At 57.8% G+C, this 50,228-nt stretch carries 47 protein-coding genes and 1 tRNA gene (1 of these 48 only partly in view); 26 read left to right on the forward strand and 22 right to left on the reverse strand.

The features are described from left to right. Nucleotides 1-708 carry the 3' portion of a sensor histidine kinase gene (locus GM655_RS18040; RefSeq protein WP_155436067.1) on the forward strand. Its footprint begins 675 nt before the window's first position, so only the last 708 of its 1,383 coding nucleotides appear in the window; the start codon falls outside the window, past its left edge; it ends in the stop codon at nucleotides 706-708. Nucleotides 709-853: 145 nt separating this feature from the next. After that, nucleotides 854-1,486, forward strand: coding sequence for a protein phosphatase CheZ (locus GM655_RS18045; protein ID WP_196308801.1), 633 nt, complete (start codon nucleotides 854-856; stop codon nucleotides 1,484-1,486). Between the two features lie 33 nt (nucleotides 1,487-1,519). Here GM655_RS18045 and GM655_RS18050 read toward each other — a convergent pair whose 3' ends face one another. Next, nucleotides 1,520-2,125, reverse strand: a complete 606-nt coding sequence (locus GM655_RS18050; RefSeq protein ID WP_155436069.1) for a TetR/AcrR family transcriptional regulator — start codon at nucleotides 2,123-2,125, stop codon at nucleotides 1,520-1,522. Nucleotides 2,126-2,221: 96 nt separating this feature from the next. On the opposite strand from GM655_RS18050, the gene GM655_RS18055 reads away from it, so the two are divergent. The 8 genes from GM655_RS18055 (at nucleotide 2,222) to GM655_RS18090 (ending at nucleotide 9,299) form a co-directional block, all read left to right on the forward strand. Further along, nucleotides 2,222-3,499, forward strand: a complete 1,278-nt coding sequence (locus GM655_RS18055) for an NAD(P)/FAD-dependent oxidoreductase (protein WP_155436070.1) — start codon at nucleotides 2,222-2,224, stop codon at nucleotides 3,497-3,499. After that, on the forward strand, nucleotides 3,481-4,269 hold the full coding sequence (locus GM655_RS18060) for a DUF1365 domain-containing protein (RefSeq protein ID WP_229632627.1): 789 nt from the start codon (nucleotides 3,481-3,483) through the stop codon (nucleotides 4,267-4,269). Before GM655_RS18055 ends, GM655_RS18060 begins: the two co-directional genes overlap by 19 nt. Next, entirely contained in the window at nucleotides 4,266-5,471 is a 1,206-nt protein-coding gene (locus tag GM655_RS18065) for an SAM-dependent methyltransferase (RefSeq protein ID WP_155436071.1), read from the forward strand. The genes GM655_RS18060 and GM655_RS18065 overlap by 4 nt, the downstream gene beginning before the upstream one ends. Before the next feature lie 14 nt (nucleotides 5,472-5,485). Continuing rightward, a complete protein-coding gene (locus GM655_RS18070; RefSeq protein WP_155436072.1) occupies nucleotides 5,486-6,268 on the forward strand; it encodes an SDR family NAD(P)-dependent oxidoreductase in 783 nt (260 codons plus the stop codon). Then, nucleotides 6,265-6,687 (forward strand): nuclear transport factor 2 family protein, encoded by a 423-nt coding sequence (locus GM655_RS18075; RefSeq protein WP_155436073.1) that lies wholly within the window; start codon nucleotides 6,265-6,267, stop codon nucleotides 6,685-6,687. The genes GM655_RS18070 and GM655_RS18075 overlap by 4 nt, the downstream gene beginning before the upstream one ends. 77 nt (nucleotides 6,688-6,764) lie before the next feature. Next, nucleotides 6,765-7,259 carry a TspO/MBR family protein gene (locus GM655_RS18080; protein ID WP_155436074.1) on the forward strand — a complete coding sequence of 165 codons (495 nt, stop codon included), beginning with the start codon at nucleotides 6,765-6,767 and terminating at the stop codon, nucleotides 7,257-7,259. A 2-nt stretch (nucleotides 7,260-7,261) separates the two neighbouring features. Next, nucleotides 7,262-8,794 (forward strand): cryptochrome/photolyase family protein, encoded by a 1,533-nt coding sequence (locus GM655_RS18085; RefSeq protein ID WP_155436075.1) that lies wholly within the window; start codon nucleotides 7,262-7,264, stop codon nucleotides 8,792-8,794. 100 nt (nucleotides 8,795-8,894) lie between these two features. Beyond that, entirely contained in the window at nucleotides 8,895-9,299 is a 405-nt protein-coding gene (locus GM655_RS18090; RefSeq protein ID WP_155436076.1) for a response regulator, read from the forward strand. 34 nt (nucleotides 9,300-9,333) lie between these two features. On the opposite strand, the gene GM655_RS18095 is transcribed toward GM655_RS18090, so the two are convergent. From GM655_RS18095 to GM655_RS18130, 8 genes are all read right to left on the reverse strand, one after another. Further along, nucleotides 9,334-10,605 carry an O-acetylhomoserine aminocarboxypropyltransferase/cysteine synthase family protein gene (locus GM655_RS18095; protein ID WP_155436077.1) on the reverse strand — a complete coding sequence of 424 codons (1,272 nt, stop codon included), beginning with the start codon at nucleotides 10,603-10,605 and terminating at the stop codon, nucleotides 9,334-9,336. Between the two features lie 124 nt (nucleotides 10,606-10,729). Then, a complete protein-coding gene (locus GM655_RS18100; RefSeq protein WP_155436078.1) occupies nucleotides 10,730-12,142 on the reverse strand; it encodes a sugar porter family MFS transporter in 1,413 nt (470 codons plus the stop codon). 201 nt (nucleotides 12,143-12,343) lie between these two features. Next, entirely contained in the window at nucleotides 12,344-13,249 is a 906-nt protein-coding gene (locus GM655_RS18105; RefSeq protein WP_155436079.1) for a TIGR01777 family oxidoreductase, read from the reverse strand. A gap of 30 nt (nucleotides 13,250-13,279) precedes the next feature. Beyond that, nucleotides 13,280-13,705 (reverse strand): BLUF domain-containing protein, encoded by a 426-nt coding sequence (locus GM655_RS18110; protein WP_155436080.1) that lies wholly within the window; start codon nucleotides 13,703-13,705, stop codon nucleotides 13,280-13,282. Nucleotides 13,706-13,726: 21 nt separating this feature from the next. Continuing rightward, nucleotides 13,727-14,431, reverse strand: coding sequence for a GTP cyclohydrolase I (gene folE / locus GM655_RS18115; protein WP_155436081.1), 705 nt, complete (start codon nucleotides 14,429-14,431; stop codon nucleotides 13,727-13,729). A 90-nt stretch (nucleotides 14,432-14,521) separates the two neighbouring features. Continuing rightward, nucleotides 14,522-15,709 carry an alkane 1-monooxygenase gene (locus tag GM655_RS18120; protein WP_155436082.1) on the reverse strand — a complete coding sequence of 396 codons (1,188 nt, stop codon included), beginning with the start codon at nucleotides 15,707-15,709 and terminating at the stop codon, nucleotides 14,522-14,524. After that, a complete protein-coding gene (locus GM655_RS18125) occupies nucleotides 15,710-16,720 on the reverse strand; it encodes a 2Fe-2S iron-sulfur cluster-binding protein (protein WP_155436083.1) in 1,011 nt (336 codons plus the stop codon). A 140-nt stretch (nucleotides 16,721-16,860) separates the two neighbouring features. Continuing rightward, nucleotides 16,861-17,265: an SRPBCC domain-containing protein gene (locus GM655_RS18130; RefSeq protein WP_155436084.1), complete on the reverse strand. Its 405-nt coding sequence runs from the start codon at nucleotides 17,263-17,265 to the stop codon at nucleotides 16,861-16,863. 437 nt (nucleotides 17,266-17,702) lie between these two features. On the opposite strand from GM655_RS18130, the gene GM655_RS18135 reads away from it, so the two are divergent. Beyond that, the gene (locus GM655_RS18135; protein WP_155436085.1) at nucleotides 17,703-19,154 is read left to right on the forward strand and encodes a hypothetical protein; all 1,452 of its coding nucleotides are present in this window, start codon (nucleotides 17,703-17,705) and stop codon (nucleotides 19,152-19,154) included. A gap of 270 nt (nucleotides 19,155-19,424) precedes the next feature. On the opposite strand, the gene GM655_RS18140 is transcribed toward GM655_RS18135, so the two are convergent. Continuing rightward, complete coding sequence (locus GM655_RS18140; protein WP_196308802.1) at nucleotides 19,425-20,546, reverse strand: GGDEF domain-containing protein; 1,122 nt, start codon at nucleotides 20,544-20,546, stop codon at nucleotides 19,425-19,427. Between the two features lie 550 nt (nucleotides 20,547-21,096). Between GM655_RS18140 and GM655_RS18145 the strand changes: the two genes are divergently transcribed. The 7 genes from GM655_RS18145 (at nucleotide 21,097) to GM655_RS18175 (ending at nucleotide 28,846) form a co-directional block, all read left to right on the forward strand. Then, nucleotides 21,097-22,356, forward strand: coding sequence for a site-specific integrase (locus GM655_RS18145; RefSeq protein WP_155436087.1), 1,260 nt, complete (start codon nucleotides 21,097-21,099; stop codon nucleotides 22,354-22,356). A gap of 289 nt (nucleotides 22,357-22,645) precedes the next feature. Then, a complete protein-coding gene (locus GM655_RS23335) occupies nucleotides 22,646-22,879 on the forward strand; it encodes a helix-turn-helix transcriptional regulator (RefSeq protein WP_155436088.1) in 234 nt (77 codons plus the stop codon). Beyond that, complete coding sequence (locus tag GM655_RS18155) at nucleotides 22,876-25,311, forward strand: phage/plasmid primase, P4 family (RefSeq protein ID WP_155436089.1); 2,436 nt, start codon at nucleotides 22,876-22,878, stop codon at nucleotides 25,309-25,311. Before GM655_RS23335 ends, GM655_RS18155 begins: the two co-directional genes overlap by 4 nt. A gap of 551 nt (nucleotides 25,312-25,862) precedes the next feature. Beyond that, the gene (locus GM655_RS18160; RefSeq protein ID WP_229632628.1) at nucleotides 25,863-26,435 is read left to right on the forward strand and encodes a recombinase family protein; all 573 of its coding nucleotides are present in this window, start codon (nucleotides 25,863-25,865) and stop codon (nucleotides 26,433-26,435) included. A gap of 156 nt (nucleotides 26,436-26,591) precedes the next feature. Next, nucleotides 26,592-27,299 (forward strand): hypothetical protein, encoded by a 708-nt coding sequence (locus GM655_RS18165; RefSeq protein ID WP_155436090.1) that lies wholly within the window; start codon nucleotides 26,592-26,594, stop codon nucleotides 27,297-27,299. Nucleotides 27,300-27,311: 12 nt separating this feature from the next. After that, complete coding sequence (locus GM655_RS18170) at nucleotides 27,312-27,734, forward strand: hypothetical protein (protein WP_155436091.1); 423 nt, start codon at nucleotides 27,312-27,314, stop codon at nucleotides 27,732-27,734. A 470-nt stretch (nucleotides 27,735-28,204) separates the two neighbouring features. Next, nucleotides 28,205-28,846 (forward strand): helix-turn-helix transcriptional regulator, encoded by a 642-nt coding sequence (locus GM655_RS18175; protein WP_196308803.1) that lies wholly within the window; start codon nucleotides 28,205-28,207, stop codon nucleotides 28,844-28,846. Between the two features lie 97 nt (nucleotides 28,847-28,943). Here the strand turns inward: GM655_RS18175 and GM655_RS18180 are convergent. The 4 genes from GM655_RS18180 to GM655_RS18195 form a co-directional block, all read right to left on the reverse strand. Next, nucleotides 28,944-29,018 (reverse strand) — tRNA-Val (locus GM655_RS18180). A 56-nt stretch (nucleotides 29,019-29,074) separates the two neighbouring features. Then, entirely contained in the window at nucleotides 29,075-29,794 is a 720-nt protein-coding gene (dnaQ, locus tag GM655_RS18185) for a DNA polymerase III subunit epsilon (RefSeq protein WP_155436093.1), read from the reverse strand. Nucleotides 29,795-29,841: 47 nt separating this feature from the next. Further along, entirely contained in the window at nucleotides 29,842-30,282 is a 441-nt protein-coding gene (gene rnhA / locus GM655_RS18190) for a ribonuclease HI (RefSeq protein ID WP_155436135.1), read from the reverse strand. 15 nt (nucleotides 30,283-30,297) lie between these two features. Further along, nucleotides 30,298-31,062 (reverse strand): class I SAM-dependent methyltransferase, encoded by a 765-nt coding sequence (locus GM655_RS18195; RefSeq protein ID WP_155436094.1) that lies wholly within the window; start codon nucleotides 31,060-31,062, stop codon nucleotides 30,298-30,300. A 19-nt stretch (nucleotides 31,063-31,081) separates the two neighbouring features. On the opposite strand from GM655_RS18195, the gene gloB reads away from it, so the two are divergent. Both gloB and GM655_RS18205 read left to right on the forward strand, forming a co-directional pair. Next, a complete protein-coding gene (gene gloB / locus GM655_RS18200) occupies nucleotides 31,082-31,888 on the forward strand; it encodes a hydroxyacylglutathione hydrolase (RefSeq protein ID WP_155436095.1) in 807 nt (268 codons plus the stop codon). Between the two features lie 154 nt (nucleotides 31,889-32,042). Then, nucleotides 32,043-32,897, forward strand: coding sequence for a transposase (locus GM655_RS18205; RefSeq protein ID WP_155436096.1), 855 nt, complete (start codon nucleotides 32,043-32,045; stop codon nucleotides 32,895-32,897). 88 nt (nucleotides 32,898-32,985) lie between these two features. On the opposite strand, the gene aceB is transcribed toward GM655_RS18205, so the two are convergent. After that, entirely contained in the window at nucleotides 32,986-34,584 is a 1,599-nt protein-coding gene (gene aceB, locus GM655_RS18210; RefSeq protein ID WP_155436097.1) for a malate synthase A, read from the reverse strand. A gap of 200 nt (nucleotides 34,585-34,784) precedes the next feature. Between aceB and GM655_RS18215 the strand changes: the two genes are divergently transcribed. Beyond that, the gene (locus GM655_RS18215; RefSeq protein ID WP_155436098.1) at nucleotides 34,785-35,696 is read left to right on the forward strand and encodes a LysR family transcriptional regulator; all 912 of its coding nucleotides are present in this window, start codon (nucleotides 34,785-34,787) and stop codon (nucleotides 35,694-35,696) included. Between the two features lie 81 nt (nucleotides 35,697-35,777). Here GM655_RS18215 and GM655_RS18220 read toward each other — a convergent pair whose 3' ends face one another. The 5 genes from GM655_RS18220 to GM655_RS18240 all read right to left on the reverse strand — a co-directional run bounded on the left by GM655_RS18220 (nucleotide 35,778) and on the right by GM655_RS18240 (nucleotide 39,550). Beyond that, the gene (locus GM655_RS18220) at nucleotides 35,778-35,981 is read right to left on the reverse strand and encodes a cold-shock protein (RefSeq protein ID WP_093555047.1); all 204 of its coding nucleotides are present in this window, start codon (nucleotides 35,979-35,981) and stop codon (nucleotides 35,778-35,780) included. A 264-nt stretch (nucleotides 35,982-36,245) separates the two neighbouring features. Beyond that, nucleotides 36,246-36,593, reverse strand: coding sequence for an Hpt domain-containing protein (locus GM655_RS18225; RefSeq protein ID WP_371866881.1), 348 nt, complete (start codon nucleotides 36,591-36,593; stop codon nucleotides 36,246-36,248). A gap of 11 nt (nucleotides 36,594-36,604) precedes the next feature. After that, nucleotides 36,605-37,255, reverse strand: coding sequence for a uracil phosphoribosyltransferase (gene upp / locus GM655_RS18230; protein ID WP_155436100.1), 651 nt, complete (start codon nucleotides 37,253-37,255; stop codon nucleotides 36,605-36,607). Between the two features lie 33 nt (nucleotides 37,256-37,288). Next, complete coding sequence (locus GM655_RS18235; protein ID WP_155436101.1) at nucleotides 37,289-37,870, reverse strand: TetR/AcrR family transcriptional regulator; 582 nt, start codon at nucleotides 37,868-37,870, stop codon at nucleotides 37,289-37,291. 12 nt (nucleotides 37,871-37,882) lie between these two features. After that, nucleotides 37,883-39,550, reverse strand: coding sequence for an isovaleryl-CoA dehydrogenase (locus GM655_RS18240; protein ID WP_155436102.1), 1,668 nt, complete (start codon nucleotides 39,548-39,550; stop codon nucleotides 37,883-37,885). 160 nt (nucleotides 39,551-39,710) lie between these two features. On the opposite strand from GM655_RS18240, the gene GM655_RS18245 reads away from it, so the two are divergent. The 4 genes from GM655_RS18245 to GM655_RS18260 all read left to right on the forward strand — a co-directional run bounded on the left by GM655_RS18245 (nucleotide 39,711) and on the right by GM655_RS18260 (nucleotide 45,253). Further along, the gene (locus tag GM655_RS18245) at nucleotides 39,711-40,913 is read left to right on the forward strand and encodes an acetyl-CoA C-acetyltransferase (protein ID WP_155436103.1); all 1,203 of its coding nucleotides are present in this window, start codon (nucleotides 39,711-39,713) and stop codon (nucleotides 40,911-40,913) included. A gap of 11 nt (nucleotides 40,914-40,924) precedes the next feature. Then, entirely contained in the window at nucleotides 40,925-41,767 is an 843-nt protein-coding gene (locus GM655_RS18250) for an enoyl-CoA hydratase/isomerase family protein (protein ID WP_155436104.1), read from the forward strand. 328 nt (nucleotides 41,768-42,095) lie between these two features. After that, nucleotides 42,096-43,769, forward strand: a complete 1,674-nt coding sequence (locus GM655_RS18255) for a sensor domain-containing protein (RefSeq protein WP_155436105.1) — start codon at nucleotides 42,096-42,098, stop codon at nucleotides 43,767-43,769. After that, nucleotides 43,766-45,253, forward strand: coding sequence for an HDOD domain-containing protein (locus GM655_RS18260; RefSeq protein ID WP_155436106.1), 1,488 nt, complete (start codon nucleotides 43,766-43,768; stop codon nucleotides 45,251-45,253). Before GM655_RS18255 ends, GM655_RS18260 begins: the two co-directional genes overlap by 4 nt. A gap of 36 nt (nucleotides 45,254-45,289) precedes the next feature. Here GM655_RS18260 and GM655_RS18265 read toward each other — a convergent pair whose 3' ends face one another. Both GM655_RS18265 and aroC read right to left on the reverse strand, forming a co-directional pair. Next, a complete protein-coding gene (locus tag GM655_RS18265) occupies nucleotides 45,290-46,441 on the reverse strand; it encodes an MFS transporter (protein WP_371866883.1) in 1,152 nt (383 codons plus the stop codon). Between the two features lie 3 nt (nucleotides 46,442-46,444). Then, nucleotides 46,445-47,542, reverse strand: a complete 1,098-nt coding sequence (aroC, locus tag GM655_RS18270; protein ID WP_155436107.1) for a chorismate synthase — start codon at nucleotides 47,540-47,542, stop codon at nucleotides 46,445-46,447. A 251-nt stretch (nucleotides 47,543-47,793) separates the two neighbouring features. Between aroC and GM655_RS18275 the strand changes: the two genes are divergently transcribed. Then, nucleotides 47,794-50,055: a GGDEF/EAL domain-containing response regulator gene (locus GM655_RS18275; RefSeq protein ID WP_155436108.1), complete on the forward strand. Its 2,262-nt coding sequence runs from the start codon at nucleotides 47,794-47,796 to the stop codon at nucleotides 50,053-50,055. Nucleotides 50,056-50,228 lie beyond the last annotated feature (173 nt).

The following is a 50,228-nucleotide window of genomic DNA, read 5'->3' on the forward strand; positions in this document are numbered from 1 at the left end:
GAGCGGGTGCGGCGCGCCATGGAACGCGAGCAGCGCTTCACGGCTGATGCCGCGCACGAATTGCGCACGCCGCTGGCAGCCATCAAGACCAGCCTGCAAGTCATACAGCGCGCCCGCAACGACGCCGAGCGGGAAGAATTTCTCGCCGCGCTAGGCGTCAGCGTAGACCGTGCCAGCCGGCTGGTCGATCAGCTGCTGACGCTGTCGCGGCTCGATCCCCTGTACCAGCGCAGCAAGGGGCTGGAGCTGCGCGATCTGGCGACGCTGATAGGCGAAGCCCTGCCCGGCTGGCGCGAGGCGGCCGCCCGCCATCAGCTCAGCCTGCACGTGCAGCTGGAACCTGCCGTCTGCGCACTGAATGCCGATGCCATCCCCATCCTGCTGCGCAATCTGGTGGAGAATGCGATGCGCTACACGCCGGCGGGCGGCAGCATACAGATACGCTGCGGCATGCAACAGGAACACGCCCTGCTGGAAATCAGCGATAGCGGGCCCGGCATTCCTGCCGCCATGCGCGAACGGGTGTTCGAGCGCTTTGTGCGGCTGGCCGACGCCAGCCAGCCCGGCAGCGGCCTGGGCCTGTCCATCGTACGCCAGATCGCGGAAATGCACGGCGCCAGCATCAGCCTCGGCGATGGGGCCGGTGGCCGCGGCTTGTGCATACAGATTCGCTTCCCCGCCTCACAAACGACAATGCAAATCAGTTAAATCCAACAAATTTATTGAATTATTTGTTGAATTGGCGCATTATTGCGCCTATTGTGGTTTCCGCAGGATAATATTGATGATCAGGGTGATAACTACCCGCCTGCGTTGAGGCCACCTCAACAAGTTCAATATGAAGGATGCTGGCATGATCGGGACTAAAACCTCCGCTGTACCAACGACCAACAACGCTGCCGTCTTCAGCCGGCTAGGTCTGATCGTGCGCGATCTGCACGATGCGCTGTGCGAACTGGGGGCCGACGAAGCGCTGGCCGATGCCGTGTGCGAACTGCCTTCGGCGCGCGAACGTCTGGTACACATCGGCGAGCTGACCGAGCGGGCCGCCAATACGGTGCTGAACAAGGTAGAACATGTGCAGCCCATCCAGGATGCACTGGCCGGTGATGCGCTGCAGTTGCAGCAGCAATGGCAGGCCATGGCTGGCGATACCCAGGTGCCGGAACAGATGAAGACGTTGATGGCGCAGACGCTTAGCTATCTGGCGCAGGCGCGCGAAGGCTACGACATCACCCACGCGGCACTGTCCGACATCATGTTGTCGCAGGACTTCCAGGACCTGACGGGCCAGTTGATCAAGAAAGTGGTGTCGGTACTGGAACGCACGGAAAACGACTTGCTGAAACTGCTGATCGACGCTGCGCCGCCGGGCGCGCTGACCCGCATCAACAAGGACGAATTGCTGGCCGGCCCGGGCGCAGCGGGCGGCATCGCGCTCAAGCAGGACGATGTGGACGACCTGCTGGCCGATCTGGGTTTCTGATACCAGCGCAATGCGCAAGCCCCGGCGGCTGCCCTAGCGCAGCCCCTGGAAGCAGACTTTGAGCATATTGCTGACGATGTCTTCGGTCGACATCTTGCTGAACTTCTGCAAATACTCCACCGCCGGATCGCAGGTACGCGCGTAGTAGCTGAACAAAATCACATCGCTGGGCAGCTCAGGATTCAACAAACCCTGTTGCTGCGCCTGCTTCACCAGCGCTTCCAGCTGGCGGTTCAGCTTAAGCACCTTCATCATATATTTCACGTTGCGCATCAGCATGTCGCGCACATGGGCGCTGGTCGAAGGCAGGAAAGGCAGACCGCCTTCCAGCCGCACGCGCAAAGCCCATTCCAGCAAAGCCTGCAATTTCTCCAGCGGCCCCAGTCCCGCGTCGAGCTCCAGCATGAAATCGAGCGCACCGTCGAGCAGGCGGATCAGCGCCTCGCCCACCAGTTCTTCCTTCGATTTGAAGTGCTTGTACAGGCTGGGTTTGGAGATGCCGACCGCACCGGCAACGTCGTCCATCGTCATCAGATCGTAGCCTTTGCTACTCAGCACAGACGTGGTCGCGTCGAGGATGGCATGCTCGCGCAACTTAAATGCCTGATTCTTAAAGCTTAATTTGTTGAAGATACTCATTGGTAAAAATTAGCTACTAATCAGTAGCATTTTGGTTTGGCTAGTAGTAATATTAGCACGCCGGTAGAAAAACGGCCTACACCATACCTATAGACTATGACTTCGACACCACAACGTATCGCCGTAATCGGGGCCGGCATCAGCGGCCTGGCCAGCGCGTATTTCCTCAACCGCCGCCATCAGGTGGTGCTGTATGAGGCAGGCAGCTACCTGGGCGGCCATACCAATACGGTGGATGTGACGCTGGAAGGCCAGCGCTATGGTGTCGATACCGGCTTCCTCGTCTACAACGAGCTGACTTACCCAAATCTGATCGCCCTGTTCGAAGAACTGGGTGTGGCCAGCACAGCCAGCGATATGTCATTTGCGGTGTCCATGGCCGACGGCGCGCTGGAATGGGCAGGCACCAGTCTGTCCAGCGTATTTGCCCAGCGCCGCAACCTGTTCAAGCCGCATTTCCTGCGCATGGTGCGCGACATCCTGCACTTCAACCGCCATGCGCGGCGCTTTCTGGCAGCGGCCGAACAGCAGCCGCTGACACTGGGCCAGTTGCTGGCGCAGCACGGCTATGGCGACACTTTCCGCGATGCCTATCTGCTGCCCATGGCAGCGGCCATCTGGTCCAGCTCGCCGAGCGACATATTGCAATTCCCCGCCACCACCTTTCTGCGTTTCTGCCTCAACCACGCGCTGCTGCAGGTCAACGACCGGCCCCAGTGGCGCACGGTACAGGGCGGCGCGCGCAACTATGTGCGCAAGATCGCGGCCACCCTGCCCGACTGCCGTCTGAACAGCCCCGTGCTGCAGGTGGTTCGTCATGCGGGCGGTGTCACTGTCGTCACCGCTCAGGGCAGCGCAGAGTACGATACCGTGGTGTTCGCTACCCATGCACCGACCACGCTGGCCGTGCTGGAAGCCAGCGCTGCCGAGCGCGCTGTACTCGAAGGCGTGCGCTACCAGCCCAATATGGCGTATCTGCATACGGATCTGGCCCTGATGCCGCGCCTGCGCAAAGTCTGGTCGGCGTGGAACTATCTGTCGGCCCCCATGCAGCATGGCCAACGCCCCGTCTGCGTGAGCTACTGGCTCAACCAGCTACAGCAACTGCCATTCAGCGCGCCCGTGATGGTCACGCTGAATCCGCCCGTGCCGCCGGCTGCACAGCACACGCTGGCCAGCTTCCAGTACGAACACCCGATCATGGACCAGCGTGCCATCGACGCCCAGCAGGCGCTGGCGCAGATACAGGGCCAGGACCGCATCTGGTTTGCCGGTGCATGGACCGGCTATGGCTTCCATGAAGATGGCCTGAAATCCGCGCTGCGCATCGCCCGCGACTTCGACGTGGCACCAGCATGGGCCAGCTTGCCATGAACAGCGCCGCCCAACTGCTGCACGGTCAGGTCATGCATGCGCGCCTGCGCCCGGCCCTGAACCGCTTTGTCTATCCGGTGTTCTATGTGCGGCTCAACCTGTCCCGACTCGAACAGGCCGGCACGCGCTGGTTCGGCATAGACCGCAGGCGCCCGCTGTCCGTACGCACGCGTGACTACGGGCCGCGCGACGGCTCCAGCCTGGAACACTGGATGCGCGCACTACTGGCCAGCCATGGCATACACGCCGATGGCGAGATCTGGCTGCAGACTTTTCCGCGCGTGTTCGGCTATGTATTCAATCCTGTGAGCTTCTGGCACTGCCATGATGCGCAAGGTCAGCTACGCGCCGTGCTGGCCGAAGTCAACAGCACTTTCGGCGACACCCACCGCTATCTGCTGACGCTGGGTGGCGCCGATGGCCAGCACCGCAGCGTACAAGCCAGCAAGCAACTGCATGTGTCGCCGTTCTGCGCCGTCGAAGGCCACTACCGGTTCCGCTTCCGGCTGGCGGCCCGCGCCCACAGCACCAGCATCGACTATTACGACCAACAAGGGCTGCTGTTGCGCACTGCGCTGAGCGGCCGTCCGCAAGCGCTCAACGACGGCGCCGTGCTGGCCGCCCTGCTGCGTTTCCCGCTGCTGGGACTGGGCATCGTGGCCCGCATCCACTGGCAGGCTTTGCGCCTGTGGCTCAAGCGCGTGCCGTTTTTCCGTCAGCCGCCAGCGCCGCCTGTATCGACTACCGTGCATCAGGAGATCACACCATGACCCATATACTGACCAATCCAGCTAGCAGTGTGCCTGCCGGTGCGCGGCTATTTCTGGGCCTGCTCGGCAAGCTGCGCCATGGCCATCTGGAGTTGATCACGCCGGACGGCACGCGCATGCTGTTCGGTGATGCGCACAGCGGCATCCACGCCGTGCTGCAGATCCACGACTGGCGCGGCTGCCAGCGCCTGCTGCAGGCGGGCGACATCGGCTTTGCCGAAGCCTATGGCGCGGGCTGGATCAGCACGCCGGAGCTGACACCCTTGCTGCGGCTGGCGCTACGTAATGAAGATGCGCTCGATCAGGTGCTGTTCGGCGGCGTGCTGGCACGCTGCTGGTACCGCCTGCGCCACTGGCTGCGGCCAAATACGCGCAAAGGCAGCCAGCGCAACATCCACGCCCACTACGACATCGGCAATGAGTTCTACCGCCTGTGGCTGGACAGCAGCTGGACTTATTCGAGTGCCCTGTTCGACGGCAATTACAGCCTGACACTACGCGAAGCCCAGCGCCGCAAATACCAGCGCATCATCGATACGCTGCAGTTGCAGCCCGGCGATCGCGTGCTGGAAGTGGGCTGCGGCTGGGGCGGTTTTGCCGAACAGGCCGCGCTGCAGGGCATCCATGTGCATGGCGTTACCATTTCGCCGTCCCAGCTGGCCATAGCGCGCCAGCGCCTGCAGGCACTCGGGCTGCAGCAACGGGCGCAGGTAGAACTGTGCGACTACCGTGATCTGCAGGGCAGCTATGACGCCATCGTGTCGATCGAAATGTTCGAAGCTGTCGGCGAACAGTACTGGCCCGAATACTTCCGTACGCTGCAGGCCAGGCTCAAGCCCGGTGGCCAGGCGCTGGTGCAGTCGATCACCATCGCCGAGCAGCACTTCGACCGCTATCGCAGCAGCACCGATTTCATCCAGGAGTACATTTTCCCGGGCGGCATGCTGCCCAGCATCGAGCGCTTCGAACAGGGTGCGCGCCGCGCCGGCCTGCAGCCGCAAGGCCGCCATGCTTTTGGCCGCGACTATGCAGAAACGCTGCGGCGCTGGGACCTGCAGTGCCGCGCCACCCGGCCCCAGATCATGGAACAGGGCTTCGATGAAGGTTTCCTGCGCATCTGGCATCTGTACTTTGCCTATTGCGAGGCGGCCTTCGACGAAGGCCGTACCGACGTGGTGCAATTCCACCTGCGCAAAGACTGAGCGGAACACGCAATATGAACTTTCCACTCAACGCCCGCATCACTGACTGGGCGCAGCAGCGCGTCTGGCTGATCGGCGCATCCAGCGGCATAGGTGCTGCGCTGGCGCAGGAACTGCTGGCTGCCGGCGCCCAGGTTGCGCTGTCGGCGCGGCGCGTCGAGCGGCTGCAGGCAGTTGCCGCGACGGCGCCTACAGCGTTGGTGGCGCCATTCGATATTGTCAACCAGGATGACTGGCAGCAGCGCTACCGCGAGGTCTGCCAGCGCTTTGGCGGCGTCGATCTGATCGTGTTCTGTGCAGCCGATTACCACCCTGAACGCAGCTGGCAGATCAGCGCCGAAGGCGCCGCCCACACGCTGGCCGTGAATCTGGGCAGCGTCTACACGGGTCTGGCCACCGTGTTGCCCGACATGCTGGCACGCGGCAGCGGCGGCATTGCCATCGTCGCCAGCGTGGCTGGCTACATCGGCCTGCCGAATGCCACCGTGTATGGCCCTAGCAAGGCCGCGCTGATCAATCTGGCCGAACTGCTGTATGCCGATCTGCGCCCGCGCGGACTGGGGGTGTATCTGATCAACCCTGGCTTCGTCCAGACCTCGCTCACCGCCAAGAACGACTTCACCATGCCTGCGCTGCAGACCCCGCAGGCGGCCGCGCAAGCCATACGCAAAGGCCTGAGCGCGGGCGCATTCGAAATCCATTTCCCGCGCCGCTTCACGCTGGCGCTGAAACTGCTGCGCTGGCTGCCCTACCGCCTGCGCTTCGCCCTGATGACGCATTTTCTGGTGCCCACATGACTATCGCTACCCCACTGCTGGAATGGTATGCCGCCCTCACGCCACAAACGCTGGCACAGGTCGCGCGCTATTACGCTGCTGATGCCCGCTTCCGCGATCCGTTTAACGATGTGCAGGGTGTAGCGGCCATTAGCGCCATCTTCGAGCACATGTTTGCCACCACCGAGCATCCGCGCTTTGTGATCACGGGCTGCATCGTGCAGCAGCAGCAAGCGTTTGCGACATGGATCTTCAGCTTCGACCTGCGCGGCCAGCATTACGAAATCGAAGGCGGCAGCCATTTGCGCTTTGATGAGCAGGGCCGGGTCAGCCATCACCGCGACTACTGGGATGCTGCCGAAGAATTGCTGCAAAAGCTGCCCATCGTCGGTGCCCCCATACGCTGGCTGCGGCGCCAGTTCCGCGTACGGCCAGCCTGAAGCCGCGCACTCGTTCCAGCCGGAAGCGCACTTCTGCCGTTCGCCCCTGTTTTCTTGTTTGTTCTATAGTCCTTGCCATGAATACCAGCACCAACCGCACCTCCTTGTTCTACCAGCTGATCTGGTTCCCCCTCACGTTCGCCTGCGCTGCGCTCGGTGCGCGCGCCTCGATCTCCGCCGCCACTTTTTACGGCGCACTGCAGCGGCCCGACTGGGCGCCGCCCGCGTGGCTGTTCGGTCCCGTGTGGAGCGTGTTGTATCTGCTGATGGCCATCGCTGCATGGCGCATCAGCCGTCACCCTGATCATGTATCCCGCAAGACACTGCTGCTGTACACGGCGCAACTGGCGCTGAATGCGCTGTGGAGCTGGCTGTTCTTCGGCTGGCATCAGGGTGCGCTGGCCTTTGTTTGCCTGCTGGCCATGTGGTTGCTGATACTTTCCACTATCCTCAGCTTTGGCCGGCTGGAGCGGTTGGCTGGCCTGCTGCTGTGGCCCTATCTGGCATGGGTCAGCTTTGCCGGTGTGCTGTGCTACACCATCTGGCAGATGAATCCCGCACAACTGGGCTAAGCATGGGCCCTACCCTGAAACTGGTGCTGGGCGATCAGCTCAACTGCCAGCATAGCTGGTTCCGCCAGCCTGCGGTCGATGTCGTGTTCGTGATGATGGAAGTGCGGCAGGAAACTGACTACGTGCTGCACCATGCGCAAAAGATCATCGCCATCTTCGCTGGCATGCGCGATCTGGCACGCCAACTGCAGCAGGGCGGTCACAGAGTGCACTATCTGCGCATCGACGATGCCGACAACCGTCAGTCGCTGCCGGCCAATCTGGACTATCTGATCGCCCACTACGGTGCCAGCGCGCTGCACTGGCAGGCACCGGACGAATACCGCCTCGACCAGCAACTGCAAGCCTATGGCGCCCAACTGACCATCCCCGTACAGATGGATGACAGCGAACACTTTTACACCAGCCGCGACGAAGCCGCGCGCCATTTCAATGGCCGCGCGCGCTGGCTGATGGAATCGTTCTACCGCCATATGCGCAGCCGCCATGGCGTGCTGTTGACGGCCAGCGGCCAGCCACTGGGCGGGCAATGGAACTACGACCACGACAACCGCGAGGCCTGGCCCGGCCTGCCATGGGAACCATCCGACCCGCGCCCGCACCATGATCACAGCGCGCTGTGGCAAACCATACAAGACGCCGGTGTGGCCAGCTTTGGCGAGCCCAGCGCTACCGATTTCCGCTGGCCTCTGAACCGTGCCGAAGCACTGGCACAGCTCGATCATTTCATCGGCGAAGCGCTGCCCCACTTCGGCCGTTTTCAGGATGCCATGAGCAGCAAGGCGTGGCGGCTGTTCCATTCGCTACTTTCGTTCGCCATGAACAGCAAGATGCTAGCGCCGCAGACCGTAGTGGCGCGGGTAGAAGCCGCCTACCATGCCGGTCAGGTGCCGCTGGCTTCGGCCGAAGGCTATATCCGTCAGATACTGGGCTGGCGCGAATATGTGCGCGGCGTGTACTGGCACCGCATGCCCGGCTATGAGCAGCTCAATGCTTTCGGCCACCATACGCCGCTGCCGCACTGGTTCTGGAATGGCCAGACCCGCATGCGCTGTCTGTCTGCAGCCGTGGGCCAGTCACTCGCCCATGCGCACAGCCACCACATCAACCGCCTGATGGTAATCGGCAATTTCAGCCTGCTGGCCGGGCTTACGCCGCAAGCCTTGCATCAATGGTATCTAGGCGTGTACATCGATGCTTTCGAATGGGTGGAACTGCCCAACACGCTCGGCATGAGCCAGTTCGCGGATGGCGGCCTGCTGGCCACCAAGCCCTATGTGGCCAGCGCGGCCTATATCGACCGCATGAGCGACTATTGCAAGGGTTGCCACTACCAGAAGAAGCTGCGCAACGGTGAGCGGGCCTGTCCTTACAACGCGCTGTACTGGGATTTCTTCCAGCGCAATGCGGCCAGCCTGAGCAAGAATCACCGACTAGGCATGGTCTACCAGCAACTACGCAGGATGGATGGCGCATCACTTGCAGAACTGCAGGAACAGGCCAGCCGCACGCGCGCTGCACTGGATAGCCTCTAGTCTACGTACTGGCGCGTATGGGACAGAATCACCCGTTAATGATAAGATGCGGGCTCGCTAAAATTACCCGAAACAGGGTACAAAAGTTCTAAGGTTACGCATGCTTGCGGATTTACATTTTCTGGTCGTTGATGATTTTTCAGGTATGCGTGCCGTGATCGGCAATCTGCTGAAAGACCTCGGCTACGGCAAAGTAACGGAAGCAGCGGACGGCCGCGAAGCGCTGGCACGCCTGAACCACAATGATGCAGTGCCGCCGATTAACTTCATCATCACCGACCTGAACATGCCGCAGATGGACGGGCTGGAACTGCTCAAAACCGTGCGCGCTACGCGTGAATTCCGCAAGATGCCGGTGCTGATCGTCACGGCCGAAGGCAAGCGCGACAACATTCTCTCCGTTGCCCAGGCTGGCGCGGACGGCTACATCGTCAAGCCCTTCACCAGCGCCACGCTCAAGGAAAAGATCGAAAAGATCGTGCAGAAACGCAGCGTGCCCGCCTGAGCCACGCTGCATTGTTTGCTATGGTCTGCCCCGCTTAGACGGCGGCCAGCGCCTGATCCAGATCCGCCAGCAGATCATCGATATGTTCGATGCCAACTGACAGACGCACGGTATCGACCGTCACGCCTGCCTTCTCCAGTTCCTGCTCGTTGAGCTGACGGTGGGTCGTCGAAGCCGGATGGCAGGCCAGCGATTTGGCATCACCGATATTCACCAGACGGGTAAATAGCTGCAACGCGTCCTGGAAGCGCGCACCGCCTTCCAGCCCGCCCTGTACGCCGAAGGTCAGCAGACCGGAGGAACGGCCGCCCAAATACTTCTGCGCCAACGCATGGTCGCGATGGCCTTCCAGTCCCGCATAATTCACCCACTGCACTTTCGGGTGCTGCTGCAGGAACTGCGCCACCTTCAAGGTATTTTCTGTAATGCGCTCCATGCGCAGTGCTAGCGTCTCTATGCCTTGCAAGATCAAGAAGGCATTGAATGGCGAAATCGCCGCGCCGGTATTGCGCAGCGGCACCACGCGGGCACGACCGATGTAGGCGGCCGCGCCCAATGCCTGGGTGTAAACCACACCGTGGTAGGACACATCGGGCTCGTTCAGGCGCTTGAAGCGCTGCGGATGGTCGGCCCACGGGAATTTGCCGGAGTCGACAATCGCGCCACCGATGGAATTGCCATGGCCGCCCAGGTACTTGGTCAGCGAGTGCACCACGATGTCGGCGCCGTGCTCGATCGGGCGCAACAGATACGGCGAGGCCACCGTGTTGTCGACGATCAGAGGCACGCCATGGCGGTGGGCAATCTCCGCAATCGCGGCGATGTCGGTGATATTCCCCAGCGGATTGCCGATCGACTCGATGAACACGGCCTTGGTGCGCTCGTCAATCAGGGGCTCGAACGAAGCCGGATTGCGCGCATCGGCAAAGCGCGTGCTGATGCCGAACTGCGGCAGAGTGTGGGCAAACAGATTGTAGGTGCCGCCATACAGGGCCGAGGCGGAAACGATGTTATCGCCCGCTTCGGCGATGGTCTGGATCGCATAGGTAATGGCCGCCTGCCCCGATGCCAGTGCCAGCGCAGCTATGCCGCCTTCCAGTGCCGCCACGCGCTGTTCCAGCACGTTCTGGGTGGGGTTCATGATGCGCGTGTAGATATCCCCCGGCACCTTCAGGTCGAACAGGTCGGCGCCATGCTGGGTATCGTCGAAAGCATAGGCCACGGTCTGGTAAATCGGCACCGCGACGGCGCGTGTAGTGGGATCGGGTTGGTAGCCGCCATGTACGGCGATAGTTTCCAGCTTCATTGGGACTCCATTAAGAGATGAAATAACAACATTCCATCAGCTTAAAACCGTACCCACATACACTCAACGATTTATATCGCACATCTATATAACAAAAATCATCTTAGGCGCCCGGCTGCATGGCCTAGTCTATGCCTAGCTGGCGCTGTATCTGTTCCAGCGCCACGCCCTTGGTTTCCGGCACGGCCAGCCGCACCCAGACCAGCTGCAACACCATCATCAGACAGAAGAACAGGAAGATCCACGAGGCCTGCGTGGGCTGCTGATTCGCGCCGGACAGCTCCACCATTTTCGGGAACACCGTGGTCAGCACGGCCGCGAATACCCAGTGCGTGGCACTGCCCAGTGTCTGCCCCTGAGCGCGGTAGCGGTTGGGGAAGATTTCGGAAATCAGCACCCAGATCACCGCGCCCTGTCCTACTGCGTGTGCCGCAATAAAGGCAAAGATACAAGCCGGCACGATGGCGAAGTGGCCCGTCTGGAACGCCCAGGCGCACAAGCCTAATGCAACGATGTAGCCCACCGAGCCGATGTACAGCAAACTGCGGCGGCCCAGCCGGTCGATCAGCCACAGGCCGGCGAAAGTGAACACCAGATTGGTGATGCCGATACCGACCGATTGCAGCAGCGCCGCTTCTGCACCCATCCCCGTCAGCTCGAAGATGCGCGGGGCAAAATACAGGATGGCATTGATGCCGGAGAGCTGGTTGAAGAAGGCCACCAGAAACGCCAGCGCAATGGGCTTGCGCAAGCGCCAGCTCCAGAAGCCGCTGCCCGTTTGCACCGGCTCGGCCGAAGCCTGCTCGATGGCATCCGCTTGCGCTGCCAGCTCCTGCTCGCTTGCCTGCGGCAGAATCAAACGCAGCACGGCAAGTGCACCAGCCCGGTCGCCCTTGCGTGCCAGCAGCCAGCGCGGGCTTTCCGGCAAGGCCAGACAGAACAGCGTGTACAGCACGGACGGCACGGCAGCCACGCCCAGCATCCAGCGCCATGCCTGCTCGCCGGTACCGGCCAGCACGGCGTTGGACGCAAACGCCACGACGATGCCGAATACGATGTTGAACTGGAACATGCCGGCCAGGCGGCCACGCACGGCAGGCGGCGCAATTTCAGAAATATACAGCGGCGCGACGATGGTCGATACGCCTATGCCTATACCGCCGATGAAACGTGCGATGATGAAGGTCGTCACATCGTTGGCCAGCGCGCAACCCAGCGCCGACAGGATGTACAGCACGCCTATCCATTGCAGCGTGGCGCGGCGGCCCAACCGGTCAGTCGGCCAGCCCCCCAGCAGCGAGCCCAGCACCGTCCCGTACAGGGCGGCACCGAGTGCCAGCCCGTGCATGCCAGCGCTCAAGCCCCACAGCTTCTGGATAGTTTGTTCGGCACCGGAAATAACCACCGTATCGAAGCCGAACAGAAAACCGGCCAGCGCCGAGGTAATCGCCCAGAAGAACAGTTTGCCGGTGAGTTGCTGCGGCGCCGAGCCGCTCAGGCTGGTGGTGCCAGCTTCATTGCCATGATGTAGTTGCATACAAGTGATCCGTAATGTTGGATGGACTAGCAATGCAAAGCGGCATGGTTAAGGGCGCCCGCACGATACGATAGGTAATCGCTGGAACGCAGTATGCCATATTCCTGTAGTTTTCCTACATTTCGTAAAAAGTTGCCGCAGAAAAACCACACCTGCCATGGCGACGCCGGCGTAGTGGCGCCATGGGGCCAGCGCAAGGGATTAGCGTGAGGATGGCAGCAATTGCTGCAGCGCCTGCTCCAGACTGGCGTAACGGAAATGGAAGCCCGTGGCCATTGTCCGTACGGGCTGAGCGCGCTGACCACCCAGTAGCAACACCGACATTTCGCCCAGCAGGCCGCGCAGCAGCCAGGCCGGTGCGGGCAATATGGCCGGACGGTGCAACTGGGCTGCCAGCAGGCGGGTAAACTCGGCATTGCGCACAGGCGTTGGCGCGCAGCCATTGTAAATGCCCTGGCTATCGACGCGCGCCAGCAAATGGTCGAACATTGCCAGCAAGTCGTCCAGATGGATCCAGGGCATCCACTGCCGGCCATGGCCCAGTCGCCCACCCAGTCCTAAGCGGAATGGCAACAGCAGCCGCGCCAGCATGCCGCCGTGTACTGCCAGCACGGGCGCAATGCGCACGATGACAACACGGCTGCCTGACTGTGTGGCCTGCAGGGCCGCCTGTTCCCACGCTGCACATAGCTGTGCGCCAAAATCATGCCCGGGCACAGCCGCGCTTTCATCGACTGGCTGCTCGCCCGCATCGCCATACCAGCCCACCGCCGATGCCGACAGCAGTACAGGCGCAGGTGCTGGCAGGCTGGCCATCCACTGCACTAGCGCCTGCGTGGTCGCAATGCGGCTATCCCACAGCAGGCGTTTGCGGCGCGCACTCCATGGCCGGTCGGCAATGGGGGCGCCGGCCAGATTCACCACTACATCCGGCCTGTAGCCAGTTTCCAGCTGGCTCAGCGCGGCGATACCGCGCGCGCCGCTGCACAGCGCTGCCACCCTGTCAGGACTACGGCTGAGTACCGTCAGGGCATGGCCAGCAGCCTGCCAGCGCTGGCACAGCGCGCGCCCTATCATCCCGGTGCCGCCTGTGATCAGTATCTGCATGCTGAGCTGAGCTTGTTATGCGCCAGGAGTTCAGGCGCGGCCCAACACCGAGGCCGAAGCGATCAGCTCATCCACCAGCGCCATGGAACTGCTGCCGGGAAGCTGGAAGGGATCGAATACGGGCAGCGCTGAATAGCGTAGCAGCGTGGCCGGGTTGAGCCGGTCCAGATTGGTCTGTCCCATGGTCCAGCCGGAGTAGCGCCGCTCGGTAATTTCACCATAGTGCAGCAGCACCACGTTGTGATGCCGGTTGTCGCACTGGATGCGCGAGAACAAGCGATTGACCTGCTCCCGCCCGCCCTCCAGCAACTGCAGGAAGTAGCGGTCGCCATGGCACAGCACGCCGGTAATGCCTTCGGAAGGATTGCGCAGACGGGCTTGCTGCAGTATCACACTGACGGTGGCCGGTGTGTTATCGGCAGCGGCGCGGCTGGCATACAGAAGTTGGACTAGCATGGCGACTCCGTGTAGTGGACGTTAGCGTTTGATGAGGGAAAGGAATTCGCGCCGCAGGGCCGGGTCCTTGAGGAAGGAACCGTGCATCACGCTATTTACCATCAGCGCATCGGTATCCTTGACGCCGCGCCAGTGCATGCAGAAATGCTCGGCTTCCATGATCACGGCCAGTCCGTCCGGCTGCATTTTTTCCTGTAGCAGTTCGGCCAGTTGCACCACGGCTTCTTCCTGTATCTGCGGGCGGTTCATCACCCATGCGGCCAGACGCGCGTATTTGGACAGGCCGATCAGATTGGAGTGCTGGTTGGGCATCACGCCTATCCACACCTTGCCCATGATGGGACACAAGTGGTGCGAACAGGCGCTACGCACCGTGATGGGGCCGATGATCATCAGCTCGTTCAGCAAGGCCGCATTGGGGAACTCCGTGACGGGCGGCGGCGGCGTGTAGCGGCCACCGAAGATCTCCTGCAGATACATCTTGGCCACACGCCGCGCCGTGCCCTGGGTGTTGTGGTCGCTTACCGTGTCGATCACCAGACTTTCCAGCACGCCCTGCATGCGCGCGCTGACCTCGTCCAGCAACTGGTCCATTTCGCCCGGTTCGATATAGGCGGCGATATTGTCGTTGGCGTGGAAGCGCGTACCGCTGGCCATCAGGCGCGCGCGGATGCGCTCGGAGACGGACTGGCTCTGCTCTGTTACAGGGATAGGCTGGTAGTTCATGTGGCCGCTTTCAGTAAATGGCGCTGCGGGAAATCAGACGTGCAGCGCGACAGCCACATGATACTACTACGCGGTAATATCTGCTACCGATCAGTAACCAGCCCTTTCGCTGCCCGTGCCCTGCTGCTGGAACGCTGCCATGCCGCTAGCCCGGTTGGCGCGCGCTGCCAGCAGACGTTCATCGGCACTAGCGTACTGGCGATCCCAGGCCAGCACCTTGGGCGTCATCAGCCGGTGCCACAGCGGCGGTATCATGGCGACCACGATGGTGGTCAGGTAGCCACCCACCATCATCGGCGCATCGGGATAGGGCTTGAGGTCCTGATATGGCACTTCACCCTGCGCATGGTGGTGCGAATGGCGCGTCAGGTTGAACATGGTCCAGGAACTCAGGCGGCGGTTGGTATTCCACGAATGGCGCGGCTGCACGGGTGTGGCAGGGTCACGCACCATGCCGTAGTGCTCCATGTAGTTGACCACTTCCAGCAAAGCCTTGCCCCACAGGCCGCACAGCATAAAATAGCCGGCCACCAGCGGGCCGCCGGCCAGCCAGGCCAGCGCTACCAGCGCTGCGCTCATCAGATGGCCGCGTATTACTGCGTTGTACGGCGACCAGACACTATGTCCCTGCCGCTGCAAACGGCGTGCCTCGATTTCCCACGCACTCAGATTACCTCTTACAGTCGATACCAGCACATGCCAATAGACATTGCGCCCCCGTGGTGCCGTCGCCGGATCCTGCTCGGTAGAGACATAACGGTGGTGGCCGTACACGTGCTCGATTGCAAACACGGTATCGAAGCTGAAGGCCAGCAACCAGCGCCCCACCAGCAGCGAGACGGGGTCCCACGTGCGGTGCGTCAGCTCGTGGCCCGTGATGGTGCCTATCAGGCCTATCATCAACCCTGTCAGCAACACGCCGCTGACGTGATGCGGAAGCGAAGTTGCCGCGCGCGCGGCCAGCAAATCATAGCCGGTCAGCGCACCAAGCTTGGCGCCCACACCTAACAGGTCCGCATCGCACACGCTCCAGACTGAGGCAAATACAACTGCCGCCAATAGTGGCAAGGCTAGCCATAACTGGAAGGTCAGCAGGCCACCCCATGCTAATTGGGGCGTCGAAATATCGTCACCGCTGAGCGCATCGCCGGCGATGTACAGCGTCACGATGAAGGCAAAACCAGCACTAATCCAGCTACCACCTGCCAGCAATGCTGCCAGCGCCAGCAGCCCTATCAGATGGAATAGAAAATACTTCAGATAATGCAGCAGCTTCATTTAAGTCTCCCTTGTTATAGTGGTAAAACGGTCTGCATGAATATGGGCGGCAGCCACGCCCTGTTCGATCAGGCTGGCCGTGCACGCATCGACCATGGCGGGTGGGCCGCACAGGTAGGCATGGGCGCCAGCCGGTAGATATGTCGCGAGATGTTGCGGCACCAGGCCGCTGGCCCCGGGCCAATCGGTCTGCTCCGACAGCACGGGCACAAACACAAAACAGCCACGCCAATTGCGCGCCAGCGTTTCAATTTCGTCGAGGGCGTATAAGTCCTCACGACGGCGCACTCCAAACATCAGCGTCGCGTCGCGCTGCACGCCCTGCTGCGCAGCGTCCTGCAGCAGCGCCAGCACGGGTGCCAGTCCGCTTCCGCCGGCAATCAGCATCAGCGGCGCATCGGCTGCACGTAGCCAAAAGTCGCCATGCGGCCCTGTCACCGTAACAGTTTCGTTCAATACCGAGTGTTGATGGACGCGCGAGGAAAACTGCCCGCCAGCCATGTGCTTGATAAAAAACTGCAGCACGCCATCGGCACGGGCAGGCGTGGCGAAGGAATAGCTACGCTCGCAAGCTGGCAGGCTCTCTAGTGCTAACTGGGCATATTGGCCAGCCCTGTATTCGAGTGGGGTATCCAGTTGCACCGTCAGCCGGCAGATATCGTGAGTGAGTTGCTGCTGGCCGGTGACGCGGCCGGTGAACTGCCGCGCCGGCGTGGTGTCGAGTGCGACTTCGATCGCCACATCCTGAGTGGGTACGGACTGGCAGGCGAGGATGTAGCCCGCTGTCAGTTCCTGCCCGGTCAGCACATAGGCGGCGCTGGTGAGTTCCTTGACTTTGCCGGACACCAGCCGGCATTTGCAGGTGGCGCAACCGCCTACGCGGCAACTGTGGGGAAAGGCCATGCCATGGCGCAGCGCCGCTTGCAGCACAGTCTCGCGCGGCTGCATCGCCATCGCCACACCATTGATGGTGGCGACAGGTGCAGCAGCTTTTTTGAACAGTGAGAACATGATTTCGACCAAGTCTTGAGGAGACTTGATCGTAGGCCAGCCTGCCGTGGGCGGCGAGGTTGGCGCTAGACAATCATGGGTCTTTTGTCGCCATTAGCAATAAACAAACAATTGCGGCACTGGTGCCGCAGGCGTCGGAGCTATTTCTTAGCAACGTAACGGGCAAAGCTATCCAATATAGCCTGCCAGCCAGCACGCTGCTGTTCGACCGGATAGACCGTCTCTGCATCGAAAGTCTCGCGCACCGTCACGCCCTCAGCGCCCGGCAGGAACTCGACCAGCAGCGAGCGGTCGCCGAACTGGCATTCGATCAGCTGTTGCGCTTCGACGCGCGTATAGGTGCCGGCAAAATCAAAGCCGTGGCTACCGTCTTTGGCTTCCATGCGCGAAGAAAAGGTGCCGCCTACGCGCAGGTCCACCTCAGCACGGGTGGTATGCCAGTCTGGCGAAGCGCTGTTCCACTGGACGATAGCCTCTGGCGTCGTCCAGCTTTGCCAGATAGTTTCCAGCGGCGCGGCAATGGTGGTTTCGACGGTAATTTTCATAGGGCGAGCTCCGGAGTTGGGTTAGTCACTAACTAGCCTGAATAGTCCAAGCGAACAGGCATTCTATACGCATACCCACACAACATTGATGACATTACAACGTCGCGATCCCCCCCCCATTTTACCGTGGACGATGGAAGGGCGGCTAAGCGCCAAGTACCCATTTCTGCTTCGGGGCGATGCCGCCAATGGTTATATTGGGCCAATCATAAACGTAATCCCATAGCCAGTCGCCGTGCATGCAACAACGATAGCGTTTGTGCTTCTTCAAAATTCAAATTACCGTTTACCGTTACATTAACATTTCCGACGGAAATATCCTGCCCGCGATATATATAGGTGCATACCCCGCCACCGTCGCGCACCAAGCTCTCATAGACTTGAAATGTTGGTTCATTTTGCTTCAGCCGAGTCCCTCGAAAAAGAAAAGGAATCCCATGGCCAAGTCGCATTTGCTAAAGTCACTCTTTCTTGCTACCTCAGTACTCGCCCTGTCAGCACAGGCAAGCCACGAAGAGTTAGTGCTATATAAAATATTTCACGACTACCAACATTCTGTGCCAGCCCAAGACCGTCCATATCGACTTCAATTGGATGGGCGCCAAATAAAACTAGGCTATACCGATAAGACTGGAGCGATCGTCACCGATCAACATCAACCGAAGACCAGACAGGAATTCGTCGCTGACATCTGGGGACTGGGTATTTACGTTTTTGTTATTGATGAAAAGGATAGAATTTCAGTGAAATATTTAGGGGACTCTGATTCCGATCACTATCTCTCCGGCACATGCCCACGTACAGCTAGCACTTGCAGTAGCAATGGCTTTTATTGGATACGACTGCTTGGAATCAATAGCAATTTCGCTTCGGAGCCATACTCCTTAACCCTTCAAGGAAATACGGTTGAAGGTGCTGTGGATGCCGACGGCTATCTATTTATCCCGATGAACACGCCTCCCGCGATCTCCGAGACGATTACGCTGCGCCTCTGCATGGGCCCCGCTATCAGCATCAAAGTAGGACTGGACATAAAGGACTCCGAGTCAGCAATTATCCAATCAGGCAACGTACCTGCACCGACCGTGAAAAGCTGCAAATCGAGCACACTAAAGAATTACTCCCTGCGTTACGCGAAGGTGAATCACGGCATGCCATATATTTTTTCGCAATGGGCCAACGGTTCTACGCCAAGCGAGCTTATCGAGCAAAAACGAAGCACCGAGCAGGCTCTATTGAAAGACTACGAATTGCAGGCGACAGCAAATAATGATCGCATGGCCTGGCTCGGCGCGCTGCCACCCACATGGTCCGACACCGAATTCAGCGGCCGTCAGGACAAACTCTTCCACTCACTTAAGGCTGATATTTCATTCACTAAAGAAGACCTCTTGCAATTCCACTGCAAGACGCCAGACCAAGTCGGTAATGTTCCCAGCATGGATGCGGTAGAAGCATATATTGATGCATATTCGAGCGATTCTCCTACTCAAGTACAATTGACGCACTTGTACCAAGCGGCCGCGCAGGGCAACTGGCTAGCCATCGCTCTAGTCTATTCCTATGAGAGTACTCAGGGTCGTCAAAAGGACGACAATCCCTACATTCACAACTATCGTATGTTGCAGCTTAGAGAATGGCTGCATGCGAGAAGAATCGGCGCCGTCTATACCATTTGGGGCGATACACTGAACTCAACGGGATACGTCACCGACATGCCCTACTACTACGCAGCACTACACGACGGCTATTCAAGTCAATACGAGATAGGTGCAATGCTGCAAAACGAATCAGACCCGCGCTATCGAGACATCGGACTGAAGATGCAAGCATGCGCACTTCATGCGCTGCCTGCGTACGGAAAACTCTTCCAGAACACACGCGACTAGGAACGATCTTTTGTTCGAGATTTTGGTCAGCGTACGCGCCTTAATCCCTGAGATACGATCGCCCCTTGCTCACCGCGCAAGTGACACGTCTATGAAAGCACCGGGTATGTCGCAGGAGTACCAACTACACCGAGTGTATCGGCCACAATTTCAAATACGGTTTACAGAGAAAGCGACGGCGAATGATCTCTTGTGCGCGACGGCGGCGTAATCCCACCATCTTGCGCACTCACCACGCGGGCCACAGAATTGCAAAGCTATTGCTGTGTTTTAAGCGGGGACACCGCCGCAATCAGCATGCCTAGCGAGTTCCACCCGATTGCGGCCCAGTGACTTAGCCCGATACAGCGCATCGTCGGCGCGTCCGATCAGGGTATCCGCAGTATCCCCCGTGCGCCAGCTCGCAACCCCGAAGCTGGCAGTTTGGGCTGGATGTCCGTTCTGTTCTTCAAGCGCCACTCTTGCGCGCAGACTTCCGGCCACCACCAAGGCCTCGGCAGCATCAGTATTCGGCAGTAGTACACAGAATTCCTCGCCGCCATAGCGGAACGCATAATCCTGCATACGCAGACCTGCACGCAACCTCTGTCCAAAAGCGACCAGGGCGGCATCCCCTGCAAGGTGGCCAAAACGGTCATTTAGCTCTTTGAAATGATCAAGATCGACCAGCACCACAGAAAATGGCCGGGCATCGCGAGCCGAGCTGTTCAGGGCTATCTGCAGGGCATTATCAAATGCGCGGCGATTGGCCAGGCCAGTCAAGCCGTCCGTAAGCGACTGTTGAACTATCATGGTTTCAGCCTTGATTTTGCACATCTGGACGAAGCCCAATTTGGTCACCACGATATAGACAAAACTGAAAATGAAAATCGCCTGATGCCATACCGGTGCGGCATTCAGATAGTCGGTATTCACCTGAGAAAGAATCAAGGCAAAGGCGCGCAAAGGCAGCACTATCCCCATCAGAAAATAGGCAAGCGCAACGGTGCGTTGGACTGGCTTGCTCTCGCTCTGCGATGCGCGCCACAGCGTCAGGGCATTGAGTAGCTCTAATGCGCCATAGACAAAACCATTAAAGATCGTCGCTACTTGATACTTTTGTCCAGCAACAGCGCCGACGACGACTACGCTTCCAACCATCGCCGCCAACCAGGGTTTGCTGTATGGCCGGCCGACGAACTGCCGGATGGCCACGAAGTACAGCGATACCGACAACGCACCTAGACCATTGCCGAGCATGGGGCTAATCAAGGTCGCATCGCGCCCGCCTTGGGCCAGCAGCAGATAAGCGATGCTCTGACCGGAAACGCCGAACATCCAGGTACGCAGTCCATTTTTCCGATCAGCATCTGTTCGTGCAATCCACAACATGACCGCCATCGCGCTCAGCATGCATGTCTGCGCAATCATCAGAGTAGGAATATCCACAAAACCCAATTTTCTAGTCCTCTACCAGGATGGTATATTGCCATTCAAACACATGACTATACCAGTAGTCCAGCCTTGGCAAAGTGAAATGGCGCAGCATGTCGTTAAGTGGGCAAGGCGACGTGCGCGGGTGAAGGCGGGAATGTCAGATGAGAACTTCCACGGTCCGCACCATGCGCGCAGCTGCACGCTGGTACGCAACGCACTGCTCTGGACTAGCTTTCTAAGCTGGTGCGTGCAAAGTGAATTACACCTAAGAATTACGCCCAACAAAAAAGCCGACCTCAGAGAGTATCGGCTTAATGTGTATGTCCTTGATTGGACTAAGTATTCTTGGTGGGAAGTGCAAGTTTCGAACTTGCGACCCCTGCAGTGTGAATGCCAGAAAGCATGTTTATAGGCGTATATCGCTGTAAATTTTACCGTTATAGAACAAAGCTTTAGTACTGCGTTGTCCATCCAAGTCCATGCTGTTACACTGCCGAACTAGTCCACCAATAGTCCACAGTAGAGCATGAAGGCTAAAATTACACGTGAGTTACTACGCGACACAAAACCGACCACAAAGACCATCGACATCATGGATACCGATGTACGTGGCTTTCTTGCACGTATCACGCCCAGTGGGGCGATTAACTATGGCATCCGCTACAGTGACCGCAATGGCAAGCAATGTCGCTACTCGTTGGGCAAAACATTCCCAAGCACCAGTGTGAGCGATGCACGCGAAGAGGCCCGGACTCTTCTTGGCTCGATAGCTCAAGGGAACGGCCCTGCAGCGGACAAAAAGGCAAGGCAGGCCGGGAGGCTCACCCTATTCCAGTTTATCGAAGGTGACTATGGCGACCATCTCAGGCATCGCCCCAAAACCGCCGACAGCACCATTGAACGTTTAAAGAAGTGCTTCGTTAAGTTCAAGGATACACCTCTATCCGATCTGGACGCCAAGACTATCAATAGCTGGCGCGCTGCTAGAACGAAGGCCGGGATCGCACCATCTACAATAAATCGAGATATAGGGGCACTACGCCCGGTGTTCTCCCGCGCAGTGGACTGGGGGTTGCTCCCAACGAATCCACTTGCACCAGTCAAACCGCTCAAGAATACGGCTGATCCGCTCGTAAGATACCTCACCGATGACGAAGAGACTAGATTGCGTGCTGCCCTTATTAGTCGTGAAGAACGTGATCGCGTGGCCCGGACAAAGACAAACGCATGGCGCATAAAACGGAAGATAGAGCCACTACCGGAGCTGCCCCATTCTCATTTTGTTGATTATCTGCACCCTGCCGTGCTGCTATCAATTAACACTGGAATACGTCAAGGAGAGTTGACCAGCCTTACGTGGGACAGGGTAAAGCTCGATGGGGACGCCTCAATCTTCATTAGTGGAAACGCAGCGAAAAGTGGCAAGGGCCGCCATATCCCGTTAAACGCGGAAGCAAAGGCAGCACTGACACAATGGAAGTCCCAACAGAGAGATACTGCGCTTGTTTTCCCCGGTCGTGAAGGAAATCCGATCACCGAGGTGAAGACGGCGTGGCGCAATCTGCTGGCGGATGCTGAGATCGTTAATTTCCGTTGGCACGACATGCGACACCATTTCGCCAGCCGCTTGGTGATGGCATCTGTAGACCTGAACACAGTGCGGGAGCTACTGGGGCACGGTGACCTAAAAATGACGCTGCGATACGCTCACCTAGCACCTGAGCACAAGGCCGCTGCCGTGGGGAAGTTAGTCCGACCGATGACACCCACCACGGATGAGGCATAGGGGGCACATCCGTGCCCACCGGCGCTTGCGCCTGCAATTTTTCACCTATGACCCTAGCGGTAAACCTAGGGCATCGTATAGAATTCGCCCGTTGGCTTCACGCACCCTACCCAAGTGCAAATCCAACACTCCCATCACCAGTGCAACGCTGGAAAATTACGGGAGGCATCTGACAGGTTGAGAACTGTTCAGGCATATGACACCAGTCATATTGGCTCTAGTGCTATGAGGAAGGGGGGCTGTTACGCACGTTTGATGCGCAGCAGAACTTTATCTGGAGCCTTTAGCTATGCCTGCAATATCAAATACACCTACACCCATTACAACCCCAGCAATTCCTAAAGTCTTGCTTGATGTACTCGAAGTTTGCCACAGCGCGAATATCAGCCGCCAGTTCTTATACAAATTATGGTCACAAGGCGAAGGGCCAAAGCGCATCAAACTTGGAGTCCGCACGCTTGTCCGTACAGCAGACCTTGAAGCTTGGGTCCAATCCCTCGATGTAAGTGAGGTGGATGCATGAACGAGATTAGTACCACCTCCCCTACTATTAACCTCACAGCAGCCATGGACTTTGTTCGACTTCTAACTGGCACCGAAGACGCTCAGGTTACTCTACTGGCATTGGACAAAGACCGAGGGCTTCCCGCCCTGTCTAGATATGGGACGATCAAACAATTGGGGAGTAATCTTGAGAGCTGGAATACTCAAGGCTACGGAATTTTCCTCACCCCCAATAGATGCGACGGCGCAAAGAGAACGGCAGCTGATGTAGTTGAAGTTAGAGCCGTGTTTGTTGATTGTGACCATCCGGGGTCAAATCCCCTGGAGTTAATTGATAGATCAGGGTTCGACTTCGATTTTACTGTGGAGTCCAGCAGCGGGAAATTCCATGCGTATCGACGGGTCAGTGGCTTTCCATTAGACCCACAATTATTTAAAGGTGCACAACTCCTATTGGCAGATAAAGTTCACGGAGACCTGTCAATTTGCGACCTGCCGCGCCCCATGCGTATTCCGGGATTCATACACAGAAAGGCTGACACTGCCCCTTTCCTCACAAGAGTTCACGAGATTAGGGACCGTCACAGGGTTACGCCGTGGCGGGAATTGATGAGGGAATATGGCTGGACTGAGGAGACTATTAGGGCGCGTGCAGGAAAAAGCAGGGGGACAGTGAAAGAATCACCCAAACAAATATCAACTACAACTACAGGTCTAGCGCCTTTCCTGCTCGAAGCATCCGCGATGCGCGACGGTGACGGCCGTGACGCGTGGATGATGAAGACCCTAGGTTATTTAGCCAGTACGGGCCTTGGTTACGACGAACTTCACATAGCCGCTGAGGTGTTGGGAAATTCGATGGCAGAGCCGTTTGATCGAGAGAAGGCGAGGGATAAAGTGGAGCGCATCTGGCGTAAGGAGCAAGCAAAGATGCCACCTTTCCCCCGTACAGAATTGGGCTTTGCACAGCGCTTTCAACACACCCATGGCAACCATTACCGGTACGTTCCGGGGCAAGGCTGGTTAACTTGGGAAGGCAATACTTGGGTGTGGGACGTCGAGGCGTTGAGAGTCCGGTGTGCAGTGCAAAAGATGATAAGTGGCTTAAAGGAGGAAGCAGAAAGCGAGTACGACAGCGACAGGCGCAAAGAAATACTATCCCACTATAGACGGCTATCAGATGGCAAAGAACGACGAATTGCGGACGCGGCACAAAGCCTACCGGGTGTGTCGATCACCCCAGATGAGTTAGACACTCAGAATGATATTCTTGTCGTGAACAATGGCTCGATCAACTTGCGGACAGGCAGATTCGAGCCTCCCTGCCCGCAGTTAATGACTACCAAACTTGCACCTGTTTCCTATGATGCCAATGCCACTTGCCCAAAGTGGGAGAAATTTATCTCCGAGGTGATGGTACAGGATGCAGAACTAATACGCTACCTACAAAAGATCATTGGATACTCAGCAACGGGGAGCGTAGACGAACAAGCTATGTTTATCTTTATTGGTGACGGCAGTAATGGTAAATCATTGCTTCTAGAGACCATTAGCCGCGTGCTGGGCCGAGCTGGCGTATCTAGAGCCGCTGGGTACACTCAAGCTATGCCAGTGGCTAGTCTGATGCGCAAGCATGGTACCGCTGGTGGCTCCCATTCGGATGACATCGCTGCACTTCGAGGGGCGAGATTGGTCACGACTGTGGAGCCGGCTGCAGGGCAGGTATTTGATGAAGCACTTGTAAAGTCACTCACCGGAGGGGACGTAATTGCAGCCAGCCAAAAATACAAATCGCAAATAAATTTTGTGCCTACACACACGATTATCATGGCTGCCAATTATCTGCCACGTGTTCAGGATACTGACAACGGCATTTGGCGACGACTGTGCCCCCTACCATTTGACGCAAAATTCAAAAGTGATAGCGAGGTAGCCCGAAGAATGACTGAGGACTTTAAGCAGGAAGCTTGCGGCATTCTTAACTGGATAGTTGAGGGGGCCAAACTCTGGTACCGAGAAGCTCTTGCTGAGCGTCCCCGACGCGTAGAGGAAATGGTTAACGAGTACCGGCAGGAAATGGACACCATCGGGAAATTTTTGAATGTAGCCTGTGTTACGCCTCAGATTTTTAACAAGTATCCAAATACGAAGCTCCCATGGCGAGTCGGGGCATCAATGCTGTACGCGGCATATCAAAAATTTTGTCTTGACGGTGGCTTTCACCCGATGAACTTGACACGATTTGGTACCGAAATGAAAAAGCGACCGGGTATCGCCTCTGGAAAATCCGGCGGCAATTATTACGCAGGTATCATGCTACGCCTTGACTATGTGTGGAACATCCAGCATTACAGCCACAGCCGAGGGGGCGGAAAGGGGCCAGAGTCACTTGGTGTTGTTGATCTGAAGGAGCACGGAATAGACATTGAAAGCTTGGTGACACCGGGGTGATTGGCCGAGCGTAATCCCCGATGATGTTATGTGGGAGGGTTGGGAGGGTAACTACAGACTTTTTCTATACTGCTATCCCCTCCCCTTTTTCCCTTATGGAAGTTTAGTTAAACCCTCCCAACCCTCCCAAATTTATAGATAGAGAATATCTCTAGAGTAAACTACCACCCTCTGGGGTGGCTCTGAGACAACTAGCCACATCAGATAACCGGCCATCTGTACGCCCCCACCGGGGAGAGTATGGTTTTAAATACACCACCCGAAATTCTAAAAATCTCCCCGATCTGTAAGTGCCATACCCGGCCCACCGCAGACGCCGCGACCATAATTAGGTGGTGGGCTTCGCACTACCGTTAACGAACCAAACAATTTATATCGTTCTTCGGTTGGGTGAGGACGTTGGCACACCAGCGCCAGCACCACTGTGCAAAAAGTACACCTTTTTATACAGTGCAAACCGATAGGCCAAAAGCGTACAAAAAGGTGGCAATCAGTAGTTGTTATACAGATTCCAAAAACCTCTTGAACATTTTTATACATACAGCGGGGTAATGATGGCAGCAGTGGGATATGTCCGCGTTTCAAGCGTAGACCAAAATCTGGCCCGTCAATTGGAAGGCATGAAGCTTGACCGAGTATTTGAGGACAAGGTGAGCGGCAAAGATACCAAGCGCCCCGCCCTACAAGAAATGCTTCTGTATGTGCGCGAAGGAGATACCTTGCATGTGCATTCGATAGACCGGCTAGCGCGTAACCTTGTGGACTTACGCAAGCTTGTCGAAACGCTGAACAGCAAGGGTGTAATCGTAACCTTCCATAAAGAGGCACTTACGTTCTCACCAGATCAATCAAACCCTATGAGCGTACTTATGCTCAACATGATGGGGGCATTCGCCGAGTTTGAGCGCTCAATGATACGGGAGCGCCAACGAGAAGGCATCGCCGCTGCCAAGGCACAGGGTAAAACTACTGGCCGACCTAACGCCCTCACTACAGTTCAGGCGGCAATTATCCGTGAGCGGGCATTTGCGGGCGAGAGTAAAACTAAGCTTGCATCGGAGTACAGCGTCACAAGGAGCACGGTGTATGCAGTGCTAAACAATTGTAGCGAGCGTGACATTTAGTGAGTATTGTAAAAATATCAAAATGCTATAGTAATCATAGACAAATTTTCAATAAATGATGGTTAATGAAATTTGCGACTCAATCGCCTGACAATGCTCTCAACTTTGAGACTTGTCTCCCCCTAACTCTGTTATATATTAGAACGTAAAATCCAAATGAAGAACAATGATTTTTTTATTATCGCTGGATTCCTTGGTTTGGCACTATTATTTACCACCTTCCCTGTTTCTGCCCAGTCGAACAATTGCGAATCACTAAAGAATAAAACTTCTCGCTTACAGTGTTATGATCAAAAAGCGAAGCAAGAAAGCCTAGAGAAATCAAAAAAACTCGAAGAAGACCAACTCATAGAGAAACGGGTCAACGATGATCGCGTAAGAATTGAAAAGGAACGGACCGAAGAAAAAAATAAACAAGCAATTGCCGATGCCAATAATACAGTTAAATCCTTGCGCAGATTAGCTATAAAAATAGAATCCGGTATTAGCTACAGCGACTATAAAGCGTCATTTATTGAATCAAAGATTGATGTAACTAATTTTATTGAGGGACCATCTACAAAAGCTCTGCCCCAAGTGGCATTGCATATTCTTGATGCCTCAAAACACTATGAAATTGGACTCAAATTTTGGGGAACTAAATTTCAAAATTCACCAAATGAAACAAAGGCTTCTATATCCCTAAAATTGCGTGATGTTGTGCTTAATGAAGCTCTTTCGGATTGGATAAGAAATTATTACCCAAATATGCGAAGAGTTGATTCAAATGTATCCCCTGACCATCTTGACTACTCAAAAGTCATACAACACATATTTTTGAAGGCTGCAGAGGAAACCAATCAGGCTCAAGAATTGCTTAAATAACGGTAAGATCAAATGACATTCTATTCCATAACAAGCAGCCTACCGGTGGGGGCCCTTTCATCAGAAACAATCAGCAATTTGCACCACTCGCTTTCCACCTACTGCGAGCGGGCCAGGCTGGCCTTCACAGATGACCAAAAGACACTTCTTGAAATTCATGCATCGGGCAATGTCGAATTCGATGATGTAGAGATAATTGATTCGATACTCAAAACGTTCTGCCGAAAGTACGCAACAGAAGCCGCGCCATTTACCAGCTTTGATGGGGCTAGCCTAACTCAATACACAGAGTATTTCGGCCCAACTTTGGCATCAGAAAGTAAAGCCCGAATACTTCACCTTCAAAAGAAAATTGCAGAGCTTGAAGAGCAATTAGCACGATGCATGAATATATCGGTTGACGAAGTACTGAAGAAATACATGGTAACCGAATGAATACCATTACCCTTTCTGCTCTACTAATGGGAATCATAGGAGCTACCACCAATCACGTCGGGGTAACAGTAGTCGGGCTATCAGCCTATCTGATATGCATCTTAACAAGAACAAAGAAAAAATAGAAATCCATTTAGGCCATTATCAATGCTCATTTTGGTTAAATATAAACCATATATAACCATATAGGACAAAAAGTCAAATAAAATCACAAAATATATTTTAATTAAATCCCCAAGGGTGTAATATTGGCTTACCTAATTTTAATTAGGTTTATGCAGATAAAAGCAAAACTATGGGGCAATAAAAAAGCCCCAAAAGGGGCTTTTTTATTCTAACCACCCGCCCAAAACTAGGCTTGGAAATTAAATCTTCGCGGGATTTAAATTCACAACTATATTAGCATGAGTTTGCCTCGATGGAAATGCTATATATTTGGTCCTAGTTCTGGCACCTTCGAAAGCCATACTATGTCGCCTAACTCCACTCGTCTATTAACCCGTAACGAGGTACTGACAAAAACCTCATTTTCTAAGTCAACGATGCACATTCGCATGAAATCCGATGGCTTCCCGAAACCAATCAAACTAGGTCTAACGGGGAAAGCTCCCGCTGCATCCACTGCAGCACGCTGGATTGAAGGCGAGGTCGATTCATGGATAGACCTCAAGATCAAAGAAGGCCGCGAGGACTGGAAGTACCACGAGGCTCTGGAGGTAGACAAGCACCCGGACCAGCGCACAGCTAATTGCCTGCAAACCCTTACACTCCCCATCTTCGGCCCCGTCGCTGCAATTCGTGAAACCCGGAAGCTAATGGTCCACCTACATCAGAACAAGACTCTACTGGAAACCCTGATGATGCGTCGGACACTTGAAGAGGATGAATTTCTTTACCACGAGAGTCGCCGCGTCATAGACGAACTGAGCGCACTGGTGAATTCCGCGACAATTGCTTTCCGTCTTGGCGTGAGCGAAGAGGATATAGCTGGCTTCGATTCAATGGGCGATAACGAGAAAGAGATTTCCCGGCGCATTGCAAATCGCGTGGGCGGCGAAGCAACGGAAATTGCCGAAAGAATCCGGGCTAACAAGGAAAAAGTTACCGCATAGCGCTGCCGATTTAGTCCACCAGTAGTCCACAACAAAAAAGCCGACCTCGGAGAGTGTCGGCTTTTTATCGTAAGTCTTTGATTAGACTAAGTATTCTTGGTGGGAAGTGCAAGTTTCGAACTTGCGACCCCTGCAGTGTGAATGCAGTGCTCTACCCCTGAGCTAACCTCCCGAAGCGGGGCGTATTATGCCACACATTCATCTTCCATGGAAGATAGATTTCGCCAATCAGGCTGCCGGTGCGGGAGGCGTGGTCAAAGCAGTCCAGATGCATTGCCCCTTTACTGCCTTGTCCAGTCCAGCCAGCGTCTCCTGATGCGCGGCTAGTTCATCCTCCGACGCTGGTTGGAAAATCACTTGCGCCAGCGGCACCACCGCCAGCTCTTCGCCAGCCACGGCCACTTCTTCCTCAACATCCATGCCCAGACTATTCTGGCCACGCGTCATGGCCAGATACACGTCGGCCAGCAGTTCCGAGTCCAGCAGCGCGCCGTGCAGCTTACGGTGGGCGTTCGAAATGCCGTAGCGGTCGCACAAGGCATCCAGCGAATTACGCTTGCCCGGATGCAGCTCCTTGGCATGCACCAGCGTATCGATCACGCCATGGATATGGGTAGAAAAATCGGGCAATCCCAACAACTGGAATTCGTGATTCAAAAAACTCAGATCGAACGGTGCGTTATGGATGATGACTTCAGCACCTTGGATGTATTCGCGCAGATCATCGACGATCTGGGCGAACTTGGGCTTATCGCTGAGGAACTCGGTAGTCAGGCCGTGGACATTCAGCGCGCCCTCTTCCGAATCGCGTTCCGGATTGATATAGACGTGGAAGTTATTCCCCGTCAGCATACGGTTGACCAGCTCCACACAGCCGATCTCAATGATGCGGTTGCCTAGCTTGGGGTTGATACCGGTAGTTTCAGTATCGAGTACGATTTGACGCATAGTGATCCGTGATGACGACTGCTTGAACAGGAAGTATAACAGGCCGCCTAGCCCGCACGCGCCAGTTCTACGCCGCGGTTGGCCAGCATGTCGGCGCGCTCGTTACCGGGGTGGCCGTTGTGGCCACGCACCCAGCGCCATTCCACTGTATGCAGCGCTTGCGCGGCATCGAGGGCCTTCCACAAATCGGCATTCTTGACCGGCTCCTTGGCCGCCGTCTTCCAGCCGCGCGCCTTCCAGCCATGTATCCATTCGCTGATGCCCTTCTGCACATACTGGCTATCCGTATGCAGCGTGACCAGACAGGGGCGCTTGAGCGCCTGCAGCGCTTCGATCACGGCCTGCAACTCCATGCGGTTGTTGGTGGTGTCATGCGCACCGCCGCAGATCTCCTTTTCGGCCTCGCCCGCTACCAGCAAGGCGCCCCAGCCACCGATGCCGGGATTGCCCTTGCAGGCGCCGTCCGTGTAGATCTCCACTTTGTCCATATTTTCCATACTGCTTTACCGCCTTTTATTCGTCGCGGGCACCACCGACGGTGCTGCCGCTGTTTTTCTACTCCATGCCGGACCGATCAGATGCATGCCTTTGACACGCTTGATCGCCTGCACGATATATACGCCGCCCAGATACGGCCACCAGCGCGGCCCCGCATTATCCATGAAGGTGTAACGTTCCAGCCACTTCTGCGTGCGGCAAGCCGGTGCATAACAGCCAAAGTGGCTTTGACTGGCCGTCATATTCAATAATTTTAACCAGTCCTTCAGGCGCGGCATAGAAATCAGCTCCTCGGTGCGCGGCAGAAAGCCGGTACCGCCGACGCGCCGCAGCACCTGCCGCGCGCCCCACAGACTGGCCGGATTGAAGCCGCAGATGATCACCTGCCCTTCCGGTATCAGCACGCGTTCCACTTCCCGCAGCACCTGATGGGGATCGGGCGAAAATTCCAGCACATGGGGCAGCACCACCAGATCCATCGACTGGGTGGCAAACGGCAGTTCTACCGGATCACAGGTCAGTGCCACCGCGCGGCGCGGCGCTTCGGCCAGCGTGCGTACTTTGCGGTCAGCCAGAAACTTGTAAGGCATGCGGTTGGCGGCCAATGCATCGAGCTGCGGCATGCCGATCTGCACGGCATTGAAGCCAAATATATCGGCTGTCAAGTGGTCAAGCGTCTGCTGTTCCCATGCGCGCAGGTAGACACCGGCGGGCGTCTGCAGCCAGCCTTCCAGCGCTATAATGGATTTCTCCGAACCTGCTTTGTCCATGCCTAGCCTCTACGATCCAATGACCCATTCTACCAAGCCCGTACTTGATGTTCTGACGATCCCAGCCTTTCGCGACAACTACCTGTGGCTGATCCACGATGGCGTACATGCAGCTGCTGTCGACCCCGGTGATGCCAAGCCTATACTTTCAGCCTTGCAGGCCCATGGCCTGAAGCTGACCGCCATTCTACTCACCCATCACCATGCTGACCATATCGGTGGCGTGGGCGAATTATTACAGCATTATCCCGTGCCCGTGTACGGTCCCACTAATGAAAGCATAGACTGCGTGAGCCTGCCCGTAAGCGAAGGCAAGCAGATCGAAGTGCCGGGTCTGGATTTGCGGCTCAGCGTGCTGGATGTGCCCGGCCATACCATGGGCCACATTGCGTATGTACGCCAGGGTGAGGATGGCGCGGCAGGCTGGCTATTCTGTGGCGACACGCTGTTTGCCGGCGGCTGCGGGCGCCTGTTCGAAGGCACGCCAGCGCAGATGATCAGCTCACTCGGAAAGCTGGCCGCACTGCCAGACGATACGCTGGTCTACTGCGCGCACGAATACACCTTGTCCAATCTGCGCTTTGCCCGCGTGGTGGAGCCGCATAATCTGGCGCTGCAGCAGCGCATCAAAGACGAGACCGATAAACGCGAGCACAATCTGCCCACGGTACCCAGCACCATCGCACTGGAGAAGGCGACCAATCCGTTCCTGCGCTATCGGGAAAAGAGTATCGCCGAACAGTTGCAGCGCGCAGGCAAGCTGGAAGGCAGCGACACGACACTGGCCACCTTCACGGCCTTGCGGCTGTGGAAGAACGAATTCTAGCCAGCATAAGATTCCTAAAATTCGGGGTCAGGTCTGTCATTAGGACAGACGGACTAAATCTTTGACTTTCCTCAATATCAAAATAAATGTCGCAAACTGAGCGACGACTGTGTCAGCGCAAAGCAAGCACTAATTGATCGCCTAGTGTGAGGGTATGAACCGGCCTCTGCGACTAGACATCGAACAAGCGCTCTACCATATCACCGCGCGCGGCGATCGGCGCGGTGCGATCTATCATTCAGATACGGATCGGCAAGTCTGGCTTGCCATGCTGGGAGAGACCTGCAAGCGCTTCGAATTCCACATCCATGCCTACTGCCAGATGGGCAACCACTACCATCTGCTACTCGAAACCCTGCATGGCATGCTGGCGCGCGGCCTGCGGCACTTGAACGGCAATTACGCCGCCTATTACAATCGCCAATACCATCAGGTCGGACATGTATTTCAAGGCCGTTATAAAGCCATCCTCTGCCAAAGCAACACCTACCTGTTGGAACTGTCACGCTATGTAGAACTCAATCCGGTACGGGCCAGCCTGGTAGCGCATCCCGCCGACTGGATATGGAGTAGTTATCGGGCAAAGGTGGCGCAGACTAGCGCGCCAGCATGGCTGGACACACAGGTGGTACTGGGCCACTTTGGGCCATCGGATACCGTTGCAGCCTACGCAAGTTTCGTCGCAGATGGGCTGCTTGAGCGCAGTCCCTGGGCAAATTTGGCACATGGCATGCTGCTAGGTGATGCCGATTTTCAGGCCCAGTACCTCGAGCACCCGCTATCGGGCGATCAGCGCGAAATCCAGCGCGCCCAGCGCAAACTCGTCACACCAGAGCTATCCGACTTCTTCAAGCGTTATCCCAACCGATACGAAGCCATGGCGCGCGCCTACTTATCGCATAGCTACACCATGCCGGAGATTGCACGCCACGCTAGGGTTTCCGTAAAGACCGTCAGCCGAGCAATCGCCGCTTTCAAAACAGCCGAGAAACCTGCAGAGCGATATTGAGGTAGCTCAATAATATTGCGTGTATGTCCAAATGACAGACCTGACCCCGAAGTAAAAAACGGCCCCGCAGGGCCGTTTTTATTGGGACTTAGATTTCTTCGTACAGCGGCAGAGTCAGGAACTCGGCGAACTGGTCGGAGGTCGACATTTCTTCGAAAATTTCCGCAGCACGTACATAGGTCGGGCCGTCGCCGCCAGGCGCGTCACGCTGCACTTTGGCCAGTTCTTCAGGGATCATGGCGCGCACCATGTCTGCGGTGACTTTGCGGCCATCTTCCAGCGTACCTTTGCTGGAGCGGATCCACTGCCATACTTGCGAGCGGCTGATTTCGGCCGTCGCAGCATCTTCCATCAGATTGTGGATAGGCACGCAACCGTTGCCTGCCAGCCAGCTACCGAGGTAGTGGATGCCGACGTTGATGTTGTAGCGCAAGCCTGCTTCCGTGATCGGGGCTTCTGGTTTGAAGTCCAGCAGTTCGGCTGCCGTCACTTCCACGTCAGGACGCTGCTTGTCGATCTGGTTAGGCTTGTCGCCCAGAACCTTCTTGAATTCGGTCATGGCCAGTTCGACCAGACCCGGGTGGGCCACCCAGCCACCGTCGTAGCCATCGGTCGCGTCACGCGCCTTGTCGTTGCGCACGCCGCCCATGGCCACTTCGTTTTTCTCTGGATCGTTCTTGATCGGGATCAGTGCAGCCATACCGCCGATGGCAGGTGCATTGCGCTTGTGGCAGGTCTTCAGCAGCAGCAGAGCGTAAGCGCGCATGAACGGTGCCGTCATGGTCACTTTGGCGCGGTCGGCCAGGCAGAATTCTTTGTCCAGCTTGAACTTCTTGATGCAGGAGAAGATGTAATCCCAACGGCCCGCATTCAGGCCCGAGCTGTGTTCACGCAGTTCGTACAGGATTTCGTCCATTTCGAAGGCGGCCAGAATGGTCTCGATCAGCACGGTCGCCTTGACGGTGCCCTGTGGCAGGCCCAGCTCGTTCTGGGTCATGACGAAGATGTCATTCCACAGACGGGCTTCCAGATGCGATTCCATCTTCGGCAGGTAGAAGTAAGGACCGGCGCCGCGCGCCAGTTGCTCTTTGGCGTTGTGGAACATGAACAGGGCGAAGTCGAAGATGCCGCCCGAGATGCGCTTGCCGTCCACCAGCACATGCTTCTCATCCAGGTGCCAGCCACGTGGGCGTACTACCAGCGTTGCTACTTTGTCGTTCAGTTTGTACGATTTGCCATTCTGTTCCATGGCGATGGTGCCACGCACAGCGTCGAACATATTGATCTGACCGTCGATCTGGTTTTCCCAGTTCGGGGTATTGGAATCTTCGAAGTCGGTCATGTAGCTGTCGGCGCCCGAGTTCAGCGCGTTGATGACCATCTTGCGATCAACCGGGCCGGTGATTTCCACACGGCGGCATTCGAGTGCTTTAGGAATCGGAGCTACTTTCCAGTCGCCAGCGCGGATGTGCGCGGTTTCTGGCAGGAAGTCAGGACGCTCGCCCGCATCCAGACGCTTGGCGCGCTCTACGCGCACAGCCAGCAGTTGCTGACGACGGGATTCGAATTCGCGCGACAGCTTGGCCACCAGTGCCAGAGCTTCGCTGGTCAGGATGTTTTCGTAGCCCGGCTTGATTTTGCCGGTGATTTCCATGCCTGCTGGCAGAGTGAGGGTGGACTGCGTCATGTGCTTCTCTCCGAAAGAAAATATTAACAACCAGACTAATTATAAGCATGCGCCCCAGTGTTGCACGGCTTTGTTTTTAGTGTGCAGACTCAGTTACGCCCCGATATGTTTTACAGTATATTCACTAATAAGTTATACAAACAAGACTAAAAATCACTTCATCTATGCGTTTTTCTCACAAATGTTAGGTTGATGTATCTATGGGTCAATTCAGACAGATTTCCACCTTTGTCGAGGTGGTTTCCAAGGGCAGTCTCTCGGCTGCTGCCCGCGCCGAGGGCATAGCGCCGGCCATGATAGGCCGCCGCCTCGATGCGCTGGAAAGCCGCCTCGGTGTGAAGTTATTGCAACGCACTACCCGCAAACTTGCCCTCACCAATGAGGGCGCCGCTTTCTTGGAAGACTGCCAGCGCATTCTGACGGAACTTGAAGAGGCGGAATCAGCTGTGGCCGAACGTAGCGCGCACGCCACGGGCCATTTGATGATATCTGCGCCCGCCGGTTTCGGCCGCCAGCACGTGGCGCCGCTAATCCCCTCGTTTCTGGCCGAACACCGCGATGTCAGCATCACCTTGAACATGAGCGATCGCGTGGTCGACATCGTCGGCGAAGGCATCGATGTGGCGATCCGCATCGCCAGCCTGTCGGATTCCAGTCTGGTCAGCGTCAAGCTGGCCGACAACGAACGCGTGGTAGTGGGCGCCCCCTCGTATCTGAAACGGCACGGCGTACCGCAGACGCTGGCCGATCTGTCCAAGCACAACTGCCTGGCGATTAGCAGCGAAGGCAGCCAGCGCGGCTGGACTTTCCGCGAGAACGGCAAGAATGTGGTGCTGAAAGTGGCGGGCAATATGGGCAGCAACGACGGCCAGGTGCTGCACGACTGGGCGCTGGCCGGCAAGGGGCTGGCCTGGCGTTCGATGTGGGAAGTAGGCAATGAGATCGCCGAGGGCAAGCTGCAGACGGTGCTGGACCAGCATTCTGCACCGGGCAACGATATCTACGCCGTATTTGCCCAGCGCCGCCACCTGCCGCTGCGCATACGGGCTTTCGTGGACTTCCTGCGCCATACCTACGCCCAGCCAGAATACTGGCGCAAGACGGTGAAATAGTTAGTTCGCAGCGCGCCTGGCGCGCGGGCAAAAAAAAATCCTCGGGAACCGAGGATTTCTTATTTCGTTTGATTCAGCGTATTACAGTGGCTGAATGTTCGAAGCTTGCTTGCCCTTAGGACCAGCGGTCACTTCAAAAGAAACGCGTTGGTTCTCTTGCAGCGACTTGAAGCCTGCGGTCTGAATCGCCGAGAAGTGAGCGAACAGATCTTCGCCGCCTTCATCAGGGGTGATAAAGCCGAAGCCCTTCGAGTCATTGAACCATTTTACGATACCAGTTGCCATTACAATTCCTATTTCAGTTAAGTTGGGCTTGCGCCCGTGATATCGTTTGAGGCAAGAAGAAAAACAGCGAAACTGCACTACTCTTGAATCTAAACGATGCCGCATTATACCCATTTACTCGAGAAAAGCACGTTTTCGCCAAAATAAATGCCAACTCGCGTCTTTTTTGGTAGAAAACCCGCGTAACTCAGGGTGTGAGTACAACTATAGACAAGAATTTACTTGGTGATTTGAGCTAGATCAATCGCCAGCTTCGCTCTTACATCACTGGTAAACCGCGGCTTTGGGGTCACGCGCCGCCCAGCGCAGATACTGCTCCACCTGGGGCGGTATCGCCGCCCAGCCACAGCCATCCTGCATCATCATGCGCAATTGCTGCTCGATGTGGCGCGCCTGCTGGCCCAGCATGGCATAACCAAAAGTCGCCGCCGAGCCAGCCACGCTGTGCAGCGATTCGTGCAGCGCCGTCAGCTGTTCTGCGGTCGGCGCAGCACCGTTCGTCACACAGGCTGCCAGCGCGTGCTCGATCTTTTCGAGCATGAGCGGCAACTGCGCGACGAAGCGCGCATTCAATGCCTCCAGCCGCGCGCGGAACTCTGCCTCTGCCGACACGGGGTCCGCCATTACTTGGTGCCGAAGATGCGGTCGCCCGCGTCGCCCAGACCAGGCACGATATAAGCGTGATCGTTGAGGTGGGAATCCAGCGAAGCGCAATAAATCTTCACGCCCGGATGGGATTTCTGGAACACGGTAATGCCTTCCGGTGCAGCGACCAGTGCAAGGAAGATGATCTGGTCATCCGTGACGCCGCGCGATTTCAGCACGTCCACGGCGTGCACGGCCGAATTGCCAGTCGCTACCATCGGATCGCACAGAATGAAAGTACGTTCGGCCAGATCCGGCAGACGCACCAGATATTCCACCGGCTGGTGGGTTTCCGGATCACGGAACACGCCGATATGACCGACGCGGGCCGATGGCACCAGATTCAGCAGGCCATCGCTCATGCCTATGCCAGCACGCAGAATAGGTACGATGGCCAGCTTTTTACCGGCGATGACAGGGGCATCGATGGTCATCAGCGGGGTTTCGATGGTACGGGTGGTCAATGGCAGATCGCGGGTGATCTCATAGCCCATCAGCAGGGTGATTTCTTTCAGCAGTTCGCGGAAAGTACGGGTCGAGGTATCTTTTTCCCGCATGTGACTCAGCTTGTGCTGAATCAGCGGGTGGTCAGTGATAAACAGATTAGGGAAGCGCGGATCTTGTTTCATTGTGGATTCTTTCTTGAAGTACCGACCATTATACTAGGGCTGCGGGCCTAAAAACATGCTCACGGCTTCCTCGGCAATCTGGTCCAGATTCAGGCCCTGCCCCGGTTTGTACCACAGCACACTGTAATTGATAGCGCCCATGAGCAGTAGGCGCGCCACCGCACTATCGCTACGCAGCAAGCCGGCAGCCAGCAATTCGCTCACCACATCCTGCCACAGCTGATCATAACGGTCGCGCAACACCTGTACCCTTTCGCGCAATTCCGGCGTCAGGCGGCGCCAGTCATACAGCAGCACGGGTATGAAGTCATGGCCCTCGCCCAGCACGATTTCCAGATGGGCGCGCACCAGCGCCTGAAACTTCTCGCGCGGCGACAAGGCGCTTTCCGCAATCGCTTCCGCTGCCGGCAGGCCGGCCGTCAGCCCTTCTTCCATCACGGCCGCAAGTATTTCCTGCTTGCTTTTGAAGTGGTAGAACGGACTACCGGAACGCATGCCTACAGCTTCGGCAATGTCACGCGTGGTGGTGCCGTCAAAGCCCCGTTCGCGGAACAGCCGCGCCGCCACCCGCACCAGATCGGCACGCCGATTATCTACTGCTACCGTTTGATTCATCCACTTTTCCAATTATTCGAGCAAGGCACGGGCCAGTATCTGGCCATATGCCACATTTTCCGGCAAGCGCCCGTAGGCACCGCCAGGCGCGCAGCTTATGCGCGAGGCAATAAATGCCGATGATACATAAGCTGGCGCATGGCGCAACAGCAAACCTGCCTGCACGGCCAACACGATGCGTTCAGCCAGCAACCGCGCGCCCGCTTCGCTGCACTGCATATCCGCCAGCAAGGCAGCGCGATAGGCACTGAAATCGGCATCGGCCTCACCGGCCAGTGCCAGCTCGGCCGCCAGCGCGGCGCGCGCGGCAGGAGTTTTGCCGAGTGCCCGCAGCAAGTCAAGGCACATCACATTGCCCGAGCCTTCCCAGATGGAATTGACGGGCAGTTCCCGGTACAGCCGGGCCAGCGGACTATCTTCCACGTAACCGCTGCCGCCTATGACTTCCATGGCTTCGGCGCCGAAAGCGGGGCCGCGCTTGCAGATCCAGTACTTGCCAGCCGGGGTCAGCAGCCTTGCCAGCAAGGCCTGGGCCGGATCGCCTGCTTCGTCGAAACAGCGCGCCAGCCGCATGGCAAACACGGTTGCCGCTTCCGACTCCAGTGCCAGATCGGCCAGCACGTTCTGCATCAGCGGCTGCTCGCTCAGCTTGCGACCAAAAGCGGAGCGCTGGCGCGCGTGGTGCAGCGCATGTACCAATGCCGCGCGCATCGCCCCGGCGCTGCCCAGTATGCAGTCGAGCCGGGTATGGCTGCCCATTTCCAGTATGGTGGGCACGCCGCGACCCGGCGCACCGATCAGCCAGCCATAGGCACCGGCAAATTCCACTTCCGACGAAGCATTCGAGCGATTGCCCACCTTGTTCTTCAGGCGCTGCACGCGGATGGCATTGCGCTCGCCGTTCGGCAGATAGCGCGGCAGCAGCAGACAGGACAGGCCGTGCCCGTCCGCGCTCTCCGTCTGCGCGAGGATCAGATGGGCGTCGCTCTGGGGCGCTGAAAAAAACCATTTATGCCCGACCACGCGGTAGGCACCCTCGCCCTCCTCGCCGAACAGGGCCTGGGCTTCAACCGGCGCCAGCGCTTGCGCCGTGGTGGTATTGCTGCGCACATCGGAGCCGCCCTGCTTTTCCGTCATGCCCATGCCTATCAGGGCGCCGTGTTTGTGCTCGATGGGCAGCGAGCGCGGATCGTAAGTGCGGGAGAGGATTTTGGGCAGCCATTTTGCCGCCAGCCGGGGCGCTTGGCGCAGCGCCGGCACGCTGGCATAAGTCATCGTCACCGGACACTGCGAACCATTTTCCACCTGTCCGAACATCAGATAGCGGGCGGCACGCGCCACTTGCGCACCGTTGCCTTCAAGCCAAGGCGTGGCGTGGGCGCCACTCTCGATCAGCAAGCGCATCAGGCTATGCCAGGCCGGATGAAACTCCAGTTCATCGATGCGGCGCCCGCCCGCGTCATATTGCTGCAATACGGGCGGGTACTGGTTGGCCAGCCGCCCCAGTTCCAGCACGTCCGCCTGCCCCAACTGGGCTCCCAGCGCATACAGGGCCGCCTCGTCATAGCCTCCGCCCTCGCGTACCAGCGCTTCTCGCAAGGCCATATCGATCTGGTAGAGGTTCACATTGGCCAGCGGGGCCACCGTATTGTGTACTTCATGGGTATCGTAGGCCTGCATAGTATCTCCCGTCGTTGTGGGCTGCACAGCCACCTTACGCCAGATTGGCAGGGCTGTGCGCCGGATAGGTTGCCCAGACTAGCTCACTGGCACATTCAAAGCAAGCGCTTGCTTTGTTGCACTCGCACATCTATGATGGCTTACCACCACAGGAGACCACATGGAACACGCTTATGTGTTTGACGCCATTCGCACGCCCCGGGGCAAGGGCAAGAAAGACGGCAGCCTGCATAGCATCAAGGCGATTGATCTGGTTGCAGGTTTAATGCAAGCCCTGCAGGCGCGCCACCATCTCGATACGGCACAGATTGACGATGTCGTGCTCGGCTGCGTCACGCCCGTAGGAGAACAAGGGGCGGACATCGCCAAAATCGCCGCGCTGGCAGCCGGCTGGGACTGGAAAGTAGCAGGCGTGCAGCTCAACCGCTTCTGCGCTTCCGGGCTGGAAGCAGTCAATCAGGCTGCCCAAAAAGTGCGCTCCGGTTGGGAAGACCTGGTGGTGGCAGGCGGGGTGGAATCCATGTCGCGCGTGGCCATGGGCAGCGACGGTGGCGCCTGGGCCAATGATCCAGCCACCAGCTTGCGTACGGATTTCCTGCCGCAAGGCATAGGAGCCGACCTGATTGCCAGCCTCGACGGCTACAGCCGAACCCAGGTGGACGCCTACGCCGTACGTTCGCAGCAGAAGGCCGCAGCCGCCCGCGCCGCCGGGCGCTTTCCATCGATAGTGCCCGTCTGTGACCAGAACGGCGTGCTGGTACTGGACCATGACGAATTCATCAAACCTGGCACTACACTCGACACGCTGGCCGGCCTCAAGCCTTCGTTCGCCCAGCTCGGTGCGCTGGGTTTCGACGCCCTCGCCCTGCAGCGCTACCCGCAACTGCAGCAGGTAGCACATGTGCACACGGCCGGCAATTCTTCCGGCATCGTGGACGGCGCCGCTCTGGCCCTGATCGGTAGCCGCAGCACCGGCCAGCGCCTGGGCCTGCGGCCGCGCGCGCGCATCGTTGCCGCCGCCGTCACCGGCAGCGATCCCGCCATCATGCTGACGGGACCGGCACCGGCAGCCCGCAAAGCCTTGCAAAAAGCCGGGCTAGATATTGCCGATATCGATCTGTTTGAAGTAAACGAAGCATTTGCCTCGGTGGTGCTGCGCTTCATGAACGAACTCGGCGTGCCCGAACACAAGGTCAACGTCAATGGCGGCGCCATCGCGCTGGGTCATCCGCTCGGCGCCACCGGCTGCATGCTGCTGGCCACCCTGCTCGACGAGCTGGAAGCACGGCAGCTGCGGCGCGGCATGGTGACGCTGTGTGTGGGCGGCGGCATGGGCATCGCCACCATCATCGAACGGGTATAAACGGAGCCAGCATGATTAAGGTCGAGCAACAGCCGCAATTCATACAAGTGACGCTAAGCAACAACAGCATCAATCCCCTTAGCCGCAGCTGGCAGCAAGCGCTGCAGGGCTTGCTCGAAACGTTAGAGCAGCAGGCTGGCGATAACGCGGCCGCCCCTATTGTCCAGATCAACTTCGATGCCAGCAAGGCCGACTTCCAGCTCGAGCATCTGGCCGCGCTGGCGCGCCAGCAAGCGCCCGACTGCATGCAGTTGCTGGCCAGCTACCATGGTTTATTGCGCCGACTCGAGCGGCTGCCCATCCCCGTGGTCGCTATACTCGAAGGTGCTGTGAGCGGCCACGCATGGGGCCTGGCACTGGCTTGTCAGCGCCGCTATGCGCTCGGCGCCGGCAGCTACAGCCTGCCGCAGGCCAGCCTGGGCATTACTCCGTGCGGCGGCGCGCTGGTGCGCACGGGCCGGCTGCTGGGGCTGCAAGCTGCGCTCCCCCTGCTGCTCGACGGCAGCGCGTGCGACAGTGCCACTGCCCTGCAACTGGGCTTGCTGCATGGAATAACGGCCGACCGCGCAGCGCTGACCGGGCTGCTGCAGCAGTACCGACAGGCCGGCACGCCACTGCGTCAGCCGTGGGATGAGAAAATGCCCGCCCTGCCCGGCGGCGCCATCGATAGCCCCGCCAATCTGGCCTTTTTGCAGCTGGCCCCCGCGCGCCTGCGCAGCCGCCATGCGGCGCCAGCGCCAGCCGAACAAGCGATACTGTGCGCACTCGCGGAAGGAATGCTGGTAGATTTCGATACTGCCGTGCTCATTGAAAGCCGCTATTTCTGCCAGTCCGCCATCGCGTTTCAGGCTTAGATACACATGTTTGTCCAGAACAATTATCTTTGACTTTCAATTAATAGAAAAATCGTAAATTTCGCTCCCAAAAAGCCTTGTTACAGTGCTGAAAAAGCCATTTTTTCACTCTAGGCGATGTTTTTTTCAGCACGATTGTATGAAAACAAAAAAAGTCTTGAAGATATTGTCATTTTTCATGTGATTTCACCGCTATCAGTGATACATTGCGCTCTGGTGTAGCCATACTTGTGCTGGCGCCGTACCGGCATAAAAACTGAAAGATTAAAATCACGCGATGTACTCCAGTATTCCCGTCCCGTCTCCGCGACATGAATTGGATAACCTCATGGAGGAGGCTGGCGACGTTGTATTCCGCGTCAGTCCCGAAGGACAGATACTGTTTGCCAGCCACCGCGCGGTCCAGCTGATCGCCGCGCAAGCGCCGCTGGCCGGCACAGCGCTGCTGCAACTGCTTACCGAAGATGACCGCCCGGCCTTGCAATCGGCCCTCAACGACGTGCTGGCTGGCGAGCCGGGCCGCCTGTTCGAAAGCCGCCTCAAGTGCGCGCAATGTGAAACCCCGTTCGAGCTGCGCCTATCCTGCTATGCCAATCAGCAAGGCCTGAAAGAGTTGCTGGTGATAGGCCGGAATATGGAGCAGCAGCGCGCGACCGAAGAGCGGCTGCGCCACATGGCCACCCACGATGCCCTGACCGAACTGCCCAACCGGCTGCTGCTGTCGGACCGCATCCGCATGGTGATCGCCAATGCGCGCCGCTCGGGCCAGAGCTTTTCCGTCGCCTGCATAGGGCTGGACGGCTTCAAAAAGGTCAATGACGGGCTGGGCCACCCCATCGGTGACGCCGTACTACGCACTGCGGCCGCCCGCCTGCGCAAAACCTTGCGCGACAGCGACACACTGGCCCGTGTCGGCGGCGACGAATTCGTCGCCATTTTGCCCGGCACGGCAACGGAAGCCCAGATCAAGCTGGTGACTGGACGGCTGATCGCCACGCTGCAATCGCCATTCGAAATCGACAGCCACACCATCTATGTCGGCGCCTCGGTGGGCGTGGCCGTGTATCCCCAGCATGCGGAAGAAGAAGGCCGCTTGCTGGCGCTGGCCGACGTCGCCATGTCGCGCGCCAAGGAAACCGGCAAGGCCCGCTGCGTGGTCTACAGTCAGAGCGAGGCCGAACCGCCCGAACATGATATTTCGCTGGAAGCGGCCATGTTCCAGGCCGTGCGCGAAGGCGAGTTCCTGCTGTTCTACCAGCCCATCGTGGACGCGCGCACGCGCGAAATCCAGGGCTTCGAAACGCTGATGCGCTGGAAGCATCCGACCCTGGGCATGGTTCCGCCGGCCCGCTTCATTCCTATCGCCGAAACCAACGGCCTGATCAATCTGCTGGGCGCCTGGGCACTCAAAGCCGCCTGCGTACAGCTCAAACAGTTCGAGGAAGTGGCCAAGCGCCCGCTCTATATTTCTGTCAATATCAGCCCGCGGCAATTCCGCAATGACAAATTTCTGGACGTGCTGGACGATGCAATCGCCTTCTCCGGCTTACAAGGTGAGCAATTGGTTCTAGAAATTACAGAGGGCACGCTGATGGTCGATCCGGTACATGCCGAGTCCATCCTGTCCAAAATGGCCGAACGCAAGGCGCGCATCGCGATTGACGATTTCGGCACCGGCTATTCTTCGCTGGCCTATCTCAAGCGTTTCCCGATTTCGGTACTGAAGATAGACCGCACCTTTATCCGCGACCTGCCGACTTCGGAAAAAGATGCAGCCATCTGCAATGCCGTGCTCGATCTGGCCAAACACCTGGACTTGTCCGTGGTGGCAGAAGGCGTGGAGACGGAAGACCAGCTATCTTATCTGCAGCAGCGCGGCTGCCAGTACATCCAGGGTTATCTGACCGGCAAACCGATGGCGGCCAATATCGCCATGGCGGCACTGCGCGAAAGCATGCACCTGAAGATAGTCCAGCCTGATTTACGGCAGGTGAACAAATGAGCGTGCGCAGTACAGGTAACGCACTCGGCGACGCTACCCTGGCCACGCTGTGGGAAAGCACGCGCCGGCGCGGCGACATGCCGGGCTTCGCCAAGGCCATCAGCTCCATCCTCGGCGCCATGCGCGGCGAAGATGAGCAGGAATTCAATATGACGCGCACGGTACTGTCCGACCCTGTGCTGACCCAGAAAGTGCTGCGTCTGGCCAATAGCGGCATGTATGCCGCCTTCGGCCAGCATATCAGTACCGTCTCCAAAGCCGTGCAAGTACTGGGCACGGACGCCATCGGCCATCTGGCACTGGGCCTGAAACTGATAGAAGAACTGTCTGGCGGCTCATCCGACGCTACGGCTTCGCACGTAGAAATGGAAAAAGCGGTGCTGGCCGGCATCGTCGCCCAGCAGATTGCCAATACGGCGGAAAGCCGCCATGGCGAGGAAGCCGTGGTGTGCTCCATGCTGCACACACTGGGCCGCATGATGCTGACCTATTACATGCCGGAACGCTGGCATGAAATCCAGCGCAGCGCTGCACAGGAAAGCTGCGATGTAGAAGCCATCGCGCCCAAGCTGCTGGGCCTGGGCCTTGATGAAATCGGCCATGCTGCAGCCCTGCACTGGGGCTTGCCGGCTGGCCTGATCAACGGCATGCGCAAGCTGGCACCGCCCGAGCCGGGCAGCGAAATCAGCACCTCGGACTGGATCGCCGGTCTGTCCACCATGTCCGCCGCCTGTGCCGAATCGCTGTGGAATGATGATGCGGCAGGCGCTGCCGCCGTGGCACAACTGGCTGACGCGTATTCGGCCATGCTGGGCGTACTCCCGGAAAAACTAAAGGGGGCCATCGAACAGGCCAAAGTGGTGGCCGCCAACGATCTGACCATTGCCCCCCTGTCCAAACCGGCCGAACGGCGCGCCAAGGCGCTGGCCCGCACACGCCAGCGCGATGCCGGCAACCAGATACTGCTCAGTGGGCTGGCCGATATGCGCGACATGATGCATACCGCCAATCCAGGCCAGATGGTGCAGATCGCACTGGAAACCGTATTTAAGGGGCTGGAGTTCTCGCGCGCTTTGGCCTTTGTGCGCAACCGCAAGGACAACCAGTACGCTGCCAAAATCGGCTTCGGCAACGATATCCGCGAAATCCTGCCCAAGCTGGTGTTCGACGATGCCTACCAGCCCAATGTATTCCACGCTGCACTCAATAGCGACCGCGTGATCTTCATCGAGAATGCGCGCGATGCCAAGTTTGCCGCCAAGCTGCCCGAATGGTGGCGCAACACCCTGTCCGCCGCACACAGTTTCGTGATTCTGCCGCTGTCCGCCAATGGCCAGTCGGCCGGATTCCTATACGGCGACTGGGACGACAGCTTCCCGCCGATAGAACTGAGCCAGACCGAATTCAGCCTGCTCAACGATATGCGCGCCTTGGTCGTCAAGGCAGTGCTCAAGCGCCATCAGCAGGAAACCGTCAGCAAATAAGGCCCCCACCCTGCGGCCCCGCTAGCTGCGCTTGGGCTAGTGGCCGTCGCGCTGCTGCCAGCGCGCCGACAGCATGGCCGCGCCCAGTGCCAGCAGGCATAGTAACGCTGCTACGTAGTACACCGAGGAAGGGCCGGCTTCCTGCCACCACTGAGCCAGAAACAGCCCGCCCAGCGAACCGCCTATGCCATAAGACAAGCTCATGTACAGTGCCTGCCCGCGTGCCTGCAAGGGGCCGGAGAACCAGCGTTGCAGCGTCATCACGGACGAAGAATGATGCAGCGCGAAGGTAGCAGCGTGCATCAGCTGCGCCACGATCAGCAGCCACAGCAGGTGCGCCGCCATGCCTATCATGACAAAGCGGGCCGCCGCCAGCAGCAGGGTCAGGTACATGAGCTGCATGGGCCGCCAGCGCCGGAACAGCGGCGCCTGAAAATAGAACAGCGCCACTTCAGCCAGCACACCCAACGACCACATCGCGCCTATCACGGTCTTGCTGTAGCCGTTGCGCTCCAGGTACAGTGAATAGAAGGTGTAGAGCGACGTGTGGGCCGCCACCATCAGCGCCGTCGAAGCAAAAAAGGCGATCACTTCGCGCCGCCGTAGCAAGGTCAGCAGCGGCAGCGGCGCTTCCTTGTGGCGGTGGCGCGGCACATCATGCAGGCGGAACGCTGCCACGATGGTCAGCACCAGCAAGCCCGCCGCAATGGTAGGCAGGGCCACGATGCCGTAGTGATCGAGCGCATAGGCCGATGCAGAGACGGCCACGATAAAGCCTATCGAACCCCACATGCGGATGCGGCCATAGTGCGTCAGGTCGCCGCGCATTTCCGACAACATCAGTGCCTCGCAGATCGGTGCCTGGCCGCTGGTGAACAGGTTCAGCACCACCATGGCCAGCATGAAGTGCGTGAAGGTGGAGCCGATGAAGAAACCGGAAAAGCCGATCAGCGCGGCAAAGCCGGCCACGCGCAGCACAGTGACGCGGCGGTCATAGTGATCCGCGACATAGCCCCAGACATTGGGACCGATGATGCGCAGCACCTGTATCATCGACATCAGCACGCCGATCTGCGCCACCGTCATGCCGTGGTCGGCAAAGAACAGCGTGGCGTAGGTGGACCAGGTTCCTGCGTGCGCGTAGTAGCAGAAGAGGAATAAGGCGAAGCTGAAGGCCTGGGCCGGCACCGCTTACAGCGCGATGTTAGGCGTGTGCACCTGAACGTCACCACACTGGGCGCGGTGCATCAGCGCATGATCCATCAGCACCAGAGCCAGCATGGCTTCGGCGATAGGCGTCGCACGTATGCCCACGCAAGGGTCGTGGCGGCCAAAGGTCTCGACCATGACGGGATGGCCGTCCTTGTCGATAGACTGGCGCGGCGTACGGATAGACGAAGTGGGCTTGATGGCGATGGAGACCGTAATGTCCTGCCCCGTCGAAATGCCACCGAGTACGCCACCGGCGTTGTTGCCGATAAAGCCTTGCGGCGTGAGCTGGTCACCATGCTCGCTGCCCTTCTGCACCACCGACTGGAAACCGGCGCCGATTTCCACGCCTTTCACCGCGTTGATGCCCATCATGGCGTAGGCGATGTCGGCATCGAGCTTGTCATAAATGGGCTGGCCCAGACCGACGGGAATATTCTGTGCGATCACATCGATCTTGGCACCGATCGAATCGCCATCCTTGCGCAGCGCATCCATCGCCGCTTCCATGCGGGCGATCAGCTCTGCATCGCCGCTGGCGGCGAAGAAAGGATTGTTCGGCACATGCGACCAGTCCTGGAACGGCACAACGATATCGCCCAGCTGGCTCATGCAGCCTTTGAACACGGTGCCGTACTGTTGCTGCAACCATTTCTTGGCGATGGCAGCTGCGCCCACCACGGGCGCCGTCAAACGGGCCGAGGAGCGGCCGCCGCCGCGCGGGTCGCGCACGCCATACTTGTGCCAGTAGGTGTAGTCGGCGTGGCCGGGACGGAAGCTCTCGGCGATATTGCCATAGTCCTTGCTACGCTGGTCTTCGTTGCGGATCAGCAGGGCAATCGGTGTACCCGTGGTCACGCCCTGATACACGCCCGACAGGATTTCCACCGTATCCGATTCCTGGCGCTGCGTCACGTGGCGCGAAGTACCGGGCTTGCGGCGATCCAGTTCCGGCTGGATATCGGCTTCCGTCAGCGGCAGTCCCGGTGGGCAGCCATCGATCACGCAGCCTATGGCAGGACCGTGCGACTCGCCAAAGGTTGTAACGGAAAACAATTTACCAAAAGTATTACCGGACATAGGAAGAGAATCTTTGGAAAAAGGTGGAGAATTCCGTATTCTACCAGCCCGAGCCCCGCTATGCCGTGCTTAGAAATTAATTTCCACATGGCAATTTTTCCTTGGTAAAATTCCTGCTGGTGCGGAAAAATTCAACAGCGTTGCACATTGCCCCACAGGCAACATGCAAATGCATAGGAAAACTGCATTCTTTTTGACAATTCACTATATACTGAACCGAAGAACACCAAGCAATCCTGGAGAAGCGACACATGCCCCCACCGGTCACACCACTTGATCCACTCAAGGACGATCAAGACGATCTGGTATTCTTAGAAGAACATCCGGCTACACCCGTTACCACGGGTGCGCGTAATGTATGGCGGGTCATGATCATCGATGACGACGAAGACGTCCATTCGACCACCACTTTTGCGCTGGGCAACCTCGACATGCAGCACCGGCAACTGGAGTTCGTCCACGCCTATTCTGCTGCGCAAGCACGTGAATTACTCAAGACGGAAAAGGAAATCGCCGTCATCCTGCTCGACGTGGTGATGGAGCAGGACGATGCCGGCCTGCATCTGGTGCGCTACATCCGTGAAACCCTGGGCCTCAGCGATGTACGGATCATCTTGCGCACAGGACAGCCTGGTTACGCGCCAGAAATTGATGCCATCCGCGACTTCGACATCAACGACTATAAGACCAAGTCGGAATTGACGAGGATCAAGTTATTCACGACGGTGACCTCGGCCATTCGCTCCTACGAGCAAATCCGCAAAATCAACGACAGCCGCCGTGGCCTGAGCCAGATCGTCCATGCCAGCACCCAGTTGATGTCGCTACACGGTGTACATAATTTTGCCGCGGGTGTGCTCAGCCAGATCGCCGAGCTGCTGGGCCAGGAAGGCAGCGGCATCCTGTGCGTGCTGGAATGCCCGGAGGACGGTTGCCGCGAACTCATGGTCATGGCCACCATAGGGCCTTACCACATGTACAACAACACCACGCTGAGCGTGCGCAGCGACCAGCGCATCCACGATGCGATGGAACTAACGCTGGCGCAAGGCCGCAATGTGTATGGTCCCGATTACGTGACGCTGTACTTTGCGGGCAAAGCCAGCCGCGATTTCGTCGCCTTCCTCGACGTCAAAACCGCGCCGACGGAAATCGATGAGCGCCTGCTGGAAGTGTTCTGCGCCAACGTTGCCGTCGGCCTCGACAACGTAGAACTGGTCAGCCACCTGCACACGGCAGCCTTCTATGACCAGCTCTCCAAGCTGCCCAACCGTACCCGTTTGATCGAGATACTCGACGCTACCCTGACCAGCCCGATCCGCGACGAAACCACGCTGTCACTGGTTGATCTCGATCACTTTGCCGAGACCAACGATGCGCTGGGCCACCGCTTCGGCGACGCCCTGCTGCTGGCCGTGGCAGGCCGATTGCAGACGGAACTCGGCGATGCACTCACCGTAGCCCGCCTCGGCGGCGACATCTTCTGCGTGCTGGGCGATTCGTCCCAAGTCAATCCGGCCAATATCCTCACGCTATTCCAGCGCCCGTTCAGCATCGATGGCCAGGACGTGCAGTTGTCGGCCACACTGGGGCTGGTGCGTCTGGGCGAGCACGAAGGCAGCGGCGTCGATGTGCTAAAAGATGCCGACATCGCGCTCAAGCGCGCCAAGACCCAGCAGCGTTCCGGCCACTACTACTTCTCCCGCTCGATGGGCGTGGAAATCCGCGAACGCGTACGCATGATGCACGCGCTGCGCAAGGCCTTTGGCCAGAACGAGCTATTCGTGGTGTACCAGCCGCAGATCGATCTGGAGACACGCCGCCCAAAGGGAGCCGAAGCCTTGCTGCGCTGGCAGACGCCAGACGGCAAGTTTGTTTCGCCTGACCGCTTTATTCCTATCGCCGAATACTCGGGCCTGATCATCGATCTTGGTGAGTGGGTGCTGCGCACCGCCTGCCGCGAACTGGTGGCACTGCATAAGGCGGGCCATAGCGACTTCATGATGTCGATTAACGTGTCGCAAGTCCAGTTCCGCCACCCCTATTTCCTCGAAATGCTACGCAAGGCGCTGGAAGATACGGGCGCACCGCCGGAATTCGTCGAACTGGAAATTACCGAATCAATGGCTATGGAAGAGCCTGATCTGCTCATCAAGATGCTGGCACAGATCAAGCAGACGGGCGTCAGCATTGCCATCGACGATTTCGGTACGGGCTTCTCCTCGCTTTCCTATCTGCAGCGCTTGCAGATCGATCGGCTCAAGATAGACCGCGCCTTCGTCACGGAAATTACCGGCTCAGCCCGCGGCAGCAGCATAGCCGAAATGGTGGTGCAACTGGGCCGCAATCTGGGCCTGGCCGTGATTGCCGAAGGGGTGGAAGACGAACGCCAGGCACAGATACTGCACGCACTGGGCTGCCCGCTGGCGCAAGGCTTCCTGTTTGCCCGTCCGATGACGGCCGACGCGCTGAACGGCTGGCTCAGCAACGAAGCCTTGCAGGGCGCGGCCTGACGCAGTTCAGCACGCGCCAGAAAACAAAAAAGCCATGCGATGAACCGAACCCCTAAAGTTGGACGCCAACTTTAGGGGTTTTTCATTGGCGAAGTACACAATGCAGTTCAAGTTGGAGGTTGTCCAGCGATACCAGGCCGAAGGGATCGGCTTTAAATCCTTAGGGCGACTGT

Source organism: Pseudoduganella danionis (assembly GCF_009720775.1).
Lineage (GTDB): Bacteria > Pseudomonadota > Gammaproteobacteria > Burkholderiales > Burkholderiaceae_D > Rugamonas > Rugamonas danionis.

What these genes read in the sequence shown, in the direction of transcription:
- GM655_RS18245 (WP_155436103.1), top strand. Translation starts at nt 39,711, where the DNA reads ATGGAACACGCTTATGTGTTTGACGCCATTCGCACGCCCCGGGGCAAG.
- gloB (WP_155436095.1), top strand. Translation starts at nt 31,082, where the DNA reads ATGACCCATTCTACCAAGCCCGTACTTGATGTTCTGACGATCCCAGCC.
- GM655_RS18215 (WP_155436098.1), top strand. Translation starts at nt 34,785, where the DNA reads ATGGGTCAATTCAGACAGATTTCCACCTTTGTCGAGGTGGTTTCCAAG.
- GM655_RS18140 (WP_196308802.1), bottom strand. Translation starts at nt 20,546, where the DNA reads ATGCTGAGCGCGATGGCGGTCATGTTGTGGATTGCACGAACAGATGCT.
- GM655_RS18195 (WP_155436094.1), bottom strand. Translation starts at nt 31,062, where the DNA reads ATGGACAAAGCAGGTTCGGAGAAATCCATTATAGCGCTGGAAGGCTGG.
- GM655_RS18110 (WP_155436080.1), bottom strand. Translation starts at nt 13,705, where the DNA reads ATGCTAGTCCAACTTCTGTATGCCAGCCGCGCCGCTGCCGATAACACA.
- GM655_RS18070 (WP_155436072.1), top strand. Translation starts at nt 5,486, where the DNA reads ATGAACTTTCCACTCAACGCCCGCATCACTGACTGGGCGCAGCAGCGC.
- GM655_RS18125 (WP_155436083.1), bottom strand. Translation starts at nt 16,720, where the DNA reads ATGTTCTCACTGTTCAAAAAAGCTGCTGCACCTGTCGCCACCATCAAT.
- GM655_RS18095 (WP_155436077.1), bottom strand. Translation starts at nt 10,605, where the DNA reads ATGAAGCTGGAAACTATCGCCGTACATGGCGGCTACCAACCCGATCCC.
- GM655_RS18060 (WP_229632627.1), top strand. Translation starts at nt 3,481, where the DNA reads ATGGGCCAGCTTGCCATGAACAGCGCCGCCCAACTGCTGCACGGTCAG.
- GM655_RS18120 (WP_155436082.1), bottom strand. Translation starts at nt 15,709, where the DNA reads ATGAAGCTGCTGCATTATCTGAAGTATTTTCTATTCCATCTGATAGGG.
- GM655_RS18135 (WP_155436085.1), top strand. Translation starts at nt 17,703, where the DNA reads ATGGCCAAGTCGCATTTGCTAAAGTCACTCTTTCTTGCTACCTCAGTA.
- GM655_RS18080 (WP_155436074.1), top strand. Translation starts at nt 6,765, where the DNA reads ATGAATACCAGCACCAACCGCACCTCCTTGTTCTACCAGCTGATCTGG.
- GM655_RS18205 (WP_155436096.1), top strand. Translation starts at nt 32,043, where the DNA reads ATGAACCGGCCTCTGCGACTAGACATCGAACAAGCGCTCTACCATATC.
- aceB (WP_155436097.1), bottom strand. Translation starts at nt 34,584, where the DNA reads ATGACGCAGTCCACCCTCACTCTGCCAGCAGGCATGGAAATCACCGGC.
- GM655_RS18145 (WP_155436087.1), top strand. Translation starts at nt 21,097, where the DNA reads ATGAAGGCTAAAATTACACGTGAGTTACTACGCGACACAAAACCGACC.
- folE (WP_155436081.1), bottom strand. Translation starts at nt 14,431, where the DNA reads ATGAACTACCAGCCTATCCCTGTAACAGAGCAGAGCCAGTCCGTCTCC.
- GM655_RS18250 (WP_155436104.1), top strand. Translation starts at nt 40,925, where the DNA reads ATGATTAAGGTCGAGCAACAGCCGCAATTCATACAAGTGACGCTAAGC.
- GM655_RS18165 (WP_155436090.1), top strand. Translation starts at nt 26,592, where the DNA reads ATGAAGAACAATGATTTTTTTATTATCGCTGGATTCCTTGGTTTGGCA.
- GM655_RS18160 (WP_229632628.1), top strand. Translation starts at nt 25,863, where the DNA reads ATGATGGCAGCAGTGGGATATGTCCGCGTTTCAAGCGTAGACCAAAAT.
- GM655_RS23335 (WP_155436088.1), top strand. Translation starts at nt 22,646, where the DNA reads ATGCCTGCAATATCAAATACACCTACACCCATTACAACCCCAGCAATT.
- GM655_RS18255 (WP_155436105.1), top strand. Translation starts at nt 42,096, where the DNA reads ATGGAGGAGGCTGGCGACGTTGTATTCCGCGTCAGTCCCGAAGGACAG.
- GM655_RS18050 (WP_155436069.1), bottom strand. Translation starts at nt 2,125, where the DNA reads ATGAGTATCTTCAACAAATTAAGCTTTAAGAATCAGGCATTTAAGTTG.
- GM655_RS18105 (WP_155436079.1), bottom strand. Translation starts at nt 13,249, where the DNA reads ATGCAGATACTGATCACAGGCGGCACCGGGATGATAGGGCGCGCGCTG.
- GM655_RS18055 (WP_155436070.1), top strand. Translation starts at nt 2,222, where the DNA reads ATGACTTCGACACCACAACGTATCGCCGTAATCGGGGCCGGCATCAGC.
- rnhA (WP_155436135.1), bottom strand. Translation starts at nt 30,282, where the DNA reads ATGGACAAAGTGGAGATCTACACGGACGGCGCCTGCAAGGGCAATCCC.
- GM655_RS18045 (WP_196308801.1), top strand. Translation starts at nt 854, where the DNA reads ATGATCGGGACTAAAACCTCCGCTGTACCAACGACCAACAACGCTGCC.
- GM655_RS18085 (WP_155436075.1), top strand. Translation starts at nt 7,262, where the DNA reads ATGGGCCCTACCCTGAAACTGGTGCTGGGCGATCAGCTCAACTGCCAG.
- upp (WP_155436100.1), bottom strand. Translation starts at nt 37,255, where the DNA reads ATGAAACAAGATCCGCGCTTCCCTAATCTGTTTATCACTGACCACCCG.
- GM655_RS18235 (WP_155436101.1), bottom strand. Translation starts at nt 37,870, where the DNA reads ATGAATCAAACGGTAGCAGTAGATAATCGGCGTGCCGATCTGGTGCGG.
- GM655_RS18175 (WP_196308803.1), top strand. Translation starts at nt 28,205, where the DNA reads ATGTCGCCTAACTCCACTCGTCTATTAACCCGTAACGAGGTACTGACA.
- GM655_RS18130 (WP_155436084.1), bottom strand. Translation starts at nt 17,265, where the DNA reads ATGAAAATTACCGTCGAAACCACCATTGCCGCGCCGCTGGAAACTATC.
- GM655_RS18090 (WP_155436076.1), top strand. Translation starts at nt 8,895, where the DNA reads ATGCTTGCGGATTTACATTTTCTGGTCGTTGATGATTTTTCAGGTATG.
- GM655_RS18240 (WP_155436102.1), bottom strand. Translation starts at nt 39,550, where the DNA reads ATGCAGGCCTACGATACCCATGAAGTACACAATACGGTGGCCCCGCTG.
- GM655_RS18155 (WP_155436089.1), top strand. Translation starts at nt 22,876, where the DNA reads ATGAACGAGATTAGTACCACCTCCCCTACTATTAACCTCACAGCAGCC.
- GM655_RS18100 (WP_155436078.1), bottom strand. Translation starts at nt 12,142, where the DNA reads ATGCAACTACATCATGGCAATGAAGCTGGCACCACCAGCCTGAGCGGC.
- GM655_RS18075 (WP_155436073.1), top strand. Translation starts at nt 6,265, where the DNA reads ATGACTATCGCTACCCCACTGCTGGAATGGTATGCCGCCCTCACGCCA.
- GM655_RS18065 (WP_155436071.1), top strand. Translation starts at nt 4,266, where the DNA reads ATGACCCATATACTGACCAATCCAGCTAGCAGTGTGCCTGCCGGTGCG.
- GM655_RS18275 (WP_155436108.1), top strand. Translation starts at nt 47,794, where the DNA reads ATGCCCCCACCGGTCACACCACTTGATCCACTCAAGGACGATCAAGAC.
- GM655_RS18170 (WP_155436091.1), top strand. Translation starts at nt 27,312, where the DNA reads ATGACATTCTATTCCATAACAAGCAGCCTACCGGTGGGGGCCCTTTCA.
- GM655_RS18220 (WP_093555047.1), bottom strand. Translation starts at nt 35,981, where the DNA reads ATGGCAACTGGTATCGTAAAATGGTTCAATGACTCGAAGGGCTTCGGC.
- GM655_RS18260 (WP_155436106.1), top strand. Translation starts at nt 43,766, where the DNA reads ATGAGCGTGCGCAGTACAGGTAACGCACTCGGCGACGCTACCCTGGCC.
- aroC (WP_155436107.1), bottom strand. Translation starts at nt 47,542, where the DNA reads ATGTCCGGTAATACTTTTGGTAAATTGTTTTCCGTTACAACCTTTGGC.
- dnaQ (WP_155436093.1), bottom strand. Translation starts at nt 29,794, where the DNA reads ATGCGTCAAATCGTACTCGATACTGAAACTACCGGTATCAACCCCAAG.